The organism is Vibrio maerlii (genome assembly GCF_003415655.1).
Lineage (GTDB): Bacteria > Pseudomonadota > Gammaproteobacteria > Enterobacterales > Vibrionaceae > Vibrio > Vibrio maerlii.
In genome coordinates, this window is record NZ_QRHC01000013.1 from 57,672 (window position 1) to 115,342 (window position 57,671).

Below are 57,671 nucleotides of genomic sequence, written 5' to 3' on the forward strand. Positions count from 1 at the left end.
AGTACCATTCGAGATTACCGCAACGGTGTTGCCTTTCGCTGTGTACTTGTAAACATTATCAACGTTCTGTGCAATCTCACGTACTGGTTCAGCAACACCTGGGCTATACGCCAACGCAAGGTCTGCTGCAGAGTTCGCCGGTTTCGTTAGCTCGACGGCAATCTTGCCCGGGGTTGGGTATGCATGATAGTCGAGTGCCTGCTGGCGAAATTGTTCTTCTGGAGACAGTTCTTGAGTCGGTTGGTTATTGTCTGAAGACATGAGATTGGTTTCCTCAATCTGAATTATTGTAATAGTCGCTGACCGCCAGGGGTCTGGTTGCCGTCAATAGTAATTGATGAGGTTCAAACTTCCTAGCTAGGGTTACATAAGATCGGCAAATAAAGTGTGAGGTCTGAGCACTTTAAATGTGTGAAAGTATTTCACTTTTTGGAACGTTTACAATTCAACCCATGTTATGAGCATAGAGCATGCGTTCGAATTTTGGGAAGTTCACGCAATAAGAACGGAGGAGTGAGGATAATTGGCAGATTTTGCAAGGTTATAGATACAAAAAAGGACGCCTTGGCGTCCTTTTTCTATGCTTACTTCAGAAGAATTACTTCTTAGAAGAAAGAGCACCGAAACGCTTGTTGAAGCGATCAACACGGCCGCCTGTATCAACGATACGTTGCTTACCAGTGTAGAACGGGTGACATTTGTCACATACGTCTAGGTGGATAGAATCTTTAGCTAGAGTTGAGTTGAATTCGAACTCGTTGCCGCAAGAACAAGTAGCTTTAACAGCTTTGTATTCTGGGTGGATACCAGGTTTCATAGGGATAACCTCAATTAGGCCGTGTCGCCATCCGATTCTAAGCCGGACACCACACGTAGTTAAAAAATAAAGCTAGTGTACCGCTGTGTTAGCCACGAGCCATAACACTAAGGCGGCGTATAGTAATGAATAGTGATACCTGAATCAACCAATTTGATACTTTTTTCGCCATTATTTTTCGATCTCCAGCCATTTGATTGATTCTATTCCGCCATGATTTAAACTGAATCGTGTTTTTGCTGACTTACCTTATGAATATGCGACCAACCATTGCCCGTGTAGCTCTACCCGTCCCACTAGACAAACAGTTTGATTACCTCATTCCGAGTCATCTCTTCCCTGTTGTTGGTGGCCGTGTGGCAGTGCCTTTTGGTCCTAAGACTCAGATTGGTATTGTCACCGCTTTGGTGAGTGAATCCGATTTCCCTATAGAACAGCTCAAGCCAATCAAACACCTTATTGATCTCCAACCTCTGTGGTCAAAATCGCTTTACCAACTTCTTCATTGGTGCAGCCAATTTTACCAGTATCCACTGGGCGATACTTTGTTCAATGCGCTTCCTTCAGCACTACGTAAGGGTAAAGAAGCCGAGTTTCAGTCACTGGTAGAGATTAGCCTGACACCACAAGGGCAAGATCAGCTGATGGCTGGGGTAAAAAAGTCCGCCATCAAGCAGGCTAAAGCACTCAACCTTTTACAATCCGGCCCCCTCTCTATTCACGCACTGCTCGATGAGGAGATCTCCCACGCCACCATCAAGGCTTTGGAAGAAAAAAACTGGATAGAAAAACGGGAGAAGCGCCCACAGATAAAAGCTTGGTCACACCAAGATGTCGAGACAGACCAATTCAAGCCCAAACTTAATGAAGAACAAGCTATTGCCATTGCTGCGGTAAATAACCATGATGGCTTTGGCTGCTTCTTACTAGAAGGGGTGACAGGCTCAGGTAAAACCGAGGTTTACCTTAACCTCATCAAGCCCGTTTTAGAGCAAGGTAAGCAAGCTCTGGTTCTTGTTCCTGAGATTGGCCTAACGCCACAGACCATTAGCCGCTTTGAAAAACGCTTCAACGTTGGTGTTGACGTAGTGCATTCCGGACTCAACGATACTGAGCGCCTCAATGCTTGGTTATCAGGGCGAGATAAAAAGGCAGGTATCGTCATTGGTACTCGATCAGCCCTACTCACACCATTTGCTAACCTCGGCATTATTATTGTTGATGAAGAGCATGACTCTTCTTATAAGCAACAAGATAGCCTGCGTTATCACGCTCGTGACGTCGCGATTATGCGAGCCAATAAAGAAGGGATTCCAATTGTATTGGGTTCGGCGACACCTGCACTAGAGACGTTACATAATGCTCTCAATGGTAAATATCATCACTTAGTTCTTGCTAAGCGTGCCGGCTCTGCGGTGCCAACAACCAACAAGGTATTAGACGTTAAAGGTCTATATTTAGAAAGCGGACTCTCTGCACCTTTAATTGCTGAGATGCGTCGTCATCTCAATGCTGGTAATCAGGTTATGCTGTTCCTCAATCGCCGCGGCTTTTCCCCTGCGCTGATGTGTCATGAGTGTGGTTGGATTGCAGATTGTCAACGCTGCGATGCTTATTATACCTATCACCAGAACAGCCGCGAGATCCGTTGTCACCACTGTGGCTCACAGAAGCCGGTAATTCATCAATGTCAGGGCTGTGGTTCAACACAACTTGTGACTGTTGGCGTCGGAACCGAGCAGCTTGAACATCAACTAGAGCAGCTTTTCCCTGATTTCAAAACTATTCGTATCGACCGAGATAGCACCCGTCGCAAGGGCAGCCTTGCTGAGGCACTGCGCGCCATTCGAAACAACGAATATCAGATCTTGATTGGTACCCAAATGCTGGCGAAGGGGCATCACTTCCCCAATGTGACTTTAGTATCCCTACTCGATATTGATGGCTCTCTATATAGTAGTGACTTCCGCGCATCTGAGCGTTTAGCGCAGCTGTTTATTCAAGTCGCAGGACGAGCGGGTCGTGAGAGCAAACCCGGTGAGGTTATACTGCAAACTCACCACCCTGAACATGCCTTGCTACATACACTGCTCAACAAGAGCTATCACCACTTTGCAGTGGAAGCGCTGAAAGAGAGAAAGATTGCCGCACTGCCACCGTTTAGCTTTTTGACGCTATTCAGAGCAGAAGGAACACAATCTCCCATCGTCGAAGACTTCTTACGTCAGGTCCGATTAACGCTAGAGTCACATCCATTGTTTGATGAACATTGTATGGTACTAGGCCCAACTCCTGCTCCGTTAGCCAAACGCGCAGGTAAGTCTCGCTGGCAGCTTTTGTTACAAACGGGGATGCGTTCGCAGATGCAAAAGATCCTCACCAGTGCAAAACCGGCGATCCAAATGCTGCCCAATGCCAAAAAAGTACGCTGGAGTATTGACATCGAACCTCAGGATCTCAGCTAAATCTTCAACAGGATCAAAGAACTATCCCTACAGAGATCCCCTACGGTCGCATTTACGAGAGAAAGATCACACTTGTGGTGTAATTTTTGTTAATCTCGCCGTAACTCTAGATTTATTAAATACATACACTAGACCCTAGCAACAATAGCACACTCACTCATATCACTGATGATTCACGAGTGGTAATGCAGTACTAAAGAGGAAACTAGATTATGGCGACAATGAAGGATGTTGCTCAACTGGCTGGCGTCTCAACCGCCACGGTATCCAGGGCGTTAATGAACCCTGAAAAAGTATCGATTGATACTCGTAAGCGCGTTGAAGCGGCAGTAATGGAGTCAGGCTACTCTCCGAACTCTCTGGCTCGTAACCTTCGCCGTAATGAATCCAAAACGATCGTTGCTATTGTTCCCGATATTTGTGACCCCTACTTCACCGAAATCATCCGTGGTATTGAAGACGCTGCTGTAGAGAATGGCTACTTAGTTCTATTGGGTGATAGTGGACAAGAGAAAAAACGCGAATCTTCATTCGTTAACTTAGTCTTTACCAAACAAGCTGATGGCATGCTCCTTCTTGGTACCAACCTTCCCTTTGACGTCAGCAAGGCAGAACAGAAAAACCTACCTCCAATGGTAATGGCGTGCGAGTTTGCTCCTGAATTAGAACTGCCTACGGTCCATATCGACAACTTGACCTCTGCATTCGAGGCGGTAAATTACCTTGCTCAACTTGGTCACAAGAAGATCGCCCAGATTGCCGGTCCTGAAGATGCAACCTTGTGCCAGTTCCGCCATCAAGGCTATCAACAAGCCTTACGTCGTGCCGGTGCAGTCATGACCGATGACTACGTTGTACACGGTGACTTTTCATTTGAAGCGGGGGCAAAAGCAGTGCGTGAGCTTCTCGCACTACCAGAGCCACCTACCGCTATCTTCTGTCACAACGACACCATGGCCATTGCCGCAATTAAAGAAGCAAAAATTTTGGGCCTGCGTGTTCCTCAAGATTTATCGGTTGTGGGCTTTGATGATATTCAATTCTCCCAGTATTGTGAGCCACCATTAACCACGATTTCTCAGCCTCGCTATGAGATTGGTCGCCAAACCATGCTGATGATGCTCGATCTACTGAGAGGAAATAATGTACAAACCGGATCTCGCCTGCTTGAGACCCAGCTCATCATTCGCGAGAGCGCCGCGCCTCCTAGACTGATTTAATCAGCACCAAAGATAACCAGCCCCTATCAACGCCCAAGCTGAAATTGAACCAAGCTTGGGCTTTTTAATTCACGGGCTGTCATCCAATGGCAATCTGATTTACCATACCAACAGTGTTCATTACTCTATTCAATATCAGTGGCAAATAAAGACTACGTACGACGCGGGCGAGGCACCAAAAAGCCAGCCAGAAAATCAGCGCCTAAACGCAAACCTTGGCGCAGCGGCATTGTGGCTATCATCTTGGTAAGCCTATTTGGTTATGGCCTTTACACCTTGAGCAATGACCCTGAACCACCGCAGCCTGCACCAGTAAGTAAACCAAAGTCGACGCCAAAGAAATCATCTCAACCGATCCCACCACCACCAACCGAGGATTGGGAGTACGTGAAGACCCTACCGAATAAAGAGGTTAAGGTTAAAGCGAAAGAGCAAGTGATTTCAGAGATCCCATACATCATGCAGTGTGGTGCTTACAAGCAGCTCAACCAAGCAGAGGCTCGCAAGCTCGACATCGCATTCCAAGGTATCAACAGCAAGATCCGCAAGAAAGAAGGCAGCAGCTGGTACCGCGTAGTGCTAGGCCCATACACCTTCAAGCGCGACGCAGAGCGTGACAAGCATAAGCTACAACGTGCCAAAATTGAGCCTTGTGCGATCTGGAAAGAGACGCAATAACGACTCAAATCGACCCCTTGAAATGCCTAGAGAGCGCTCTCTAGGCATTTTTCTTTCTGCCAATCGATCGAATTGCACAAACTTCTCTTCCGGCACTCTCTTTCATCTTGAATTCTAACTACATCATCCTCATATAGTTTTTACACAGAAAGCAAAATAACTATGAGGCCCTACTCGTGACTACTATCGTATCTGTACGTCGAAACAACAAAGTGGTTATTGCTGGCGATGGACAAGTATCGCTAGGCAACACTGTAATGAAAGGCAACGCGAAGAAAGTACGCCGCCTCTACAATAACCAAGTACTGGCAGGTTTTGCTGGCGGTACTGCGGATGCATTTACCCTATTTGAGCGCTTCGAAAGTAAGCTACAAATGCACCAAGGCCATCTAACTAAAGCAGCCGTTGAGCTAGCTAAAGACTGGCGTAGCGATCGTGCACTGCGCAAGCTAGAGGCCCTACTTGCGGTTGCTGATGAAACAGCTTCTCTAATCATTACTGGTAACGGTGATGTGGTTCAACCTGAGAACGACCTAATTGCTATTGGATCTGGCGGTAACTTCGCGCAAGCTGCAGCAACAGCACTACTAGAAAATACCGATTTAGACGCAAGAGAGATTGCGGAGAAATCACTAAAGATTGCTGGTGATATCTGTGTATTCACAAACCATCACCAAACTGTGGAAGAGCTGGAAAGTACGGTTGAACTACCAAAACCAGCATAGATCTAATCCGCTCCCACAAAGACACAGCACAAGAATTCAAGGGATATAACATGTCTGAAATGACTCCTCGTGAGATTGTTCACGAACTGAATCGCCACATTATTGGCCAAGACAAAGCTAAGCGCTCTGTTGCTATTGCACTTCGTAACCGCTGGCGTCGCATGCAGCTTGAAGAAAGCCTGCGCGTTGAAGTAACACCAAAAAACATCCTAATGATTGGTCCTACTGGTGTAGGTAAAACTGAGATTGCTCGCCGCCTAGCAAAGCTGGCTAATGCACCCTTCATCAAGGTTGAAGCAACCAAATTCACCGAGGTGGGCTACGTAGGTAAGGAAGTGGAAACAATCATCCGCGACCTAACGGATGCAGCAATTAAGATGACTCACCAGCAAGCAATGGAAAAAGTAAAGTTCCGTGCTGAAGAGCAAGCCGAAGAGCGTGTGCTTGACGCATTATTACCGCCAGCGCGCGATGCTTGGGGTAACAACGAGCAGGGCGATGACAACTCAAATACTCGTCAAATCTTCCGCAAGAAGCTGCGTGAAGGCAAGCTAGACGACAAAGAGATTGAGATCGATGTCGCTGCCCCTCAAATGGGTGTAGAGATCATGGCTCCTCCAGGCATGGAAGAGATGACCAACCAACTTCAAGGCATGTTCCAAAATCTTGCGGGTAATACAAAGAAAAACCGCAAGATGAAGATCAAAGATGCATTCAAGGCACTGACTGAAGAAGAAGCATCAAAACTCGTAAACCAAGAAGAGCTTAAAGAGCAAGCGATCTACAACGTTGAGAACAACGGTATCGTATTCATCGATGAGATCGACAAAATCTGTAAGCGTGGTGAGAGTTCAGGTCCAGACGTATCTCGCGAAGGCGTGCAGCGTGACCTATTGCCCCTTATCGAAGGCAGCACAGTATCAACCAAGCATGGCATGGTAAAAACTGACCATATCCTTTTTGTTGCGTCAGGTGCATTCCAGGTGGCAAAACCATCTGATCTGATCCCAGAGCTACAAGGTCGTCTGCCTATTCGAGTTGAACTTGAAGCACTATCAAGCAATGACTTCAAACGCATCCTAACTGAGCCAAAGGCGTCTCTAACAGAGCAGTACATCGCACTACTCAAGACAGAAAATGTAGATGTTGAGTTCAGCGAAGATGGTATTACGCAAATCGCAGAAGCGGCTTGGACAGTAAACGAAACCACAGAGAACATCGGTGCACGTCGCCTACACACTGTGATGGAACGTTTAATGGATGAAATCTCATTCGACGCAACAGACAAAGCGGGCACTAAGCTCGTGATCGACTCAGCATATGTGAAAGCGAAACTCGGTGATACGATTGAAGATGAAGATCTAAGTCGCTTTATCCTGTAATCGAAAGACCCGAATCGACTCCAAAAACCCGTCATATTTGGCGGGTTTTTATATTCGGCGTATACTCTGGCAACTTAATAAAATAAAAAATCACATGATTGCTAGTGACTTATGAAACAGTCGATTCAAATTTGGCTTGATGCCGCCCGACCAAAAACCCTCCCACTCGCTCTTGCTGCAATTATAACTGGCAGCAGTTTGGCGTTTGCTTCTGGTCATTTTTCTTTGCCAATTGCACTGCTGTGTTTACTCACCGCAACCCTACTACAAATCCTTTCCAATCTTGCCAACGACTATGGCGATGCAGAAAAAGGCACTGACAACGATCAACGCCTTGGCCCTATGCGCGCGATTCAATCGGGTGCGGTCAGCCTCAAAGATATGAAACAAGCTATTGGTATCAATATCGTGTTTATTTGTTTATCTGGCTTGGCTCTGTTGTTCTATTCTCTAGATAGCCTGCAGAACTTTTTTATTTTCATTGCCTTAGGGATTCTTTCTATTGTTGCCGCTCTCGCCTACACCATGGGCAGTAAACCCTATGGTTACGCTGGGCTTGGCGACTTATCAGTATTCATCTTCTTTGGCTTATTAGGGGTCTGTGGCACCTACTTCTTGCATACAGCAGGCATAAACCCTGATTTGTTGTTACCGGCTATAGGCAGTGGCCTATTCGCGGTTGCGGTGCTCAACGTCAATAACATGCGCGATATCGAAAACGATGCCGAATGTGGTAAGAAAACCTTGGCGGTTCGCTTGGGCTCTGAGAAGGCAAAACGCTACCATACGCAACTACTGTTTGGTGGATTAACAAGCTTTGTTCTGTTTCTTGCGGTCTCGACTCAGCCAATTTCAGCATTCCTCATGCTGATTGCTGTCCCGGTAATTCTTAAACATCAACAAGCGATTAACCGAGCTCAAAAGCCCATTGAGATTGCGCCAATGATGCCAGATGTCGTGAAATGCGCGATGATCAGCAACTTACTGTTCTCATTAGTTGTTATAGCTCAAACTCTGTTGAGTAATTAAACAGATGTCATTGCATTGACCCATTCGGTCGATATACTCAAATGAGTTTGTTGATTTTTGTAGAGAGAATTTGCGATGGAATACAACACTTCTGCACTGTGTGATATTTACCTAGACCAAGTCGATGTCGTCGAACCTATGTTCAGTAATTTTGGTGGAAGAGCCTCCTTTGCAGGCCAAATCACAACCATCAAGTGCTTTGAAGACAACGGGTTGGTTCGCTCTACGTTAGAACAAGATGGCGTTGGTCGTGTGCTATTAGTCGACGGAGGTGGTTCACTACGTCGCGCGCTGATTGATGCTGAAATCGCCTCGATTGCAGAAGAGAATGAATGGGAAGGTATTGTCGTTTACGGCTGTGTCCGAGAAGTCGATGAACTAGAAGACATGAACCTTGGCATTCACGCCCTAGCTTCTATCCCTGTTGGTGCTACCGCGCAAGATATTGGTGAAAACGATGTACCAGTGAACTTTGCAGGCGTATCTTTCTTGCCAGAAGATTACCTCTACGCCGACAACACGGGAATTATTCTTTCTCAGGAACCACTCGATATAGAGTTGGAGCTAGACGAAGAACTCGATGAAGAGTAGACAGGATTGAAACTAAAACGCCCGCTGAAGCCAGCGGGCGTTTTTCTTTTTCATCACTCTCATTGAGATTAGAGTAACAAAGTGTTCATTACTTCGCGAAGTTCACGATTGGGAAACACTTAAAGAAACCGTTGTCAGCACAGTTAATTAGACCAATCTGTACACCATCAATTTCGTCAGTCATGTTGAAGAAACCTAGCTGGAAGTTAGACTTCTCAGAGATACTTGCTAGGCCAACATCTGCCATTGTGTAGCCTTCAGAGTAGTTAACCGTACTTAGGTTAAGACCTTTAACATCGTTAGTGATGTTCACCGCACCAAGGTTTACACCCGTTGTAGAACCAGTGTTCCAGTTAAATAGACCTAAAGAAGCACCTTTCATCTCTTGGTTTACTTTAGAAGCACCAAAAAACAGACCAAAGTTAACACCTGTTGTACGGTCAGTTTCCGATAGACCTAGGACAGAGAAGTCCACACCTTTCACTTCATTCACTTTACCGTGAAGAACAGACAGACGAACACCGCCAACTGCACTATCATCAGGCGCGTTAAAGCCATTTAGAGTTGAGAACATTACTGGTGAGCTAGCCATTGCTGCTGGAGCTGCTAGTGCCGCTGCCATTGCTAGTGCTGAGATTGTTTTTTTCATTGGGAGTCTCCACTGCGATCTTGAGGAATGACTACATCTGTCACTCCTATTCCGTTATCTATACATTATTGAATACTGTAAATGTAAACGCAATGTAAAGAATCTATAATATAGAGATACATTCCCTACTGTGTAAACAGTAAATAGTTGATATCGGATGAGTATTTTCTGATATCAATTGTGAAAAAAAAACGGGAGCCGATTGGCTCCCGTTTATATTTAGTCTGATGACCTAGGCTTGTTACATCATGCCGCCCATACCACCCATGCCGCCCATGCCGCCCATATCAGGCATTGCTGGAGCATCTTTTTGTGGTAGGTCTGTTACCATCGCTTCTGTTGTGATCATTAGACCAGCAACTGATGCAGCGAATTGTAGTGCAGAACGAGTCACCTTAGTTGGATCTAGGATACCCATTGCGATCATGTCGCCGTATTCACCAGTCGCAGCGTTGTAGCCGTAAGAACCTTCGCCGCCTTTCACGTTGTTCGCAACCACTGACTCTTCGTCACCTGCGTTCTTAGTGATTTGACGGATTGGCGCTTCCATTGCACGTAGTGCAACGCGAATACCAACGTTTTGTTCTTCGTTGTCACCTTCAAGGCCAGCCACTTTAGAAGCAACGCGGATAAGTGCAACACCACCACCAGCTACCACACCTTCTTCAACTGCAGCGCGAGTTGCGTGAAGTGCGTCTTCTACGCGGTCTTTCTTCTCTTTCATCTCAACTTCAGTCGCAGCGCCAACTTTGATTACTGCAACACCGCCTGCTAGCTTAGCAACGCGCTCTTGTAGTTTCTCTTTGTCGTAGTCTGAAGTTGCTTCTTCGATTTGACCACGGATTTGAGCAACACGACCTTGGATCATTGCTTCTTCACCCGCGCCATCGATGATGGTTGAGTTTTCTTTAGTGATCGTTACGCGCTTAGCTTGACCTAGGTCTTCTAGCGTTACTTTTTCTAGATCTAAACCGATCTCTTCAGAGATAACCGTACCGCCAGTTAGGATAGCGATGTCTTGTAGCATTGCTTTACGACGGTCACCGAAACCTGGAGCTTTAACAGCAGCAACTTTCACGATACCGCGCATGTTGTTCACAACTAGCGTTGCAAGCGCTTCGCCTTCTACATCTTCAGCGATGATTAGAAGTGGACGAGATGCCTTAGCTACTGCTTCTAGAGTCGGAAGAAGTTCACGGATGTTTGAAACTTTCTTGTCGATTAGAAGAATGAATGGGCTTTCTAGATCAACAGAACCCGCTTCTTGGTTGTTGATGAAGTAAGGAGATAGGTAACCGCGGTCGAATTGCATACCCTCAACTACGTCTAGCTCGTCTTGTAGAGCCTGACCTTCTTCAACTGTGATTACGCCATCACGACCAACACGCTCCATTGCTTCAGCAATGATGTTACCGACTGTTGCGTCAGAGTTTGCAGAGATAGTACCTACTTGTGCGATCGCTTTAGTGTCTGCACATGGAACTGAAAGTGCTTTTAGCTCTTCAACAGCAGCAACCACTGCTTTGTCGATACCGCGCTTAAGATCCATTGGGTTCATACCCGCTGCAACGGCTTTAAGACCTTCGTTAACGATAGCCTGAGCAAGCACAGTTGCCGTAGTTGTACCGTCACCCGCAGCGTCGTTAGCTTGCGACGCCACTTCTTTAACCATTTGTGCGCCCATGTTTTGGAACTTGTCTTCAAGTTCGATTTCGCGCGCTACAGATACACCATCTTTAGTGATAGTTGGCGCACCGAAAGATTTGTCTAGTACAACGTTACGGCCTTTAGGACCTAACGTTACTTTTACTGCGTCAGCTAGAACGTTTACACCTTCAAGCATTTTTACGCGTGCGTCGTTACCAAATTTAACGTCTTTAGCAGCCATTTTTATTTCCTTTAAATTCTTTATTCAATCAGTTCAGTGAGTGAGGCGCGGATTACTCAACGATCGCCATGATGTCGTTTTCAGACATGATTAGAACTTCTTTACCGTCAATCTTTTCAGTCTTAGTGCCGTAGCCTTCTGCAAAGATAACAGTGTCGCCAACTTTAACGTCCAATGGCTGTACAGTACCGTTTTCTAAGATACGGCCTTTACCTACAGCGAGTACTTTACCGCGAGTAGATTTTTCCGCAGCAGAACCAGTTAGAACGATACCGCCAGCAGATTTAGATTCAACTTCTTGACGCTCAACGATAACGCGGTCGTGTAGAGGACGGATATTCATCGGTCGTTTCTCCTGATTAATATTTCCATGATATGAAGGTGCCATCACTATTGTGGCATTTGGTTATGACATTTATGTTGGGGAACAGAGCCGAGATCCCAAGGGGCAAAGAGAAAAAAATTGTGACTAAATTCGCAGTTCGAATCTGATTTTTACTACTCCCCGGTTTACCATTCCCCATAAAAAATGCCAACTGTTCACATCAGTTGGCACTCTTGTATTTTCTCGGAACAGTGTGTTTTTTTACTTTAAACGCTTATTCGGGTCATCTTCTTTACGCTCAAACTCGCCTTCAAAAGTACTACCATTCTCATCTTGTTTAGATTGAAATGGGTCATGGTTGAACGGGTTCTGGTCGCTGTGTGACGAGTGATAAAAGCCACCACCTTGAGAAAAGCCACCTTGGAAGCCAGAGCCACTGACCACCATCTTCGTCATTAGCTTCTTAGCGAGAATCGCACGAGGAGCAGGAAGCAGAACCAGCATCCCCATAGCATCAGTCATAAAACCAGGAGTCAACAGCAACACACCGGCAACAGCAAGCATCACGCCTTCTAAGATTTGTTGTGCCGGCATCTCTCCTTGTTGAAGGCGACTTTGTACTGACATTAGCGTTTGTAGACCTTGGCTACGAACAAGAGATGCCCCAGCGAATGCAGTGATCAATACAAGAGCAATGGTCGGCCATAAGCCCAAAAAGCCTCCCACTTGAATGAACAAGCCAATCTCAATAATGGGAACAGCAATGAATAACAGTAATAGGATCGGGAACAAGACGCTTACCTTTCTTTAGAATCTAATTTAGTTATGGGGTTAGGTGGCGGAAAAATCAACTGTCGCCAATACTTGCCAGTCTACGCCGCTACTGAGTCTAAACTCAAATTTAAGCCGCAAATTTGTTGTAGATCGCGCGTTATTGGAACCTGACTAAACATTAACAAATCAAAGCAAAAAATAGTGATCAGGCTACTATTATTATGTGCAAACTGCAGTATCATGAGCGCATAAGTCAGGACGGATTTAACAGCCAATTTATCTAGCGAATGGACTCTTAACGCTAAAATTGGCTACATAAAAAACAAATACCTAGAATTTTCCCCTAAGGATCCTGTTATGGCTACATTATATGCATCCCCACAAGCCTCAACACTTGCAACTCGTATTGAAGAAGACCTTCTTGGCGAGCGTCATGTACCCGCTGATGCGTACTACGGTATCCACACCCTACGTGCGATTGAGAACTTCAATATCTCCAATGTCACTATCTCTGACGTACCTGAATTCGTACGCGGGATGGTGATGACTAAGAAAGCTGCAGCCCTTGCTAACAAAGAACTCAGCGTTATTCCTAAAGACGTAGCTTCATACATTATTCAAGCATGTGATCTAATTCTAGACACAGGAAAATGTATGGACCAGTTCCCATCAGATGTGTTCCAAGGCGGCGCCGGCACCTCTGTAAACATGAATGCTAACGAGGTTATTGCCAACGTTGCGCTAGAGCTGATGGGTAAAGAAAAAGGTCAGTATGAGTTCATCAACCCGAACGACCACGTAAATAAGAGCCAATCAACCAACTGTGCCTACCCAACGGGTTTCCGTATCGCGGTTTACAACAGTGTGATGAAGCTGATCGAATCGATTGAATACCTAAAAGGTGCATTCGATCTGAAGAGCCAAGAGTTCAGCAAGGTTCTGAAAATGGGTCGTACCCAGTTACAAGACGCGGTGCCTATGACAGTAGGTCAAGAGTTCCACGCTTGGGCTGTTACCCTAAACGAAGAAATCAAGAACCTTGATTACACCTCTAAGCTACTTCTTGAGGTGAACATTGGCGCAACAGCAATCGGCACCGGCCTCAACGCAGCGGATGGCTATCAAGAGCTAGCGGTTAAACACCTTGCAAGTGTGACTGGTCTCGAGTGTGTTCCTGCTGAAGATCTTATTGAAGCGACATCAGACTGTGGTGCATACGTGATGACTCACGGTGCACTTAAGCGTTTAGCGGTAAAGCTATCTAAGATTTGTAACGACCTACGTCTACTATCTTCAGGCCCTCGTGCAGGTCTAAACGAACTTAACCTACCTGAGCTTCAAGCGGGTTCATCAATCATGCCAGCAAAAGTGAACCCTGTGGTTCCAGAGGTCGTAAACCAAGTTTGTTTCAAGGTACTAGGTAACGACAACACCATCTCATTTGCTGCAGAGGGTGGTCAGCTACAGCTTAACGTAATGGAGCCTGTTATTGCCCAAAGCATGTTTGAGTCACTCGACATCCTAAGCAATGCATGTGTCAACCTACGCGACAAGTGTATCGATGGCATCACTGTTAACAAAGAAGTATGTGAATCACACGTATTTAACTCTATCGGTATCGTCACTTACCTCAACCCATACATCGGGCACCATGAAGGCGATATTGTCGGCAAGATCTGTGCAGAAACCGGTAAGAGCGTCCGTGATGTCGTACTAGAAAGAGGTTTATTAACCGAAGATGAGCTAGATGACATCTTCTCTGTAGACAACCTCATGCGTCCACAGTATAAAGCCAAGCGCTACAACTAATGTCGAAATGGGCTCCCTCAACGGAGCCCCTTTTTTGGCCTCGTCGCAAAAACAATACTTTTTACATGGTTATTTGTTAGCAAAGCATTCTTGAAAGAATGCTTTGCTAACAAATATTCAACAGCTACTAAGGACTTAATTATGATTGTGGTCGAACTACTTGTCGTACTACTCTTTATTTACTTGGGTGCACGCATTGGCGGCATCGGCATCGGCTTAGCCGGTGGTGCTGGTGTGGTTGCGTTATCCCTAATCCTGGGTGTGCCAACCAGTCAAGCATACATCCCAGTCGATGTTATCTTAATCATCATGTCGGTGATTACCGCAATTGCAGCAATGCAGGTTGCCGGTGGTATGGACTGGTTAGTGCAAATTGCGGAAGACTTCTTGCGTAAGAACCCCGAGCGCATTACCTTCTATGCACCTATTGTAACCTTTGTCATGACGCTAATGGCGGGTACTGGCCACACAGCGTTCTCAACCCTTCCAGTTATTGCAGAGGTTGCGAAAGGCCAAGGTGTTCGCCCTTCCCGCCCTCTGTCTATTGCCGTAGTAGCCTCTCAGATCGCAATAACCGCTTCGCCAATCTCGGCTGCAGTGGTAGCTTTCGCTGCTATGCTGGCTCCATTTGGTGTTGATTACCTGACGCTACTTGCGGTTTGTATTCCAACCACTTTCATCGCTTGTATGATTGGTGCATTTGTTGCGAACTTCATGGGTAGCGAGCTGAAAGACGACGCTGAATACCAACATCGCCTAGAAGCTGGCCTGATCAAGATGGCTTCTGAGGGTGAACGTCGTGAGATTTCTGCAACCGCGAAGAAAGCGACTTTCATCTTTTTGGGATCAATCCTACTTGTGGTCTCTTACGCTGCAGCAATCTCGGGTTCAATTGGCTTAATTGAGGACCCTGCACTTGGTCGTAACGAAGCGATCATGACCTTTATGCTAGGCGCAGCAGCGCTTATCGTGATGACATGTAAGATCGACTCTGGCAAGATTCCAGCCGCCTCGACTTTCCGCTCAGGTATGACGGCATGTGTATGTGTACTTGGTGTCGCATGGCTTGGCTCGACCTTCGTACAATCTCATGTAGGTGAGATCAAAGAGTTCGCAGGTACACTGTTGGCAGACTACCCATGGATGCTAGCGCTAGTACTGTTCTTTGCTTCTATGCTGCTTTACTCGCAAGGCGCAACTACCGTGGCATTAATGCCAGCAGCACTTGCAATTGGTGTCGCACCGCTGACTGCGGTGGCTTCGTTTGCTGCCGTAAGTGCTCTGTTTGTACTTCCGACCTACCCAACACTATTGGCTGCAGTAGAAATGGATGACACGGGCTCAACTCGCATCGGTAAGTATGTCTTTAACCATCCGTTCTTTATCCCGGGTGTGGTTACCATCACTTCAGCAGTCGCATTAGGTTTCACCTTTGGTGGGCTATTTATCTAGTTGATAAATCATAAGTTAAGATAAAAAAGGAAGCTTCGGCTTCCTTTTTTTGTCTTAAGTGAAACTTAGTTGACTTATTCACGGTCAGATTAAGTTAAAATATCAACAGACCCTATTGTCCCGTAGTTATTATGCGCACTGTATTCTCTTGTATCTTATTGTCACTGCTCGCCTTTTCTCAACCTGCCCTTGCTCTATTTGGGAGTAATGATAATGGGATCAGCATTGGTTCGAACAATGATCGCTTCGTTCCAGTCGACCAAGCTTTTCCTTTTGATTATCAACAACAAGGCGACACTGTCTATCTCGATTGGGCAGTAAAGCAAGACTACTATTTATACCAAGAGCGCATCTCAATCAATGGTGAGAATGTGGCTGTGAAGTCTATCCAAATGGAAGATGGTCAGCCATATCAAGATGAGTTCTTTGGTGATGTAAACATCTATACTGAGCCGCTGTTTGTTGAGGTTAAGCTGCAAGATATGCAGCTTCCTGCCAAGCTTAAAGTGCAGTATCAAGGCTGTGCAAAAGCAGGCTTTTGTTATCCACCAGAGACGCGATTCATCGACCTTGTTGCCTTCACTTCGGATTCAAGCAACAATGACTCACCGCCAGGCCAACCGCTTGAAGTTCAAAATAAGCCAACGGCTAACACGACAACGCCACCAGCACCAATACCAGCAAGCAGTGATAACCTGACTGACAAGCTAGCAAACAACTGGTGGACACCTGCATTATTTCTACTGTTGGGTATTGGCCTTGCATTCACACCTTGCGTGCTGCCTATGTACCCAATCCTGACTGGTATTGTTCTCGGCGGTGGTAAGCTCTCGCAACAGCGCGCATTCGGTCTGTCGTTTATCTATGTTCAAGGTATGGCACTTACCTACACCTTGCTTGGTCTGGTTGTTGCCTCTGCGGGTATGCAATTCCAAGCGGCAATGCAGCACCCTTACGTGCTGATCTCCTTGAGTGTGTTGTTTGTGGCGTTAGCAATGTCAATGTTCGGAGTCTATACACTGCAGCTCCCAAGCAGCGTTCAAACTTGGCTGAACGAACAGAGCAATAAACAAAAAGGTGGCAATGGTTTGGGCGTGTTCGTAATGGGCGCGATCTCGGGTTTAGTTTGCTCACCGTGTACCACTGCCCCACTCTCCGGTGCACTCCTGTATGTTGCACAAACAGGCGATCTCCTGACTGGTGCCATCACGCTTTACGCACTCGCGATTGGTATGGGTATCCCGCTTATCGCTGTTGCGGTTTTTGGTAACAAGCTACTACCTAAAGCGGGCAACTGGATGGATCGAGTGAAAGTGGTATTTGGCTTTATACTTCTCGCTGCACCGATTTTCCTTCTTGAGCGTATTTTGCCTGAGCTATGGTCAACGTTGCTTTGGTCGACGCTTGGTATTGTTGCCTTTGGCTGGCTGTACCACATTAAGAATGCATTGCCATTTGGCGGCTGGAAGCAAAGTGTTGTCGGTATTGTTGCCGTACTGGGGCTGTTTGCTTCAGCACAACCAGCGCTCCACTACTACTTCCAACCACAAACCTCGGCAACACATGCTGAAAGTAAAATTAGCTTCGTTAGAGTAACCAATGTCACAGAACTAGAATCAGAGCTAGCGAAGGCAAAATCACAAGGCAAACCAGTGATGTTCGACTACTACGCAGACTGGTGTGTGGCGTGTAAAGAGTTTGAGAAATACACCTTCCATGATTCAAATGTAGAACCCAAGCTTGCTGATTTTGTGCTGCTTCAAGCAGATGTCACTAAGAACCAGCCAGATGACATCGCTCTACTACAACACCTGAAAGTGCTTGGCTTACCAACAATTGAGTTTTGGGATGCTCAGGGTAACCATGTGCCAAATGCTCGTTTAACCGGTTTTATCCCGGCTCCAGAGTTCCTCAATCATCTAAGCCAGCAACAACTCATCTCAAATTAACCGCACGCTTTGAGCGCTAAAAGTCGATTCGCTTCAGACTTTTAGCGCTCACTTATTGTCCTTACTGCAGAATCCACCGATAATCTTTTTAACCCTATGTTAAAGAGTGTTTAACGTCATGGATTCGACCTACACCATAATCATCGCTGATGATCACCCACTGTTTCGCAATGCACTGTTTCAGTCTGTTCACATGGCGATAAGTGGTGCCAATTTGCTTGAGGCAGACTCGCTTGATGCCCTACTCGATCTACTAAAGAAAGATGATGAGCCCGACCTACTGCTTCTAGACCTGAAAATGCCAGGGGCAAATGGGATGTCAGGCCTTATTCACCTACGTGCCGAATACCCCGACCTGCCTATCGTCGTAATCTCGGCAAGTGAAGAGCCGAGTGTCGTGACACAAGTGAAAAGCCACGGCGCATTTGGCTTTATTCCCAAGTCGAGCGACATGCGAGCATTAGTAAGCGCCTTAAATCAGGTGCTCGATGGCGAACCCTTCTTCCCAGAAGAACTCATCACCAACAATGCCGCCTGTACTGACCTTGCTGAAAAAATCGCGACCCTCACTCCGCAACAATATAAGGTGCTAGGAATGCTCTCCGACGGGTTGCTCAACAAGCAAATCGCTTATGAGCTCAACGTCTCTGAAGCGACGATCAAAGCTCACATGACCGCGATTTTCCGCAAGCTTGAGGTCAATAATCGAACTCAAGCTGTCATCTTACTGCAAGAGATCCACAATTAGTGGCTCTCTTGAGCTTCAGTCGATTCCGGTAGGCATAGTCCAAGCTTCATCACTTCATGGTCTTCTATCTCGGCGACGACCCAGTTAATATCGTGCCAGACAAAGTTATCTCCAAGTACAGGGTGTAAACCAATCTCTTGGGTCACCAACTCTCTCAGCGACATTTTCCCCTCTTCTTCGGTACCGAGCTCAATACCATACCAATCACTGACGTTCACGACTAATTGACTGGCATCGAGGAAGAAATCCCCAAAGAAGCGTGCAGCCTCTTCCGACTCAGGAGCCTCACTGAAAAGCACACTTAAGCTATCAAGATCCTTATCTTGACCAAGCACACAAAGAATATCATTCGCTTCTAAGACTGTACTGCCTGATGGGTGTAATAACTGGTCTTGTCGGAACATTGCCGTGATGCGCGTACCTTCTGGCATCGACAACTTCTTGAGGGGCTCACCCACACACCATTTTTCAGGTTTTAGCTTATAAACAAACATCTCCCATTCGCTTGCTGGGAAAATCTCTACCCCTGTTCGTGATATTGGAGTCGGTTTGGGAGGGAGTGTGACCTGCGCAACCCCAGCGACCTTCATCAAGGTCCCCCCCTGCACGATAAGAGATACCATCACCACGAAGAAGGCTATATTGAAATAGAGCTGTGCACTTGGCAACCCTGCCATCATAGGGAATACAGCAAGAATAATAGGAACCGCCCCGCGTAGACCAACCCATGAAACAAACCAACGTTCTTTAGTTGTAAAGCTTCTGAATGGCAGTAGACCCAGCCACACCGACAATGGGCGAGCAAAAATGATCATACCGAAAGCGAGGGCCAGAGCAGGCAATGCAATGTCCATTAAGGTCGATGGGGTAACGAGCAAACCAAGCACTAAGAACATCACTATCTGGCTCAGCCAAGTCATGCCATCCAGCACATTCAAGATGGCATGGCGACCTCGTGTAGGACGATTACCGATAAACAGACCGATCAAGTACACCGACAAAATACCACTGCCACCCAGCATATTAGAAAAGGCAAACAGCGCTACACCACCACTTAACACTAAGATTGAGTACAAACCATCAGCTAACTGCAGGCGGTTAACAATACTCCACAATAACCAACCACCAGCAAACCCGACGACAGTGCCGATACCGAACTGCATAGCGAAGCTCTTAAACAAGAAACTCGCCCCTAATTCAGTATCTGGGCTTCCAAGTAAAGAAATTAACGTCACCGTTAGGAACACAGCCATAGGGTCATTGGTTCCAGATTCAATCTCTAGAGTCGAACCAACACGCTCATTCAGGCTCTGACCTTTGAGCAGAGAAAATACGGCAGCGGCATCTGTAGAGCCGACGATCGCTCCGACTAAGATGCCTTGCATGAGTGTCAGTTCAAACAACCAAGCCGCCATTAACCCCGTGAGAGTAGCGGTTAATGCTACACCTATAGTGGCCAATGAAAGTGAAGGCCAAAACGCAACTTTAAAGCTCGCAACTTTTGTGCGCATTCCACCATCGAGGAGGATAACGGCGAGCGCAAGGTTACTCACCAAATAGGTAAGAGAGTAATCATCGAAGGCAATACGACCAGGGCCATCTTCTCCAGCAAGCATCCCAACGAAGAGAAAGATCAATAATATCGGTACGCCTATCCGGGATGAAAACTGAGAAAGCAGTACACTCAGTACGATAAGTACTGCGCCAGTAAGAAATAAATGATTAATGGTGACTGCGTCCAACTCTCCCTCCAATATATCGTTGCCGTGCTCGTTCACTATACCAAATAATTATCTACCATCATGGCCTTAGCACAGCCGTTCCGTTCTTTTATGGCAGATTAGTTGTTACTTCTTATGACACTCCCTATTTAATAGTCGCCCAATGTTAGACCTTTGGCTAAGTTAACAAGTAATTAACATCACAAAAATCACTCCCCTTCGAAAGAAAACCCTATTTTCTATGCGTTTTGCCCATTTGTTACCGCGACTAAAGTTGAACAGAGTTCTTGATATTAGGCTGCTATCTTTCAAACCGTAACATTACATTAACACAAACATCATTGGTTAAATGATATGGACACGGAAGGAGAAGGCCATGGCGTTCGAATCGACAGAACATGCTCAAGCCTACTGGAAAGAAAACTTGGGAATCATGGGAACACTATTAGCAGTGTGGTTTGCCGTCTCATATGGAGCAGGCATCCTATTTGTAGACGCTCTCAACAGCATTCAATTTGGTGGCTTTAAGCTAGGGTTCTGGTTTGCTCAACAAGGCTCAATTTACACCTTTGTCGCGCTGATCTTTGTTTATGTTGCGCGTATGAACTCGCTCGACAAGAAATACAACGTACACGAAGACTAGGGGTTAAAAATGGATATTCAAACTTGGACGTTTATTCTGGTCGGTATCACTTTCGCACTCTATATCGGTATCGCAGTATGGGCTCGTGCGGGGTCTACAAGTGAGTTCTACGTTGCGGGCGGTGGTGTTCACCCTGTAGCGAACGGCATGGCAACAGCGGCGGACTGGATGTCTGCGGCCTCTTTCATTTCAATGGCAGGTATTATCTCGTTCGTCGGTTATGACGGCGCGGTATATCTCATGGGTTGGACCGGCGGTTACGTACTTCTTGCACTTTGCTTAGCCCCTTATCTACGTAAATTCGGTCAATTCACTGTGCCAGATTTCATCGGTGAACGTTACTATTCTAAAACGGCGCGTATGGTAGCGGTGTTCTGTGCCATCTTTATCTCGTTCACTTATGTGGCAGGTCAGATGCGTGGTGTAGGCGTTGTATTCTCTCGCTTCCTAGAAGTTGATATCAACGTCGGTATTATTATCGGTATGGGTATCGTATTCTTCTACGCGGTACTAGGTGGTATGAAAGGCATCACCTATACACAGGTAGCACAGTTCTGTGTACTTATTTTCGCATTCCTTGTTCCTGCAATCTTCACATCAATCATGATGACGGGTAACCCACTACCACAAGTGGGCATGGGTTCAACCATATCTGGCACTGATGTTTACCTGTTAGATAAGCTTGATGGACTGACCGAAGAGCTCGGGTTTACCGCCTATACGGAAGGTAATAAGAGCATGGTAGATGTGTTCTTTATCTGTGCTGCTCTAATGGTAGGTACTGCTGGTCTTCCTCACGTAATCATCCGTTTCTTCACCGTACCTAAGGTACGTGATGCGCGTATCTCTGCTGGTTGGGCACTACTGTTCATCTCTATGCTTTACACAACAGCACCAGGTGTTGCAGCGTTTGCTCGTGTAAACATGATTGAGACGATTAACGGTCCAGACATGCAAGGTGTGGCAGCGGCAGAAGCACCAAGTTGGTATAAAAACTGGGAAAGCACAGGTCTAGTTGGCTGGGAAGATAAGAACGGCGACGGCAAAATGTTCTACTCGGGTGATGAGCGTAACGAGATGAAGATTAACCGCGACATCATCGTACTGGCTTCTCCTGAGCTAGCGAAACTTCCAAACTGGGTAGTCGCACTATTGGCAGCGGGTGGTCTGGCTGCAGCACTATCTACAGCAGCAGGTCTACTACTGGTTATCTCAACCTCTATCTCTCATGACTTGTTGAAGAAAGGCTTCAAGCCAAACATGACCGATAAACAGGAGCTAACCGCTGCGCGAATCGCCTCTATTATCGCAATTGTCGGCGCGGGTTATCTTGGTATTAACCCTCCAGGCTTTGTAGCACAGGTAGTCGCCTTTGCATTCGGTTTAGCAGCAGCGTCCTTCTTCCCTGCAATCATCCTAGGTATCTTCTACAAGAAGATGAACAAAGAAGGTGCTATCGCAGGTATGTTGGCGGGCATCCTGTTCACAGCAACTTACATCATCTACTTCAAGTTCGTTAACCCAGCAGCAAACACACCTGACAACTGGTGGTTTGGTATCAGCCCTGAGGGTATCGGTACGCTAGGTATGTGTCTGAACTTCATCGTATCAATCGCAGTAAACAAGGTAACTGCAGAGGTACCGAAGAATGTACAAGACATGGTTGAGTCAATCCGTTATCCAAAAGGTGCGGGTGCAGCTCACGACCATTAATCGGACATAAAGAATTAATCTGTAATTCACTTCTCGTTAAACAGGGAAGATGTTCAAAAGCCGAGCATGGGGATGCTCGGCTTTTTGTTTGCGCCAATTGTTCGGCATATCAGTTGTTCAATGCATCATTCATTTTCTGGTTAGAACCTAGAGTTCAATGAGCGCCAGAATGCTTTAACTTAGACGATTCAATACCGCTCTCAACTTCAGCGGCTTAACAGGTTTCGCAATAAAACCAAAGCCATTCGACTTGATACCTTCCATCATATCTGGCGTGCGATCAGCACTGATAATCACTCCTTCAAACTGGCTACCAAGTCTTAAGCGACATTGCTGAAGCACCTCTAAGCCCGTCCTGTCGTTATCTAACCGGTAATCTGAGAATATGACGTCAGGTGTCCAACCACTCTCAAGGTGCTGCAAACTCGTCACTAAGTCAGTTGCGGTTCTGACATCGCACTGCCAACGTTCTAGCAGGTTTTGCATCCCGACCAAAATATCGGTTTCGTTGTCGACGCATAGCACCTTCAGATGACTTAGCTCAGAGTGCTTGATTATCGGTTCAGTGCTGTTAACCAGCGATGGTCGAATATCGGCTTGAGCTTGCCTTTCAATAGTAATCGAGAATACGCTGCCTTTGTCCAACCAAGAGCGTAGCCCTATCTGGCCGTCGATCACCTGTGATAACCCCTTAGAGATCGCAAGCCCTAATCCCAAGCCTTGATCCGCTCTCGCTTGATCAACACGGGTAAACTCCTGAAAGATCAATTGTTGCTGATCCTCAGAGATCCCCATTCCGTTATCCCATACCTCGATCCGCACGGTTTCATTAACCCTGCGAGCACCGAGCACCACACGCCCTCTAGGGCTATAGCGAAACGCATTGGTGAGAAAGTTTTGTAATACTCGACGCAACAACTTAGCATCCGAGCGTACACACAAGCTAGAATCGAGTGCTTTGAAATGAATGTTCTGCTCTTCCGCAAGTACGCCAAATTCTGCTGATAGGTTGTCGAACACCTCTTTGATCGGAAAGCTCTGCATATTGGCTTTGAGCTTGCCAGACTCTAAGCGCGAAATATCCAACAAGTCACCAATCAGATCTTCTGCGGCCCCAAGTGCGCTCTCAATATGCCCTGAAAGCTTTTTAGTTTCTCCATCGTTGGCTACTTCAGACAGGGACGAAGCAAATAGACGCGCCGCATTCAAGGGTTGCATCAAGTCATGGCTGACAGCGGCTAAGAAACGGGTTTTAGATTGTGATTCTTGCTCAGAGCGCTGCGTTGCTGTCACGAGGCGTTTGTTGAGGTTTTCCAGCTCTTGAGTTCGCTCATGCACTCGCTCTTCCAATCTTTCATTGGCGTCTTGCAGGGCTTTTTCTGCCTCGCGGAATACCGTGATATCGGTAAAGCTCATCACGAACCCGCCACTTGGCATCGGGTTACCCTGAACCTCAATGACTCGACCATCGGGCCTGACACGAGAAGAGGTATGACGAGTGCCTTGTTCAAGGTGGTATATTCGCTTTTTGACATGAACCTCTGGGTCGCCAGGGCCACATAAGCCTTGTTGAGCGTTATGACGAATCACATCAGCAATGGGACGTCCCACTTGAATAAGCCCCGGCGGGAAAATAAACAACTCAAGATAGCGCTGATTCCATGCTACCAGCCTTAGCTGTTTATCTACGACCGCAATCCCTTGACCAATGTGTTCAATCGCACCTTGCAGCAAACCCCGACTAAAGTCATACAGCTCAGAGGCTTCATCGACAATGGTTGCCACCTCTTCAAGTTGCATGTTCTTACCTTGCAAAGCAGAAGTAAGCACTAACTTAGCAGAAGAGACACCAAAAACGCCGGCTAGCAGCCTTTCAGTGTGACGAATCAAGCCAGCAGGCGCTTGTTGATTGGGTAGCAGGGTTTCAGATTGCTGCTGCCAGAAATGATTGAACGCGTTCTTGGCTCGAGTTCGTCCAACAAACCTCGAAGCAAGCATCTCCAGTTCCGCAACAGTGACTCGACTCTGATAGAGACTGATATTCTCATTCTCAGGAAGCGGCATGCCGACAAAAGCCGCTGACTGTAAGCGCTCACTTAGGCTGGAACGTGTCACTAATGAAATAAATACATAGCACAAGGTGTTAAGGCCAATGCTTAACAGCATACCCCATTCTGAACTCTTCACTCCCCAACCCTGAATTACCTCGGGGGGGGTAATGAGACGAATCAAAACGTTACTTTGCGCATCGCCTGCCAATAGATGGGTTTGGCTCATCAAGGTGATTAGCCAAATGACAAATCCCATTAATAACCCTACGTACACCCCTTTTCGATTTCCTGAGCGCCAATACAAGCCACCAATAAGAGCTGGTGCAAACTGCGCAATAGCAGCAAAGGAAAGAAAGCCAATAACAGACAGTGACTCGATAGAATCCAATGCCTGATAGAAACCCCAAGCGCCGAATAGCAATAACAGTATCAAACCGCGGCGGACATTGAGCAACAATCCAGAGAACTGTTGATGCCCTTTATCAGCAAAGCGCATGCGACGTAGAAGTAAAGGGAGTACAAGGTCATTCGACACCATGATCGCTAAGGCAATCGTCGATACGATCACCATGCCACTTGCTGCTGATGTGCCACCAAGAAAGGCCAATAGTGCAATATCATTTGCCCCTACTGACATCGGTAAGCTAATGACAAAGGTATCTGGGGAGGTATTGGTCAGTAGGCTCTGCCCGGCCCAAGCGATTGGCAACACAAACAACCCCATCAGCACAAGATACAAAGGAAAGACCCAACGCGCGGTATGGAGGTCTTGCGCTCTTTCATTCTCCACAATCATGGTATGGAACTGGCGAGGTAAGCAGATTATCGCAATCATGGTCAATAAAGTATGAATCACTAGGGTGGCGATATTTGGTGATTGATAGGTTGCGATAGCGGTATCAATGAGATTGATGTCCTCTCGACGAATCGCCAACCAAACGATAAAGCTACCAACTAGAATAAACGCCACTAGCTTAACAATGGATTCAAAGGCCACCGCCATCATCATGCCTCGGTGATGCTCGGTATTATCGATATGGCGAGTACCAAACAACATAGTAAATACCGCTAGTGCTGCGACGACAAACCAGGAAACATGACGATCGAGATAACCAAACTGTGAAGCAAGATTGGGAGCAACGATATCTAACCCCATGGTGATACCACGAAGTTGTAAGGCAATATAAGGCAAGATACCTACCACTGCGATTAACGTAACGGTAACCGCAAGTCCTTGTGATTTCCCATAGCGTGCCGCGATAAAGTCGGCAATCGAGGTAATGTGTTCACGCTTCGCTATCAGCATCAAGCGAGCCAATACTCGCCAACCAAGGGTAAAAACAATAATCGGGGCAATATAGATGGGTAGAAAAGACCAAGGGTTACTGCTGGCTTGCCCCACCGTGCCGTAGAAGGTCCACGAAGTGCAGTATACCGCAATAGAAAGGCTATAGATCCATGGTCTCCATCGAGAAAGCCAACGGGTTTGGCGATCCCCATACCAAGCGATTAAAAACAAGATCCCTAGATAAGCTAGAGAAACAGGTACAACAATCCATCCTTGCATTGCGTTTCCTTTCAGCTTTCAGATGCACGAAAAAAGCCTCTCCGTAGGGAGAGGCTTTCATTTAACGTCTTAATCGTTGAATTAACAAACAATTCACATTAATTCTGTGGCTTAGGCTCCGCTTTTACTTCAACCTCAACGACTTTGGGTTTCTGCGGTTCAACTTTGATCAATAGTGCAACAATACCCATGATCGCCATCGCCCAGAAGACATTAGCCCCCCACGCTTCATACCCCCAACCACTCAGTGGAGTCATAACTGCAATAACAGCACCAAGAGGGATCGCGTTATACAGCGCCTGTAGTGCCACCATGCGGCTTTGCTCTGCTTGTTGAATGTATTGGATCGCAGCTAAGTGTGCCAATGCGAATGTAATACCATGCAAAGCTTGAATCAGAACCAGTGCCCAGATATCGGTCGTCATCGCAGTTAAACCCCAACGCACTACCACACCAACCGAAGCAATGGCAAACAAGGTTCTCAGTGACCAACCACCAAACAATCGCTTACTGAAAGCAAAGATGCATACCTCTGCCACCACACCTAAGCTCCACAAATAACCTATGGTACTCTCAGCATGACCAGCCCCTTTCCACATGATCGAACTAAAGCTGTAGTAAGCTGCGTGGCTTCCCTGAATCAAAGCCACTAGGGCTAAAAAGCGGATAACAGGCCACTCTTTGAGTAGTGCAGTTAGTTTAGGGCGAATCTGTTCTTTCTCACCATCCGAAACAGGCATAGGGTTAATATTACGGACACTGAATATCAATGAGAGCAGCACGCCAAACAGAGCCGTATAAACAATCATGCTCAAACCGAAGCCAGTCACCAAATAACCCACAACGGTAGAACCTGCGATGAAAGCCACCGAGCCCCACAGGCGCGTTCGCCCATAATCAAGCATATTCAGTTTGGCATAATGGTTCGCCATCGCATCAGAAAGCGGAACAATGGGTCCACAGCAAGCGTTGAATAGGATGGTTGCAAGAGCGAGTAGCCAGAAGTTAGGACCTGTAAGCAGATGAATCGCAATGAAAATCAAAGCTGCGACACTCAATACGCGCAATGCCGGAATAAGCTGTTCGACGCGATGTAGTCGTGGCGTGATCACTAGGTTTGCAACACAGCGAGTCGCAAAACCAATCCCCATCAACAACCCGATATCACTGGCGCTGATGCCCTGCCCCTCGAACCAAAGCGCCCAAAATGGCAAATAGACACCATAAGCGAAAAAGAACCCGATAAAGTACTGCGAAATCCAGGCGTACGGGGTGGGAGTGAACATAGTGAGCCCTAACTAAATTGAACGAAGAACTGAATTGGTGCTTATTATGCACCGCACATTAAGGGGGAAAAAGGGAATGTTGTGGATATTTTTGTTTCCGCTTAATCGTTTGGTATCAGCAATTCGCAACGAAATAGCTTCCAATAACAACTGGAATTTTAGCTAAGCAATAACGCTGCGGCTTCAAATATGAAAGACATATACTCAAAATAATTGGACTTGCGGCGCGGCAACAAGACAATTAAATCCTATGAGCATAGATGCTCTATGTGATTAGGGTGGCTTGACGCAGTTAACAAAGCTGCGGCTTCGAGTATGAAGAGTATAGACCAAAGTCGCCTAGCGAACTCTCACCACTTATTCGAAGATGAACAAGAGATCCAAGGAGAAGGAACACTCCATGCCGAGCAACTTCAATATTCAATCCCCGCCATTTGATCGTTTATCTAAAAGCCAGCAAAAGCAGTTGGTTGAATCTCTTGATGTTGCCTACTATCGCCAAGGGGATAACATCCTGAAAGCAGAACAACCATGCAACTCTTTGTTCGTGCTTATCAAAGGTGGTGTAGAAGAACGATCGGCAGATTCCGGTGAAATCTATGCCCATTACGCTGCTGAAGATCTCTTTGATGTACGTGGACTCGTCAATGAATCAGGCTTGAGCAAGCATACTTACGTAGCATTAGAAGACACCCTCTCCTACCTACTGCCTAAGGAGGTGTTTCTATCTCTATATCAAGAAAATGGTCAATTTGCTGCGTATTTTGATAACAACCTCGCCCGCAGACAATCTCTGTTGGAGTCGGCGCACAAGCAACAGAATCTTGCTGAGTTTATCCTTACTAAGGTCGATAGTAGCATTTATCACCCGCCAATCGTCTTATCTGCATCACTTAGCTTGCAACAAGCCACTCAAGCTCTGAAAGAGCATTCTGTAGACGCAGCCTTGGTCGAGCTTTCCGCATCAGACTCTCGTATCAACGCTATGCCGCAGCCTCAATTTGGCATCATCACAAGAACTAACTTGTTGCACGCCATCATGCTCAACGGGCATGCAGCCTCTGACCCACTCGGCCCAATCACCTCTTATCCAGTGTTCCAATGTCAAGACGGAGACTTCTTATTCAACGCCATGATCACCATGACAAGAAATAAAATGAAGCGTTTGATGGTCTGTGATGGTGATACTCCGATCGGTATGCTCGACATGACGCAGATATTGAGCTCATTCTCTACCCACTCCCATGTACTAAGTCTTCAAATTGCACGTGCCGACAGCATTGAAGAGCTGGCCCTAGCATCCAATAGACAACGCAAACTCGTTGAAGGGCTACTCAATAACGGCATTAGAACCCGCTTTATCATGGAGCTTATCTCTGCGGTAAATGAACAGATCATTGATAAGGCCTTTCAGCTTGTCGTTCCACCTGCTTTGCATGACCATTGTTGCTTGGTGGTGCTGGGCTCGGAAGGTCGTGGAGAGCAAATCCTTAAAACCGATCAAGATAACGCATTAATCATTCAAGATGGACTAGAGTGGCATCAGTGTGAGTCGGTGATGGAAACTCTAACCCACACACTGCAACAGTTAGGCTACCCGTTGTGCCCAGGACAAGTGATGGTCAACAACCCAAAGTGGGTGCGAAGTCAGGCACAATGGAAGCAGACCATTGAACGTTGGGTTGATAGAGCCACTGCAGAGACTGTGATGAATTTGGCTATTTTCGCTGATGCTCATGCTGTAGCGGGCAATCAAAGCTTACTTGACCCAGTGCTGTCCCACTTATCCAATTTAATGAAAGAACAAGAGCTTAAACTGGCTGAGTTCACTAAACCGGCTCTCAGCTTTTCGGTACCGCTCACCCTATTTGGCAACGTCAAGAGTTCAAAATCTGGCTTAGATATTAAGCAAGGAGGAATATTTCCGATTGTGCATGGCATTCGTGCACTCAGTTTAGAAAACGGAATTAAATCCAAAAACACCTTCAACCGTATTGAAACCTTGGTGCAAGCTAAAGTGCTAGAACCCGATACTGCCGATAACCTCAGTGAGGCACTCAAATTATTCTTCAAGCTCCGGCTCGGTCAGCAACTGGCGAATCAGCACACCCACAATAAGCTTTATACTTCGCAACTTGATCGTGGTGAACGAGATATCTTGCGCCATAGCTTGCACGTGGTGAAAAAGTTCAAACAATGGTTGGGTTATCACTACCAAATTAAAGATTAGGGGCAGAGAATGAATGGATTACAAAGGTTGTGGTGGCGTCATAAACTCAAAAACAACCTATTTGCCCCCTTATTTACCCCTTATCAGGGTGAGGAGTATGTTTCTCTCGACTGTGAGACCACCAGCTTAGACCCCAAAAGAGCTGAAATTGTCACTATCGCTGCCACGAAAATCGTCAGCAACCGGATTCTAACTAGCGCGCCATTTGAGGTTCACTTGAGGGCACCTGTTAGCCTCGATGAGTCCTCAATAAAGATCCACCAAATACGTCACCAAGATCTTAAAAATGGCTTACCTGAAAAAGAGGCCTTAGAGCGACTACTTGCCTTCATCGGTAACCGCCCTTTAGTTGGCTATCACATTCGTTATGACAAGCAGATTCTTGATATTGCCTTCAGAAAGCATTTCGGATTTCCGCTCCCCAATAGACTCATTGAGGTAAGTCAGCTATATCATGACCGATTGGAACGTCACCTCCCTAATGCCTACTTTGACCTAAGTCTAGAGGCAATATGCCGACACCTAGAGCTCCCCTTGCAACATCGCCATGATGCTCTACAAGATACGATAGCAGCCGCATTAATCTATGTTCGCCTAACCCACGGTGATCTCCCTGCGCTCACCTCCGCCGCTTATCGTACTTCCTAATGAATGCGACTCATGTCGCGAATTATGCCTCCATCTAATACGCAAAAACACCAATGTCCGCCTAAAGTCTAATTGTAGAAAATGACAGTGTGTTCGACAGTGTTAGGCATCAAGCGAATATGCTGATATTCGCCATCCGAAGAGCAACTCAAATCAAAACATAGCTCGTCATTAAGGGAATATGCCCAATTCAAAGGAGAGAAGTAATGAGTGAAGTCCATGTGTATCCAGTAAAAGAAAACATCAAAGCTACGACTCATGCTGATAACGATACGTACCTCACGATGTACCAGCAATCTGTCTCTGATCCTGAAGGCTTTTGGGCTGAACACGGTAAGGTTGTGGACTGGATCAAGCCTTATACTCAAGTCAAAAATACCTCATTCGATACGGGTCATGTGGATATTCGCTGGTTCGAAGATGGTACATTGAACGTCTCTGCAAACTGTATTGACCGTCATCTCGCTGAGCGTGGTGACGAAGTAGCGATCATCTGGGAAGGAGATAACCCAGCCGACGACAAAACACTGACATTCAAAGAGTTACATCAAGAAGTTTGTCGCTTCTCGAACGCTCTAAAAGAGCAAGGCGTACAAAAAGGTGATGTGGTTTGTCTCTACATGCCGATGGTACCTGAAGCTGCTGTGGCCATGCTGGCTTGTACCCGCATCGGTGCGGTGCATACCGTGGTATTTGGTGGTTTCTCTCCGGAAGCCTTATCTGGCCGTATTATTGATTCCGACGCAAAAGTCGTGGTGACAGCTGATGAAGGTGTTCGTGGTGGACGTGCTGTCCCTTTGAAAAAGAACGTTGATGAAGCGCTGACGAACCCAAATGTAAAAACCATCACTAAGGTGCTTGTTCTCAAGCGCACTGGTGGTGATATCGACTGGCATGAACACCGAGACGTTTGGTGGCACGAAGCAACCGCTAATGTTAGCGACGATTGTCCACCTGAAGAGATGAAAGCAGAAGACCCTCTCTTCATCCTATATACGTCTGGCTCAACCGGTAAACCCAAAGGTGTATTGCACACCACTGGCGGTTATCTGGTTTATGCCACGATGACTTTCAAATATGTATTCGATTACCAACAAGGCGAAACCTTCTGGTGTACTGCCGATGTAGGCTGGATTACCGGTCACACATACCTAATCTATGGCCCTTTAGCAAATGGTGCAAAGACTATCCTGTTTGAAGGCGTGCCTAATTATCCTAATACCAGCCGAATGAGTGAAGTGGTTGATAAGCACCAAGTAAACATTCTATACACAGCGCCAACCGCAATTCGCGCACTAATGGCCAAAGGTAATGATGCGATTGAAGGCACCTCTCGCTCAAGTCTACGAGTTATGGGCTCTGTTGGTGAGCCTATCAACCCTGAAGCTTGGGAGTGGTACTACAAGACAATTGGTAACGAGCAATCACCGATTGTTGATACTTGGTGGCAAACGGAAACAGGCGGTATTTTGATTGCTCCACTCCCTGGTGCAACAGACCTTAAACCTGGGTCGGCAACACGTCCTTTCTTCGGTGTTCAGCCTGCGCTGGTCGATAACATGGGTAATGTCATTGAAGAAACGGCCGCTGAGGGTAACCTAGTCATTCTCGATTCATGGCCTGGTCAAATGCGCACCGTTTATGGCGATCATGAGCGCTTTGAACAAACCTATTTTTCAACCTTCAAAGGCATGTACTTTACCAGTGATGGTGCACGTCGAGATGAAGATGGTTACTACTGGATCACCGGTCGCGTGGATGACGTACTAAACGTGTCAGGTCACAGAATGGGGACGGCAGAGGTTGAATCGGCACTGGTTGCTCACAGTAAAATTGCCGAAGCGGCGATAGTGGGCATCCCACACGACATCAAAGGCCAAGCTATTTACGCTTATATCACACTCAATGATGGTGAGTACCCAACAGCAGAACTGCACAAAGAAGTAAAAGATTGGGTCCGCAAAGAGATTGGACCGATTGCGACACCGGATGTATTGCACTGGACAGACTCTTTACCTAAAACTCGTTCTGGTAAGATAATGCGTCGAATCCTACGTAAGATTGCCACTGGAGACACCAGTAACCTTGGTGATACTTCAACATTGGCCGATCCAAGTGTGGTTGAGAAGCTTATTGCGGAGAAAGCAGAACTCGTTTAGCTTTCAAGTTAGAGCCTAAGTTACGTAAAAACTCTAAAAATGCAGCCAAGTTGGCTGCATTTTCTATTTTGGGCTGCAGAAAATTTAAGAAACTGTACTTTTTGTTAACTTGGTGGCAGAAATCACACCCTTAATAATGAGATTAGACCAGTAAATTGCTGCTAATTGTGGTGAATTAGCTATAATCTTGGTCTATTTTTAGAATTTGCCACGTTTTAACTTTAAACTAACAGGCAGATTCGGGTAATAAATGTAACATCGGAACTTGTTTCACGTTAACAGAAGATAACTACATAATGTCAGCAAAATCTCGCATCCTACTTCTAAATGGCCCAAACCTAAATCTTTTAGGCTTGCGCGAACCTGCGCATTACGGCTCACAGACGCTGTCAGATATTGTTACCACACTATCTGAACAAGCCGCAGAGAACGACGTAGAACTGGTCCATCTTCAATCTAACCGTGAATATGAGCTTATCGAAGCCATTCATGACGCATTCCAAAAAGTAGACTACATCATCATTAATCCAGCAGCATTTACTCACACTAGTGTTGCGATTAGAGATGCGTTACTTGGCGTTGCGATCCCATTTATCGAAGTGCATTTATCTAACGTACACGCTCGCGAGCCATTTCGTCATCACTCTTACCTGTCTGATAAGGCACAAGGGGTGATCTGTGGGCTTGGGGCACAAGGCTACCAATTTGCTTTGACTGCAGCGATTAATGCGCTTAAGTCACAGTAAATAAAACACCACCGAACTTTATACGGCCTAAGCGGTCAACGCTTCGAGGCACATCAACTAAATTAAGAGAATCAAGCAATGGATATTCGCAAAATCAAAAAACTGATCGAACTTGTTGAAGAGTCTGGCATCGCAGAACTTGAAATTTCTGAGGGTGAAGAGTCTGTACGCATCAGTCGTAACAGCACAGCTCCTGTTGCTGCACCAGTACAATACGCAGCAGCCCCTGCAGCGGCTCCAGCTCCTGTAGCTGCTCCAGCGGCAGCACCTGCTGAAGCAGTAGAAGCACCAGCAGCTGCGCCAGCTGGTCACCAAGTACTTTCACCAATGGTTGGTACGTTCTACGCAGCACCAAGTCCAGATGCGAAGCCTTTCGTTAAAGTTGGCCAGCAAGTAACTGCGGGCGAAACTCTATGTATCGTTGAAGCGATGAAGATGATGAACCAAATCGAAGCAGATAAGTCTGGTACTGTTGTTGCAATCCTTGCTGAAGACGGTCAACCAATTGAGTTCGATCAACCACTTATCGTGATCGAATAATAGAGGTCACTGACTATGTTAGACAAATTAGTGATCGCAAACCGTGGTGAGATTGCACTACGTATTTTGCGCGCATGTAAAGAACTAGGTATCAAGACGGTTGCTGTTCACTCAACGGCTGACCGCGACCTTAAGCACGTACTTCTTGCAGATGAAACCATTTGTATCGGTCCTGCTCGTGGTATCGACAGCTACCTAAACATCCCACGTATTATCAGTGCAGCAGAAGTAACCGGTGCAGTAGCAATCCACCCAGGTTACGGCTTCCTATCTGAAAACGCGGACTTCGCGGAGCAAGTTGAACAAAGCGGATTCATCTTTGTTGGTCCTAAAGCGGAAACTATTCGCATGATGGGTGACAAGGTTTCTGCGATCAACGCTATGAAGAAAGCGGGTGTACCTTGTGTACCAGGTTCTGATGGTCCGCTTGATGACGACGAGAAGAAAAACAAAGCGCACGCTAAGCGTATTGGCTACCCAGTAATCATCAAAGCATCTGGTGGTGGTGGCGGTCGTGGTATGCGTGTGGTTCGCTCTGAAGGCGAGCTGATCGAAGCGATTGCAATGACGCGTGCAGAAGCAAAAGCAGCATTCAACAACGACATGGTTTACATGGAAAAATTCCTAGAAAACCCTCGTCACGTTGAGGTTCAAGTTATTGCAGACGGCCAAGGCGGTGCAATTCACCTAGGTGAGCGTGACTGCTCTATGCAACGTCGTCACCAGAAGGTTGTCGAAGAAGCTCCAGCACCAGGTATCACTGAAGAGATGCGTAAATACATCGGTGAACGTTGTACACGTGCTTGTCTTGAGATTGGCTACCGTGGCGCTGGTACTTTCGAGTTCCTATACGAAAACGGCGAGTTCTACTTCATCGAGATGAACACACGTATTCAGGTTGAGCACCCAGTAACTGAAATGGTAACAGGCGTTGACCTAATCAAGGAGCAGCTTCGTGTTGCTGCTGGTCAGCCTCTATCTTTCACGCAAGATGATATCAAACTTCGTGGCCACGCAATTGAGTGTCGTATCAACGCCGAAGACCCTGTGCGCTTCCTACCTTCTCCAGGTAAGATTGATCGCTTCCACGCTCCTGGCGGTATGGGTGTTCGTTGGGAATCACACATCTACACTGGCTACACAGTACCACCACACTACGATTCAATGATCGGTAAGCTAATTACTTACGGTGAAAACCGTGACGTAGCCATCGCTCGTATGAAGAATGCATTGGGTGAGATGATCGTTGAAGGCATCAAGACCAACGTAACGCTGCAAGAAAGTATCATGAATGATGAAAACTTCCAGCACGGCGGAGCGAACATCCACTATCTAGAGAAGAAACTGGGTCTACAGTAACTCAGTTCCGAGTCCCTAGTTTGCTAGTCCCTAGAGTATCAATGTCTAGGCACTAGGTTCTAGGTTCTAGGTTCGAGGTTCTAGTAACTAATATTAATGCTCACTTCGGTGAGCATTTTTTGTTTATGTCTATTCTATAATTTACGCAAAGTTCTGCTAAACTCTGCGCCAATCAAAATTTAACCACATTAAGAGCCCATACTATGCCTTGGATTCAAATCAAACTAAACGCGACCAATGAAAACGCTGAGCAAATCGGTGACATGTTGATGGAAGAAACAGGTGCTCTGTCTGTTACTTTTCTAGATGCACACGATACGCCAGTGTTTGAACCCCTCCCGGGAGAAACGCGCCTATGGGGTGATACCGATATTCTAGCGCTGTATGACGCTGAAGCGGACACCAACTTCATCATTGAGCAAACTAAGGCAAGCGGTCTGCTGCCTGCTGACTTCGCTCATAAAATCGAGCAAATCGAAGATAAAGACTGGGAACGTGAGTGGATGGATAACTTCCACCCAATGAAATTTGGTGAGCGTCTATGGATCTGTCCAAGCTGGCGTGACATCCCAGAGCCAGACGCCGTCAACGTAATGCTTGACCCAGGCCTTGCGTTTGGTACAGGTACACACCCAACGACGGCGCTTTGCCTTGAGTGGCTGGAAGGTCTTGATCTCCAAGGTAAGACAGTGATCGACTTCGGTTGTGGCTCTGGCATCCTAGCGATCGCGGCGATCAAACTCGGCGCAGAAAAAGTAATCGGGATCGACATTGATCCTCAAGCGCTACAAGCTTCTCGCGATAACGCAGAGCGTAACGGCGTTGCTGAACAGCTAGAAGTATTCCTTCCTCAAGATCAGCCTGAAGGTCTGATTGCAGACGTTGTGGTTGCAAATATTCTTGCAGGTCCGCTACGCGATCTTTCTTCAATCATCAAAGGTCTAGTCAAACCACAGGGTCAGCTAGCAATGTCTGGCGTTCTGGACACACAAGCTGAAGATGTCGCCAACTATTACCGTGACGAGCTTCACATTGACCCTATCAAAGAACAAAGTGAGTGGTGTCGTATCTCTGGTCAGAAGCAAGGCTAAACAAGACTTCACAGCTTAAGCGACTGATTTTTGAGCATTTTGCATAAAGAAATTGCAAATGCTCAAATATTAGTCTTTTCACGGCGTGAAAAAATGCGTAAAATGCGCGCCCTTGCTGGTACAGAACTGTGAAGATGTTTTGAAAATCGGAAACTACACACTTAAGAACAATCTAATCGTCGCCCCTATGGCTGGAGTCACGGATAGACCCTTTCGCGAGTTATGTCTTCGATATGGTGCGGGAATGGCCGTCAGTGAAATGATGTCCTCCAACCCAAAAGTTTGGAAAACCTCTAAGTCTCAACAACGCATGGTGCATGAAGGCGAATCGGGCATTCGTTCAGTGCAAATTGCAGGTGCCGATCCGCAACTAATGGCGGAAGCAGCACAATTCAATGTAGAGAATGGAGCCCAAATCATCGACATCAACATGGGATGTCCGGCTAAAAAAGTGAATAAAAAGCTAGCGGGCTCTGCACTGCTCCAATATCCCGATCTTATAGAAGAGATCTTGAAGGCGGTAGTTAATGCAGTAGATGTTCCTGTAACACTAAAGACGCGCACTGGCTGGGATACAGACAATCGAAACTGTGTTCAAATCGCTAAACTCGCCGAAGACTGCGGCATTCAAGCATTAGCGCTCCACGGGCGTACTCGTGCTTGTATGTACAAAGGCGAGGCAGAATATGATCACATTAAAGCGGCAAAACAAGCTGTATCTATTCCGGTTATCGCTAACGGTGATATCGATAGCCCTGAGAAAGCAAAGTTTGTACTGGAGTACACCGGTGCGGACGCTTTAATGATAGGAAGACCGGCCCAAGGTCGTCCTTGGATTTTCCAGGAAATCCAACACTATTTGGAAAACGGCACCACGATGCCTGACCTTCCAATTGCGGAAGTGAAAGACATCATGCTTGGTCATGTTGATGCTCTCCATCAATTCTATGGGGAGTTTTTAGGCCCTCGCATCGCTCGTAAGCATGTGGGTTGGTATCTAAAAGAGCACGAACAAGCCAGTGAGTTTCGCCGTACCTTCAACGCTCTTGAAGAGGCTCATTTGCAGCTTGAGGCGTTAGAAGGTTACTTTAATTTAGCCTAAATAGTTGATGTTGCAGCTAGGCGACAAGAAAATTCAGTCCTATGAGTATAGATATGCTATTCGATTAGGGTGAATTATCGCCGTTAACGACGCTGCAGCTTCAAATATGACGGCTATAAACGTTGCACATAATTAGAGAAGAGCTAGACCGAATATGTTCGAACAAAATCTGACTTCAGAAGCATTAACAGTAACTACAGTAACTTCACAAGACCAAATCACGCAAAAGCCACTACGTGATTCTGTTAAAGCATCTCTTAAAAACTACTTGGCTCAACTAAACGGCCAAGAAGTTACAGAACTATACGAATTAGTTCTGGCTGAAGTTGAACAACCACTACTAGATACTATCATGCAGTACACTCGCGGTAACCAAACTCGCGCAGCGACTATGATGGGTATCAACCGCGGTACTCTTCGCAAGAAACTAAAAAAATACGGCATGAACTAAACATCCACGTATAAATCAAATTCAAAGGTTAGGCATTTGCCTAACCTTTTCTTTATCCACACTCCCTCATACTCATTCATCTCTCCCCCTCAAAAACTCGCAATCGATTCCGTACGTTATTTCAGTAAAGTTAATAAAAATAAATAGTTAGAATGTGATCACTTATAATTGCCATAACTAAGTGATGCGTTAGAATAGCGCCTCGTTTCGAATAAAGGATGATTTGATGAGGACAAAAAATCGCGAAGAGTGGTTAGATCACCTACTCAATGCTTTACCTGATCATATTTTCCTACTTAACGAGCAAGGTTTTTACACCGACAGCTTTGGTGGTGACTACCATTCAGACTCTTTCGATGCCAAAAGCTACATTGGTCGCCATCTTAAAGACGTCTTCTCAGAGCAGAAGGCTATTGAGCTACAAGGCTATATTGCGCACGTTATCGAGACACAAGAGACGCTTACCGTTCGCTACAACATTGAACTGCATGACCACCAGCTACTTCCAATAGAAGATATCCAACAGTTAGATAACCCTGAAGATACATGGTTTGAGGCTATCATCAAGTATGTGCCGTCTTATGGTAATGATGAGAGCCTTGTAATGTGGTCAGTACGTAATGTCACTGAGGCCTATCTGCTCGAACAAGAACTCAAAAAGCTATCTGAAACCGATGAACTCACTGGTATTCTCAATCGTCGCGCTTTCGTACATGGTCTACAAAAAGATATTGAACGCGCTACCAGCAAAGGAACAAGCCTGAGCTGCCTGATGGTCGATATTGACCACTTCAAAGAGATCAACGATATCGTCGGTCACCTGGCTGGCGATACTGTGATTGAGCAGGTTGCACAACTCTGTCAGAGCCAGATTCGCGCTAACGATTACCTTGGACGTCTTGGTGGTGAAGAGTTTGGTATTGTCTTGGTTGGCACCAATGCTATTCAAGCTTATGAGGTAGCAGAGCGTATTCGCTTGGTGATTAGTGAAACAGCTTATCAGGTTGAAGAGCATGCTATTCGAGCGACCGTTAGCATCGGTGTAGCTGAATTGAATCCAAACGTCGAATCCGTTAAAGCATTACTCGTTGATGCTGATAAAGCGATGTACTACTCCAAACGTACAGGCCGCGATCAGGTTACGATCTATCATGACAACCTACCCGATCTTAAAATTCAGTCAGCCAGCAAGAGCCAGATCCTCAGAGCTTGCTAAACTCAACAACAAGGTTGCTCTTCATCATCTAGGGCTCCCAAAATGGAGCAATGGCTGGCGTTATCTGTTTCATGGCCACAACACGCATCATTGATCTTCTTTAACGCATTGCGAATACGAGTAAGCTCAGCAATCTTTTCATCAATAAGCTTAAGCTTTGCAGAAGTAATGGATTTTACTTCTGCGCAGCTGTGTTCTGTCGCCTCAAGACGAATATCGAGTAACTCTTTAATCTCATCCAAGCTCAATCCAAGTGATTTTGCATTGATGATAAAGTGAACCTGTTTTTCACTTTCTTCGTCATAATATCGATAACCTGACTCACTACGGTGCACTGGTGAAACCAAACCATTCTTCTCATAGAAACGCAGTGCGTCAGTCGTAAGATGACAGCGTTTAGCCAGTTCGCCTATCTGAAACATATCTTCCTCAATTAACTCTTTCGTCACTTTTTATTGCTAAAAAGGTGTTTTTGACAATTTATTTTGTGATGCCAAACGATTGCGCGAGCTTTTTTGTAATAAATTAGTTAGAATGTGCGCCATCAAATTTGGAGTGGGTTTCAAATCATTGAATTTGAAGCCTAGTCGCTAAGGTCTTTACCAAAACTGGCCAATATCCTAACGCCGATAATCAGTGTACAACGCAGATATCGCATTAGGAACAAGTTCACTTTTGGCAAATATCTTTATTTACTTTTACTCCCTGAATTTGAGGAATATAGAAGCATGAATAACGCTCGCCCAATTCGCCGCGCTCTAATTAGCGTATCAGACAAAACTGGTATCGTTGAGTTCGCACAAGCTCTAGCTAACCGTGGTGTCGATATCCTGTCGACTGGTGGTACTGCTCGCCTGCTTGCTGAGAAAGGCATCTCTGTAACTGAAGTCTCAGACTACACTGGCTTCCCAGAAATGATGGATGGCCGCGTTAAAACTCTTCACCCTAAAGTTCACGGTGGTGTTCTAGGTCGTCGTGGTCAAGATGATGAAGTGATGAACACTCACGGCATCAACCCTATCGATATGGTTGTTGTTAACCTATACCCATTCGCAGAAACCGTCGCCAAAGAAGGCTGTACGCTAGAAGACGCAGTTGAGAACATCGACATTGGCGGCCCAACTATGGTTCGCTCTGCTGCGAAAAACCACAAAGACGTGACTATCGTTGTAAATGCAGGTGACTACGATCGCGTTATCGATGAAATGGATGCTAATGAGAAATCTCTAACACTAGAGACTCGTTTCGACCTAGCTATCGCAGCTTTTGAGCACACCGCTTCTTACGACGGTATGATAGCAAACTACTTCGGCACTATGGTTCCTAGCTACGGCGAGAACAAAGAAGGTGACGCAGAATCAAAATTCCCTCGCACGTTCAACCAGCAGTTCAAGAAGAAGCAGGACATGCGCTACGGTGAGAACAGCCACCAGGCAGCAGCATTCTACGTAGAAGCAAACCCAGAAGAAGCGTCTGTTTCTACTGCTCGCCAAATCCAAGGTAAAGCCCTTTCTTACAATAACATCGCTGATACAGACGCAGCTCTTGAGTGTGTGAAAGAATTCGACGAGCCAGCATGTGTTATCGTTAAGCACGCAAACCCATGTGGTGTTGCTCTAGGTTCAGATATCCTAGAAGCGTACGACCGTGCATTCAAAACAGACCCAACATCAGCATTCGGTGGCATCATCGCATTCAACCGTGAACTAGATGCAGCGACAGCAACCGCTATCACAGAGCGTCAATTTGTTGAGGTAATCATTGCACCTTCTGTTTCTGCTGAAGCAGTAGAAATTGTTGCAGCGAAGAAAAACCTTCGCCTACTTGAGTGTGGTGAGTGGACAACTAAGACGACTGGCTTTGACGTTAAACGCGTTAACGGCGGCCTACTGGTTCAAGACCGTGATCAAGGCATGGTGTCTCAAGACGACCTTAAAGTGGTTTCTAAGCGCCAACCAACAGAAGAAGAGCTAAAAGACGCACTATTCTGCTGGAAGGTAGCGAAGTACGTGAAATCAAACGCAATCGTATACTCGAAAGGTGACATGACTATCGGTGTGGGCGCAGGCCAAATGAGCCGCGTTTACTCGGCGAAGATTGCTGGCATTAAAGCTGCTGACGAAGGTCTACAGGTTGAAGGCTGTGTAATGGCATCTGACGCATTCTTCCCATTCCGCGACGGCATCGATGCAGCAGCAGAAGCAGGCATCAAGTGTGTTATCCAACCAGGTGGCTCTATGCGTGATGATGAAGTTATCCAAGCAGCAGACGAGCACGGCATGGCGATGATCTTTACCGGTATGCGTCACTTCCGCCACTAATTAAGAGATAAGAAACGAGTTCCTAGAGCCTAGTACCTAGATTTCTCTCTAGCTACTAGGAACTATTTACTAGGAACCCTAAGTAACTTAAGGATTTATTGATATGAACGTTTTAATTATTGGTGCCGGCGGTCGTGAGCACGCACTGGGCTGGAAAGCAGCACAAAACCCAAACGTTGAAACTGTATTCGTTGCTCCAGGTAACGCAGGTACTGCACTTGAACCTAAACTAGAAAACGTTGCTATCGGTGTTGAAGACATTGAAGCACTAGTCGCATTTGCAAAAGAGAAAGCGATTGAACTGACTATCGTTGGCCCAGAAGCACCACTAGTCATCGGTGTGGTTGATGCATTCCGCGCTGCTGGTTTACCTATCTTTGGCCCAACTGAAGCCGCAGCACAGCTTGAAGGCTCTAAAGCGTTTACTAAAGATTTCCTAGCTCGCCACCAAATTCCAACAGGTGCTTACGCTAACTTCACTGAAATTGAGCCAGCTCTAGCTTACGTTCGTGAGCAAGGTGCACCGATCGTAGTTAAGGCTGACGGTCTTGCTGCAGGTAAAGGCGTAATCGTTGCGATGACGCTAGAAGAAGCGGAAGACGCAATCAAAGACATGCTAGCGGGCAACGCATTTGGTGATGCTGGTAGCCGTGTAGTCATCGAAGAATTCCTAGATGGTGAAGAAGCAAGCTTCATCGTAATGGTTGATGGTAAGAACGTTCTACCAATGGCAACGAGCCAAGACCACAAGCGTGTTGGTGATAAAGATACTGGCCCTAACACAGGCGGTATGGGTGCTTACTCTCCTGCTCCTGTTGTGACTCCAGAGATCCACAACCGTATTATGGAAGAGGTTATCTACCCAACGGTTCGTGGTATGGAAGCAGAAGGTGCGCCTTACACAGGTTTCCTATACGCTGGTCTTATGATTGATTCTGAAGGCACACCTAAAGTCATCGAATACAACTGTCGCTTTGGTGACCCTGAAACGCAACCTATCATGATGCGTATGGAATCAGACCTCGTTGAACTGTGTCTTGCTGCTATTGATGAAAAGCTAGACCAAGCTGAGTCTAAGTGGGATCCTCGTGCTTCTATCGGTGTTGTACTTGCAGCAGGTGGCTACCCAGCAGATTACGCTAAGGGTGATGTGATCTCATTACCTACGTCTGAAGTTGAAGGCCAAAAAGTGTTCCACGCTGGTACTGCAAACAATGCTGCAGGTGAAGTCGTTACCAATGGCGGTCGTGTTCTTTGTGCAACAGCACTAGGCAACAGCGTTTCAGAAGCGCAAGAAAAGGCTTATGCACTGACCAAGCAAGTAAGCTGGAATGGTATGTTCCACCGCAATGACATTGGTTACCGTGCAATTGCACGCGAACAAGAGAAGTAATCAACACTTCTCTCTTGGATAAACAAAAGGCGCTCATTGAGCGCCTTTTTCGTATTCAGTTAATTTGATACTAATTCCACAAATTAGGGCGTGGAATACAATCCTTACCGTCATCAGCGAGAATCAATAGAGATTCCACCTGTAAGCTCTTTAGAACGCTTTTACCATTTAGGACGACGAAGCTATCAAGTCCTTGGATTCGGTCAATCACGTAGCTTGGGAGCGTCTCTTCGAATGAAATCTTGGTAAACTCTTGCCCTTCACAGGTTTCAAAGGTTTCACCGTTCCAATAGCCCTGATACAACTTATTCTCACCACGGGTATTTGCCAGGACAAGATCAGCCGAGCCTTTGTATTGGTCAATCTCTTCCGGCCTTAATGGCAAGACACGATTATTTTCACGATATTGCTGATATACCGCCTCACCCGAGCTGTTAAAGCGAATATGAGCGCTGTAAGAGATTAAGCCTTGCCCTACTATTAACTTCTCTCCCTCACGGATAACCTCACGTAGAGAGTCCTCGCTCCACCGATAATTGGATTGATACCAACCATAATCACCTGCAGTGACATAGTCAGCTGCCGTCTCTGGCTTAGTTAATCGTTCTGTTACCCAATACAAGCTAACAGCATCACCTTGGCGCTGGCCAGAAGTAGACTCGGTAATTTGGCTAATATTTGGAGACGGTGTTGAAGAACAACCGAAAAGAAGAATAGTAAATAGTGCGGGTAGAATGCGTTTAAACATAAAGAAATACGCCGAGAAAATGTTCCTCGGCGTAGTATAAATTATTTTACTGAATCTTTCAGTGCTTTACCTGCTACGAATGCTGGTACGTTAGCCGCTGCGATTTGGATTTCATCACCAGTCTTAGGGTTACGGCCAGTGCGAGCTGCACGGTGGTTTACTTTGAAAGTACCGAAGCCAATTAGTTGTACTTGGTCGCCTTCTTTAAGTGCGTCAGTTACGCCGCCCAGAGTCGCCTCTAGTGCTGCTTTAGCTTGTGCTTTAGATAGGTCTGCTTTTTCAGCAATAAAGTCGATTAGTTGGGTCTTGTTCATTAGGTTTCCCTTCTCATATGTTATCGAATCCAACTCACTCTAAAACATAAATACCCCGTCTGGCAAAGGTTTGTCGTCGATCTTTGGCTCTTACGATGAACTTTTCGCCATATTCTGAGTAATAACTCACAGTTTGTTACGAAATGAACCCTCTCAAGCCTTATTCAGCAATGGCTGGACGCGAAATAATTAATGACTCAGTGCCAACCTATTCACTATAATCATCGCTAATTCGCTGCTAAAGCGTACAATTTATAAAGGGCAACTATGCTGCTGTTAACGATCTACGTTTCTATTTCTATTGGTGTTTCTTTCATCTGTTCGGTATTGGAGGCAGTGCTTCTGAGCATTAGTCCGAGCTATATTGCACAGCTGAAACAACAAGGTCACCCAGCTGCTGACCAACTGTCTAAGTTGAAGAATGATATTGATAGACCTCTGGCATCCATCCTGACACTGAATACCATCGCTCATACCATTGGTGCGGCGAGTGCAGGTGCGCAGGCTTCAGTCGTATTTGGTAGCCAATGGTTAGGTGTGTTTTCTGCAGTACTCACCCTAGGTATACTCGTGCTGTCTGAAATCGTGCCAAAAACCATAGGTGCTACCTACTGGCGTAAGCTTGCTCCTGCATCGGCAGTGGTTCTGCGCTGGATGGTTTGGGCACTCACACCGTTTGTTTGGTTCTCAGAGCAAATCACCAAGCGCTTAGCTCGTGGCCATGAGGCTCCTAAGATGCGTGATGAGCTATCCGCTATGGCTATCTTGGCAAAAGAAAGCGGTGAGTTCGCAGAGGGCGAATCTAAGCTGCTAAGTAACCTACTCAATATCCAAGACGTGCCAGCAACTCAAATCATGACGCCACGTCCGGTGGTATTTCGTGTGAACGCAGAGATGACGATTGATGAATTTCTGCTAGAGCATAAGGAAACGCCATTCTCGCGCCCTCTTGTGTACAGCGAACACAAAGATAACATTATAGGGTTTGTCCATCGCCTTGAACTGTTCAAGCTTCAACAGCATGGTTCTGGCGGCAAACAGTTGGGTTCGGTCATGCGTCCCATCCATGTGTTATTCAATGGTATTTCGCTACCGAAAGCCTTTGACCAGATGATGGCAAATCGCCTGCAGCTTGCGATGGTGGTTGATGAGTACGGTACCATTCAGGGCATCATCACTCTGGAGGACATCTTTGAACACTTGTTAGGTGAAGAGATTGTCGACGAAGCGGACAAAACCACAGACATGCAGCAACTGGCCTTTGAGCGCTGGGAAAAATGGAAAGACGAGCATGATGTGATTGAGAGTCGTGATGAGGATGAAGACGAGTCACTTCAGCAGGCGCAAACTGAACTTCAAGGGCGCGTGAACGAGGAGACGATTCTAGACGCAGATGAATCATCTCATCAGAGCGATTCCGAAGATAAACCTCAAAAAGCATAATTAAAAATGGGCTGTCCAATTGGACAGCCCATTTTCATCGACTTATAAAAAAGATTAAAGAGCAATACCAATGTTACTAATTGGCTCATCGCGAAGCTCTTGGCGTAAGTCCTTAATCAACTCAATATCACGCTCAATCGCTTCACGCAGTGGACGGAAGATCGCCCACTGTACATCCCACTCCGCACATACCGCTTCGTTATCTTTCTGATTCTCATTTGTGATTGGTTCTGCACCTTGTGCTTCTTCCAAATCCGCAACCGTCTTAACTGATTGTTGGCTCAGCTTTAGCATGTTTTCAAACAAGTGCTCACGATCAAGCAGACCATGAAGTAGTGTTGATAGCCCCTCACACGCATCCATGGCAGGGTAAACTGCATACATATCGAACTCTTCAGCTGATGGGAAAAGCTCCTCCAACTTCTCTAGCTGACGCTCAAAGTTCACCTTTGCTGTTTTTACAGTGAGGATTTCCCAGATACTGTCTAGAATGTCACGATACACTCGTGATTCTGCAAATTCAGTGTTTTCACAAAACATGGCATAGTTAGGGTACATACGCTCACAAAGACACGTCATGAAAGTGATTTGTTGCCATGGTTCCAGCCTCTCTAGGCGGATTTGCAAAGGGTTCTGTAACATAAGGGACTCGATAGTTGCGTTTAGACGGCGAAAGTGTACTTGATAACCAACAGGGAAAAAAGCCAAGCTAATGAACAATTTCAGTCATAAGGTATTTATTCTCACTGAGCAGGACGATGTCTACCATCACCTACTCTCAGAGCTCGATTTACCAGACCTCGAGATCACGCTTGATGCCAAAGAAGCAGAGATCTTACTGGCTGCCCCACCATTGGCAGCGAAGCACCTCGATAGTTTTGAACAATTAGAATGGTGCCAATCCATCTATGCAGGAGTCGATGCGCTTATAACCCCTTACCTGCGTGATGATTATGAACTCACCAACGTCAAAGGCATTTTTGGTCAGTCCATCGCTGAGTATGTTATTGGGTTAACCATAGAACACTTCCGTCATTTTGCGTACTACCACCAGCAACAGAACAATCACAGTTGGGCACCACTGCAGTACCAATCCATTAGTGACAAGCGTGTCGTTATACTCGGCACTGGCAGCATAGGAAGTTTCTTAGCAACCCGTGTTCAGGCTTTGGGTATGCATGCCATTGGTATTAACCGAACGGGGATTCCGGCTAAGGAAGCAAGCTTTGATCAAACGTTTCATATCAACGAGCTAGAAACAGCGCTCTCTCAAGCGGATATCATCGTCAATACCCTGCCGAATACCGAGCAAACTCACCTGTTACTCAACCAAGAATCATTAAACAAAGCCAACGGTGCTTTACTATTTAATGTTGGTCGCGGCAATACGGTATGTGAGCAAGGGCTGTTGGACGCCCTGCACTCAGGGGCTATCACACATGCCTATCTTGACGTTTTTCAGCATGAGCCGTTACCAAAAGAGCACCCATTCTGGGCGCATGACAAGATAACTGTGACACCGCATATCGCTGCTTTGAGTAACCCTAAGCAAGTGTTAGAGATCTTTGCAGAAAACTACCAACGCTGGCGAGATGGCTTCTCTCTTAATCATCGCATCGATTTCGATAAGGGCTATTGATGCTCAAGCAAGTATTAACGCAAGCAAGAGCATGTCGTCTATGTGAGCACTCACTATCTCATGGCATAAACCCAGTCATCCAGGCAGATACCCAAGCAAAACTGTTGATCATTGGGCAAGCACCTGGGATAAAAGTCCATGAGACGTCGATACCATGGAATGACGCTAGCGGTGACAGACTACGCAGTTGGCTAAGGATAGATAAAGAACACTTTTACGACCCAACCAAAGTCGCAATTGTGCCTATGGGGTTTTGCTACCCAGGGAAGGCAAAGAGTGGTGATTTACCGCCGCGAAAAGAGTGCGCACCAAAATGGCATGCTTCCATTCTCAATCACCTACCGAACATCGAGATGACCCTGTTAATCGGCCAATATGCTCAGAATTATTACCTCAGAGATAAACCAGTTACCTTAACTGAGACAGTGAAGTGTTGGCAGAAATGGGCACCGAAGTACATCCCTTTGCCTCACCCATCACCGAGGAACAATATTTGGCTCAAAAAGAACCCTTGGTTTGAAAATGACACACTACCCTATATCCGTCAGACTTTGAGCAAAGCCCTATAAAGCAGGATTACAAAACGAAAAAAGCGCTGATAGCTTTCGCCACCAGCGCTCGATATTCTTTCTCTAGGCTTACTTGTGGTAAGGCTTAGACAGCTCGTGTACCGCCTCGACAAACACGCCAGCATTTTCTGGTGGCACATCTAGATGGATGCCATGACCTAGGTTGAACACGTGGCCAGTACCTGCGTCACCAAAGCCTTCCAGGATAGTCGCGACTTCTTCACGAATGCGTTCAGGTGAAGCATATAGCATTGATGGGTCCATGTTACCTTGTAGAGCGACCTTATCACCCACGCGCTTAACAGCGTCTTGAATATTAATAGTCCAGTCTAGACCTACTGCATCACAGCCCGTTGCTGCGATTTGCTCTAACCACATGCCGCCATTCTTAGTAAATAGAGTCACAGGCACGCGGCGACCGTCGTTCTCACGGATCAGACCATCAACAATTTTATGCATGTATTGCAGCGAGAATAGGTTGTAATCACGAGGAGTCAGTACACCACCCCATGTATCAAATACCATGACTGATTGAGCACCTGCTTTGATTTGCGCGTTTAGGTATTCAATAACGCTGTCCGCTAGCTTATCCAGAAGTAGGTGCAGCGTTTGTGGCTCTGCATACATCATTTTCTTAATCTTAGTGAAGGCTTTTGAGCTACCGCCTTCAACCATGTAAGTTGCCAGTGTCCAAGGGCTACCAGAGAAACCAATCAGCGGAACGTCACCGTTTAGGTCTTTACGGATTTGACGCACTGCATTCATCACGTATTGCAGCTCACCTTCTGGATCAGGGATACCGATCTTCTCTACATCCGCTTTACAGGTAATTGGCTTGCCAAATACCGGGCCTTCGCCAGCAGCAAAGCGTAGATCTAGACCCATAGCATCTGGAATAGTCAGGATATCGGAGAATAGAATTGCAGCATCAAGAGGGAAACGGCGTAGTGGCTGAAGAGTAACCTCAGACGCAAGCTCCGCATTCTTACACAATGACATAAAGTCTCCTGCTTCAGCACGCGTTGCTTTGTATTCTGGTAGGTAACGACCTGCTTGGCGCATCATCCAAACCGGTGTGTAATCTACTGGTTGCTTCAATAGAGCGCGTAGATAGCGATCGTTTTTCAATTCAGTCATTGCTTATTATCCATTTCTGCTTTGTCTCAGAGTGTGGCGTATTCTAGCACCATTTTGAGTATTAACCCCACCCGCTTTGCAAGCGAGATCATGTTATTGATGAATAAAATACAACTTAGGTTGCCTATACCATAACCACATGTTAAAAATTTGTTCGCTAGCGAAAACTACAACTATATACTGAACATATAGTGTTCAGAAATCTCATAACGACATCTTACTTACCCCCTCCGTACCCGGAGGGTTTTTTTTATCTTTTTTACGCTAATTTTCTTTGCTTGCGAGCTCTACCGTCGTCTCGATCAACTCGCGAGCGATCGTCCCTTTTGGCGCAACCTCTGGTAACTCATCAACCTTAAACCAAGCCGCATCTGAGAGTTCGCTATAATCCGGTTTGACCTCACCTGAATCGTAATCAGCCAAGAAACCCATCATCATGCTCGATGGAAACGCCCAAGGCTGACTGCCGTGGTAACGAACATTAGTCACGGTTATACCTGTCTCCTCAAGCACCTCTCTTGCGACACATTGCTCTAGGGTTTCACCAACTTCTAAAAATCCTGCAATCACCGTGTACATGTTGCCCTTATGCCTTGGATGCTGTGCGAGCAAGATAGAATCCCCTTTTCGCACCGCGACAATAATACAAGGGAAAATACGAGGATAATGAAGGGTGCGACAATCACCGCACTGCATTGCTAATTGATTGTGGTTGAGGTGGTTGCGACCACCGCATTGCGGGCAGAAGCGCATGGTCTGGCTCATATGGCCAAACTGTATCGCCCGGCTAATCAAGAGAAACAACTCTTTAGAGAAGTCGAGCAGCTCACGCAGCGAGACCATCTCAAAACGTTCTTCAAACTCTGGACTAAGTTCAACCTCAGCCTCATCAAGCCACAGCACCGCTCGATTTTGATAAGTCCCTATCTTCCGGCCATTGACCGAGCCTAAGCCAAGCTCTACTTGATTTCCGAGTGGAAGCTCTCCATCAATCAGTGCGACATCGCTACCATTGACGATACACCAGTAAGCTGGCGCACCAATATTTTTATTACTTTTTTTTAACATCATGGCGTCTCTTGCTTGCAGTCCTGCCATTTTACTGGCAATCTAAATTCATACCACTACTGCCATTTGATTAACAGTAATGGTCTGTGAAATATCACAATTTAGACATTTTGTTAGACGGACTTTCGATCGCTTGCCGATCCGATCATGAGGGACATGGTCATGCTAAACAAATTCAAACAAGTACAAGAACAATGGGGCGGCTCAAGTGAGGTTATTGACCACTGGCTAGAAACACGCCAAGCACTGATCGTCGAATACTGTAAGCTCGGTTCCCTTCAACCTGCTCATGCCCAGTCCAATGTGGTTGAGCTTCCATCTCCAAAAGAAATCAGCTCTTTCTGCAATCATGTAGTCGACTACATCTCCGAAGGTCATTTCAGGATCTACGATATGGTGATGGAAAAGTGGCAAGCTACCGGGTTTAAGACCAACGAAGAGATCGACGCTACTTATGGCAAAATCGTTCTCACCACAGAGCCTCTATTAGAATTTAACGACAAGTATGTCAAAGTCACTGCCGATGATGAGCTACCGAGCTTTGAGCAAGATATGTCAGTTGTCGGTGAACTGCTTGAGCTTCGCTTTGAGGTCGAAGACAAACTGATCCAGCTCATTGCGGATAGTCTAGCGATCCCTCCAGGTGCGTAGAGCTAGAGAGCTAGAGAGCTAGAGAGCTAGAGAGCTAGAAGATATATTGAGGGTTGGCGTGAGAACGTCGACCCTTTTTTTGCAAAAGAGAACCAGACTAGAGACTAGAGACTAGAGACTAGAGACTAGAGACTAGAGACTAGAGACTAGAGACTAGAGACTAGAGACTAGAGACTAGAGAATTTTGTAGGTTGGACGTTTAACGTCAACACTTTTTGGTGCAATAGATTAAAGAATCTAGATATCTAGTTTTCTAGAAGCAAAGCGCTCTTCAGGACGAAGTCCGTTGTAGTTTTCTGCTGTTTAGAAAACAAAAAGGCATCCCGAAGGATGCCTTTTTTCATTCTAAACGAACAGTCGTTAGAGCTTATTCGTCAGAAGAGAAGCCTGCATTTAGAAGTGCAGCTAGGTTGTCAGTAGCTTGTTCAGCTGAAGGACCTTCTTGCTCTTCTTCGCGCTTAGCTTGACGATCTTGGTGGTATGCGAAACCAGTACCAGCAGGGATCAGACGACCAACAATTACGTTCTCTTTCAGACCACGTAGGTCATCACGCTTACCAGAAACTGCAGCTTCTGTTAGTACGCGAGTTGTCTCCTGGAACGATGCCGCAGAGATGAACGATTCAGTTGCTAGAGATGCTTTAGTAATACCTAGTAGTTCGCGTTCGAAGCGTACTAGTTCTTTACCTTCCGCTTCTAGAGCGCGGTTAGCAATCTTAACTTGTGAGTATTCAACTTGCTCGCCAGGTAGGAACTCAGAGTCACCAGCGTGCGTAATAGTACACTTACGTAGCATTTGACGAACGATAGTCTCGATGTGCTTATCGTTAATCTTTACGCCTTGTAGACGGTAAACTTCTTGAACCTCGTTCGCGATGTACTGAGTCACAGCGTGGATACCACGTAGACGCAGGATGTCATGTGGAGTCTCTGGACCATCAGCGATTACATCACCACGTTCAACCTTCTCACCTTCAAATACGTTTAGTTGACGGTGCTTAGGAATCATCTCTTCGTAATTATCACCGCCTTCGCGAGTGATGACTAGACGACGCTTACCTTTCGTTTCTTTACCGAAGCTCACAGTACCTGTGTGCTCAGCAAGGATCGCAGGCTCTTTAGGCTTACGAGCTTCGAATAGGTCTGCTACGCGTGGTAGACCACCGGTGATATCTTTGTTACCGCCAGATTTCTGAGGGATACGAGATAGTGTGTCACCAATGCCAACTTCTGCGCCATCTTCGATGTTTACAATCGCCTTACCAGGTAGGAAGTAGTGAGCTGGCATTTCAGTACCAGGGATCATTACATCGTTACCTTGCTCATCAACAAGTTTGATTGCTGGACGCATATCTTTACCTGCTGCTGGGCGAGCTGCCGCGTCAGTTACCTCAGAAGACGATAGACCTGTTAGGTCATCAGTCTGACGAGATACTGTTACGCCATCGATCATGTCAACGAATTGGATACGACCTGCCACTTCAGTGATGATTGGCATGGTGTGCGCTTCCCAGTTAGCTACTGTATCACCAGCAGTAACTGCATCGTTGTCGCCTTTGCTTAACAAAGAACCGTAAGGAAGTTTGTGCTTCTCTTTCGTACGACCGAATTCATCAATGATAGTTAGCTCAGAAGCACGAGACGTGATTACTAGCTTGCCATCTTTGTTGATTACGAACTTAGCGTTGTGAAGCTTAACGGTACCCGTAGTCTTAGCTTGGATGCTGTTCTCTGCTGCTGCAGTAGAAGCCGCACCACCGATGTGGAACGTACGCATCGTAAGCTGTGTACCCGGCTCACCGATAGACTGAGCAGCGATTACACCAACTGCTTCACCTTGGTTCACTAGGTGACCACGTGCTAGGTCACGGCCGTAACACTGTGCACAACAACCGAAGTCTGCGTCACACGTTACAACTGAACGTACTTTGATATGGTCGACAGAGTTGTCTTCCATAATCTGACACCACTTCTCATCAATTAGAGTGTTACGTGGGATCAGTACGTCTTCTGTACCTGGCTTAAGAACGTCTTCAGCGATTACACGACCAAGAGCTAGCTCAGAAAGTGGAACTTTAACGTCACCACCTTCGATGTGAGGCATCATGTCGATACCTTCGTGCGTGCCACAGTCATGCTCGTGTACTACAACGTCTTGAGCAACGTCTACTAGACGACGAGTTAGGTAACCCGAGTTCGCTGTTTTCAGTGCTGTATCCGCAAGACCCTTACGAGCACCGTGCGTTGAGATAAAGTACTGAAGTACGTTTAGACCTTCTTTAAAGTTCGCAGTGATCGGCGTTTCGATGATAGAACCATCTGGACGCGCCATCAGACCACGCATACCCGCTAGCTGACGAATCTGTGCAGCAGAACCACGAGCACCTGAGTCGGCCATCATGTAAATGCTGTTGAACGATTCTTGCTGCTCTTCTTCACCATCGCGGTTAACAACAGTTTCAGAAGAAAGGTTATCCATCATTGCTTTCGCAACACGGTCGTTCGTAGACGCCCAGATATCGATAACTTTGTTGTAGCGCTCACCTGCAGTTACAAGACCTGATTGGAATTGATCCTGGATTTCGCGTACTTCTTCTTCAGCAGATTCGATCTCGTCGTACTTCGCCTGAGGTACAACCATATCGTCGATACCAACAGATACACCAGACAGTGCCGCGTATGCGAAACCGGTGTACATGATTTGGTCAGCAAAGATTACTGTGTCTTTCAAACCTAGCTTACGGTATGCCTCGTTAAGTAGGTGAGAGATTTGCTTCTTACCTAGCTTCTGGTTAACGATGCTGAATGGTAGGCCAGATGGAACGATTTGCCATAGCATTGCACGACCGATAGTTGTATCAACCATCTTAGTCTCAGTTGTGCTGTTACCGTCTTCATCAACTACAGTTTCAGTAATACGTACTTTAACGCGTGCGTGTAGTTCAGCGCTCTTAGTGCGGTATGCCTTCTCAGCCTCTTCTGGGCCAGCAAGGTACATGCCTTCACCTTTCACGTTGATCTTGTCACGTGTCATGTAGTAAAGACCCAATACAACGTCCTGAGAAGGTACGATGATCGGATCACCTGACGCTGGCGACAGAATGTTGTTTGTCGACATCATCAGAGTACGAGCTTCAAGCTGTGCTTCTAGAGTTAGAGGCACGTGTACCGCCATTTGGTCACCATCGAAGTCGGCGTTGTACGCTGCACACACAAGTGGGTGTAGCTGGATCGCTTTACCTTCGATTAGCACTGGTTCAAACGCTTGGATACCTAGACGGTGAAGTGTAGGTGCACGGTTAAGCAGTACTGGGTGTTCGCGGATAACTTCGTCTAGGATATCCCAAACGATCGCTTCTTCACGCTCTACCATCTTCTTAGCAGCTTTGATTGTCGTCGCCATGCCACGAGTTTCTAGCTTGCTGTAGATGAATGGTTTGAATAGCTCTAGTGCCATCTTCTTAGGAAGACCACACTGGTGCAGACGAAGGTATGGACCTACTGTGATTACAGAACGGCCAGAGTAGTCTACACGCTTACCTAGTAGGTTCTGACGGAAACGACCTTGCTTACCCTTGATCATATCAGCAAGAGATTTCAGAGGACGCTTGTTCGAACCCGTGATCGCACGACCGCGACGACCGTTATCTAGAAGGGCATCAACAGACTCTTGCAGCATACGCTTTTCGTTACGTACGATGATGTCTGGAGCCGCTAGCTCTAGTAGACGCTTCAAACGGTTGTTACGGTTGATAACGCGACGGTATAGGTCGTTCAGATCAGAAGTCGCAAAACGACCGCCATCTAGTGGTACTAGAGGACGTAGATCTGGCGGAAGTACCGGAAGCACAGTTAGGATCATCCACTCAGGGTTGTTACCTGACGCGATGAACGCTTCAACAAGCTTCAGACGCTTAGTGATTTTCTTACGCTTAGTTTCAGAGTTTGTAGACTCTAGCTCTTCGCGCATTTCTTCTGCTTCTTGGTGCATGTCCATAGTAGACAGCAGATCTTTGATCGCTTCAGCACCCATTTTAGCAGTGAACTCATCACCCCACTCTTCTAGGCGGTCAAGATACTCTTCTTCAGTAAGCATCTGTGACTTCTCTAGGTCAGTCATACCCGGCTCTGTTACTACGTACATTTCGAAGTAAAGAACACGCTCGATATCACGTAGAGGGATATCCATTAGTAGACCGATACGAGACGGCAGTGATTTTAGGAACCAGATGTGAGCAACTGGTGAAGCAAGCTCGATGTGGCCCATACGGTCACGACGAACTTTAGTTTGTGTAACTTCTACGCCACACTTCTCACAGATAACACCACGGTGTTTCAGACGCTTATATTTGCCACAAAGACATTCGTAGTCTTTAACTGGACCAAAGATACGCGCACAGAACAGACCATCACGCTCAGGTTTGAACGTACGGTAGTTAATTGTCTCAGGCTTTTTAACTTCACCGAAAGACCATGAACGGATCATGTCAGGTGAAGATAGACCGATTTTGATTGCATCAAATTCTTCGGTCTTATGCTGCGCTTTTAGAAAGTTTAATAAGTCTTTCACAATCAGCTCCTGTAAGGAGTTAAAAGGGGCTCACCCGCAAAAGTGAGCACCTTCAACCAAATAATCAGCTTTCTTTTAATAGAAAGAGATTACTCTTCGTCTTCTAGCTCGATGTTGATACCTAGCGAGCGGATCTCTTTCAACAGTACGTTGAACGATTCTGGCATGCCAGGTTCCATGCTATGGTTTCCATCGACGATGTTCTTATACATCTTCGTACGGCCGTTAACGTCATCCGACTTAACAGTTAGCATTTCTTGAAGCGTGTAAGCAGCACCGTATGCTTCTAGTGCCCATACTTCCATCTCACCGAAACGCTGACCACCGAACTGAGCTTTACCACCAAGTGGTTGCTGAGTTACTAGGCTGTAAGAACCAGTAGAACGTGCGTGCATCTTGTCATCAACAAGGTGGTTCAGTTTCAGCATGTACATGTAACCAACAGTTACAGGACGCTCAAACGCATCACCTGTGCGACCATCAAACAGCGTTAGCTGACCAGATTCTGGTAGGTCACCTAGTTTTAGAAGCTCTTTGATTGATTTCTCAGAAGCACCGTCAAATACCGGAGTAGCAATCGGTAGACCGCCACGTAGGTTCTTAATCAGAGTACGAACTTCGTCATCTGTTAGAGACGCGATGTCTACAGTCTGACGAGTATCACCAAGATCGTAAACCTTCTGTAGGAACTCACGGAACTTAGCCAGTTCTTGTTGTTCCTTAACCATTTGGTTGATCTTGTCACCGATACCTTTCGCTGCCAGACCTAAGTGTACTTCTAGGATCTGACCGATGTTCATACGAGATGGTACACCCAGTGGGTTTAGCACGATGTCTACAGGCTGACCTTTCTCATCGTAAGGCATGTCTTCAACAGGGTTGATCTTAGAGATAACACCCTTGTTACCGTGACGACCCGCCATCTTATCACCAGGTTGGATACGACGTTTAACCGCAAGGTAAACCTTAACGATCTTCAGTACGCCCGGTGCTAAGTCATCACCCTGAGTGATCTTGCGACGTTTAGTTTCGAACTTCTTATCAAAGTCAGCTTTTAGCTCGTCCCACTGCTCTGCTAGTTGTTCTAGCTGAGTTTGTAGTGCGTCATCTTCAACAGATAGCTCTAGCCACTTCTTACGGTCAACTGAGTCCAATTTCGCTTCAGAGTAACCGCCTTCAAGCAATACAGCTTTAACACGGTTTAGAAGACCACCTTCAAGAATCTGGAATTCTTCTGTCAGGTCTTTCTTCGCTTCTTTCAGCTGCATTTGCTCGATTTCAAGCGCACGCTTGTCTTTCTCTACGCCATCGCGAGTGAAGACTTGAACATCGATGATCGTACCTGAAACAGAGTTTGGTACACGTAGAGACGTGTCTTTAACATCCGATGCTTTTTCACCGAAGATTGCGCGTAGTAGCTTCTCTTCAGGAGTCAGTTGAGTTTCACCCTTAGGTGTCACTTTACCAACTAGGATGTCGCCACCCTTAACTTCAGCACCAATGTAAACAACACCTGACTCGTCTAGTTTAGACAGAGCAGATTCACCTACGTTTGGAATATCAGCTGTGATCTCTTCAGAACCCAGCTTAGTATCACGCGCCACACAAGATAGCTCTTGAATGTGGATAGTTGTGAAACGGTCTTCCTGAACAACACGCTCAGATACAAGGATTGAATCCTCGAAGTTATAACCATTCCAAGGCATGAACGCGATACGCATGTTCTGACCAAGCGCTAGCTCACCAAGATCTGTTGAAGGACCATCAGCAAGAACGTCACCACGTGCTACTGGCTCACCAGGTAGTACAGTTGGGCGCTGGTTGATACATGTATTCTGGTTAGAACGTGTGTACTTAGTCAGGTTGTAGATGTCGATACCGGCTTCGCCTGGTACTAGCTCGTCTTCGTTAACTTTAACTACGATACGAGAAGCATCTACTGATTGGATAGTACCGCCACGTTTAGCAACAGCAGTTACACCTGAGTCAACAGCGATGTTACGCTCGATACCAGTACCAACTAGCGGCTTATCTGCCTTAAGCGTTGGAACTGCCTGACGTTGCATGTTCGCACCCATCAATGCACGGTTCGCATCATCGTGTTCTAGGAACGGGATAAGCGAGGCAGCGATCGATACGACTTGGTTTGTAGCAACGTCCATGTAGTCAACGTGTTCGCGAGGGTGAAGACCAGATTCACCTTTCTGACGAGCTGTGATTAGCTCATCTGCAAACGTACCTTCTTCTGTAAGAACGGTGTTTGCCTGCGCGATGACGAATTGACCTTCTTGGATAGCCGATAGGTAATCAACTTCGTCTGTTACTACGCCATCTACTACGCGACGGTATGGAGTCTCTAGGAAACCGTACTCGTTACAACGCGCAAACGCAGATAGTGAGTTAATCAGACCGATGTTTGGACCTTCAGGAGTTTCGATAGGACATAGACGACCGTAGTGTGTTACGTGTACGTCACGTACTTCGAAGCCAGCACGCTCACGAGTTAGACCGCCAGGACCCAATGCAGAAATACGACGCTTGTGCGTTACTTCTGAAAGCGGGTTGTTTTGGTCCATGAACTGAGACAGCTGTGAAGAGCCAAAGAATTCTTTAACTGCTGCAGAGATTGGCTTAGCGTTGATTAGGTCTTGAGGCATGATTGCATCAAGATCACCAAGGCTTAGGCGCTCTTTAACGGCACGTTCTACACGAACTAGACCAACACGGAATTGGTTTTCTGCCATTTCACCAACAGAACGGATACGACGGTTGCCAAGGTGGTCGATATCGTCCA

General features: G+C 46.4%; 45 protein-coding genes and 2 pseudogenes (2 of these 47 cut by a window edge). 30 read left to right on the forward strand and 17 right to left on the reverse strand.

What is annotated here, in order from left to right:
* Both DPF91_RS18805 and rpmE read right to left on the reverse strand, forming a co-directional pair.
* Positions 1-261: the 5' portion of a malic enzyme-like NAD(P)-binding protein gene (locus tag DPF91_RS18805; protein ID WP_117235987.1), read on the reverse strand. The gene continues 1,023 nt to the left of window position 1, outside the view; only the first 261 of its 1,284 coding nucleotides appear in the window; the start codon lies at positions 259-261; the stop codon falls past the left edge of the window.
* Positions 262-598: 337 nt separating this feature from the next.
* Entirely contained in the window at positions 599-817 is a 219-nt protein-coding gene (gene rpmE, locus DPF91_RS18810; protein ID WP_117235988.1) for a 50S ribosomal protein L31, read from the reverse strand.
* Positions 818-1,074: 257 nt separating this feature from the next.
* Here rpmE and priA point away from each other — a divergent pair, with 257 nt between their 5' ends.
* From priA to rraA, 8 genes and pseudogenes are all read left to right on the forward strand, one after another.
* Entirely contained in the window at positions 1,075-3,282 is a 2,208-nt protein-coding gene (gene priA, locus DPF91_RS18815) for a primosomal protein N' (RefSeq protein WP_117235989.1), read from the forward strand.
* 212 nt (positions 3,283-3,494) lie between these two features.
* Complete coding sequence (gene cytR / locus DPF91_RS18820; RefSeq protein ID WP_117235990.1) at positions 3,495-4,502, forward strand: DNA-binding transcriptional regulator CytR; 1,008 nt, start codon at positions 3,495-3,497, stop codon at positions 4,500-4,502.
* Positions 4,503-4,640: 138 nt separating this feature from the next.
* Positions 4,641-5,180, forward strand: a complete 540-nt coding sequence (locus tag DPF91_RS18825) for an SPOR domain-containing protein (protein WP_117235991.1) — start codon at positions 4,641-4,643, stop codon at positions 5,178-5,180.
* Positions 5,181-5,356: 176 nt separating this feature from the next.
* Positions 5,357-5,905: an ATP-dependent protease subunit HslV gene (hslV, locus tag DPF91_RS18830; protein ID WP_117235992.1), complete on the forward strand. Its 549-nt coding sequence runs from the start codon at positions 5,357-5,359 to the stop codon at positions 5,903-5,905.
* A 50-nt stretch (positions 5,906-5,955) separates the two neighbouring features.
* Complete coding sequence (gene hslU, locus DPF91_RS18835) at positions 5,956-7,287, forward strand: HslU--HslV peptidase ATPase subunit (RefSeq protein ID WP_117235993.1); 1,332 nt, start codon at positions 5,956-5,958, stop codon at positions 7,285-7,287.
* Positions 7,288-7,398: 111 nt separating this feature from the next.
* A pseudogene (locus tag DPF91_RS18840) lies at positions 7,399-8,235 on the forward strand (1,4-dihydroxy-2-naphthoate polyprenyltransferase); the annotation flags it as partial.
* A pseudogene (locus DPF91_RS22425) lies at positions 8,209-8,316 on the forward strand (1,4-dihydroxy-2-naphthoate polyprenyltransferase); the annotation flags it as partial. The pseudogenes DPF91_RS18840 and DPF91_RS22425, both read left to right, overlap by 27 nt.
* A 75-nt stretch (positions 8,317-8,391) precedes the next feature.
* Positions 8,392-8,907: a ribonuclease E activity regulator RraA gene (rraA, locus tag DPF91_RS18845; protein WP_117235995.1), complete on the forward strand. Its 516-nt coding sequence runs from the start codon at positions 8,392-8,394 to the stop codon at positions 8,905-8,907.
* An 88-nt stretch (positions 8,908-8,995) separates the two neighbouring features.
* Here rraA and DPF91_RS18850 read toward each other — a convergent pair whose 3' ends face one another.
* The 4 genes from DPF91_RS18850 to DPF91_RS18865 all read right to left on the reverse strand — a co-directional run bounded on the left by DPF91_RS18850 (position 8,996) and on the right by DPF91_RS18865 (position 12,561).
* Positions 8,996-9,556: a VC2662 family protein gene (locus tag DPF91_RS18850; RefSeq protein ID WP_117235996.1), complete on the reverse strand. Its 561-nt coding sequence runs from the start codon at positions 9,554-9,556 to the stop codon at positions 8,996-8,998.
* Between the two features lie 241 nt (positions 9,557-9,797).
* A complete protein-coding gene (gene groL, locus DPF91_RS18855; protein ID WP_117235997.1) occupies positions 9,798-11,444 on the reverse strand; it encodes a chaperonin GroEL in 1,647 nt (548 codons plus the stop codon).
* Positions 11,445-11,496: 52 nt separating this feature from the next.
* Positions 11,497-11,787 carry a co-chaperone GroES gene (locus tag DPF91_RS18860; RefSeq protein ID WP_117235998.1) on the reverse strand — a complete coding sequence of 97 codons (291 nt, stop codon included), beginning with the start codon at positions 11,785-11,787 and terminating at the stop codon, positions 11,497-11,499.
* Between the two features lie 243 nt (positions 11,788-12,030).
* Complete coding sequence (locus DPF91_RS18865) at positions 12,031-12,561, reverse strand: FxsA family protein (RefSeq protein ID WP_117235999.1); 531 nt, start codon at positions 12,559-12,561, stop codon at positions 12,031-12,033.
* 339 nt (positions 12,562-12,900) lie between these two features.
* Between DPF91_RS18865 and aspA the strand changes: the two genes are divergently transcribed.
* From aspA to DPF91_RS18885, 4 genes are all read left to right on the forward strand, one after another.
* Positions 12,901-14,352 carry an aspartate ammonia-lyase gene (gene aspA / locus DPF91_RS18870; protein WP_117236000.1) on the forward strand — a complete coding sequence of 484 codons (1,452 nt, stop codon included), beginning with the start codon at positions 12,901-12,903 and terminating at the stop codon, positions 14,350-14,352.
* A gap of 141 nt (positions 14,353-14,493) precedes the next feature.
* Positions 14,494-15,804 carry an anaerobic C4-dicarboxylate transporter gene (locus DPF91_RS18875; RefSeq protein ID WP_117236001.1) on the forward strand — a complete coding sequence of 437 codons (1,311 nt, stop codon included), beginning with the start codon at positions 14,494-14,496 and terminating at the stop codon, positions 15,802-15,804.
* Between the two features lie 131 nt (positions 15,805-15,935).
* Complete coding sequence (locus DPF91_RS18880) at positions 15,936-17,753, forward strand: protein-disulfide reductase DsbD (protein WP_117236002.1); 1,818 nt, start codon at positions 15,936-15,938, stop codon at positions 17,751-17,753.
* Between the two features lie 118 nt (positions 17,754-17,871).
* On the forward strand, positions 17,872-18,501 hold the full coding sequence (locus tag DPF91_RS18885) for a response regulator transcription factor (RefSeq protein WP_117236003.1): 630 nt from the start codon (positions 17,872-17,874) through the stop codon (positions 18,499-18,501).
* Here the strand turns inward: DPF91_RS18885 and DPF91_RS18890 are convergent.
* Entirely contained in the window at positions 18,498-20,243 is a 1,746-nt protein-coding gene (locus DPF91_RS18890) for a potassium/proton antiporter (RefSeq protein ID WP_117236004.1), read from the reverse strand. The genes DPF91_RS18885 and DPF91_RS18890 overlap by 4 nt on opposite strands.
* Before the next feature lie 355 nt (positions 20,244-20,598).
* On the opposite strand from DPF91_RS18890, the gene DPF91_RS18895 reads away from it, so the two are divergent.
* Together DPF91_RS18895 and DPF91_RS18900 are read left to right on the forward strand one after the other, a co-directional pair.
* Complete coding sequence (locus tag DPF91_RS18895) at positions 20,599-20,865, forward strand: DUF4212 domain-containing protein (protein WP_117236005.1); 267 nt, start codon at positions 20,599-20,601, stop codon at positions 20,863-20,865.
* 9 nt (positions 20,866-20,874) lie between these two features.
* Positions 20,875-22,578 carry a sodium:solute symporter family protein gene (locus DPF91_RS18900; RefSeq protein WP_117236006.1) on the forward strand — a complete coding sequence of 568 codons (1,704 nt, stop codon included), beginning with the start codon at positions 20,875-20,877 and terminating at the stop codon, positions 22,576-22,578.
* 174 nt (positions 22,579-22,752) lie between these two features.
* Here the strand turns inward: DPF91_RS18900 and DPF91_RS18905 are convergent, their stop codons facing one another.
* Complete coding sequence (locus DPF91_RS18905) at positions 22,753-26,196, reverse strand: hybrid sensor histidine kinase/response regulator (protein ID WP_117236007.1); 3,444 nt, start codon at positions 26,194-26,196, stop codon at positions 22,753-22,755.
* 98 nt (positions 26,197-26,294) lie between these two features.
* Positions 26,295-27,482, reverse strand: coding sequence for a 3-phenylpropionate MFS transporter (locus DPF91_RS18910; RefSeq protein WP_117236008.1), 1,188 nt, complete (start codon positions 27,480-27,482; stop codon positions 26,295-26,297).
* Positions 27,483-27,882: 400 nt separating this feature from the next.
* Between DPF91_RS18910 and DPF91_RS18915 the strand changes: the two genes are divergently transcribed.
* The 10 genes from DPF91_RS18915 (at position 27,883) to DPF91_RS18960 (ending at position 39,024) form a co-directional block, all read left to right on the forward strand.
* Complete coding sequence (locus tag DPF91_RS18915) at positions 27,883-29,712, forward strand: DUF294 nucleotidyltransferase-like domain-containing protein (RefSeq protein ID WP_117236009.1); 1,830 nt, start codon at positions 27,883-27,885, stop codon at positions 29,710-29,712.
* A gap of 9 nt (positions 29,713-29,721) precedes the next feature.
* Complete coding sequence (locus DPF91_RS18920) at positions 29,722-30,360, forward strand: 3'-5' exonuclease (RefSeq protein ID WP_117236010.1); 639 nt, start codon at positions 29,722-29,724, stop codon at positions 30,358-30,360.
* Between the two features lie 206 nt (positions 30,361-30,566).
* Positions 30,567-32,519, forward strand: coding sequence for an acetate--CoA ligase (acs, locus tag DPF91_RS18925; protein ID WP_117236011.1), 1,953 nt, complete (start codon positions 30,567-30,569; stop codon positions 32,517-32,519).
* Positions 32,520-32,815: 296 nt separating this feature from the next.
* Positions 32,816-33,265 (forward strand): type II 3-dehydroquinate dehydratase, encoded by a 450-nt coding sequence (aroQ, locus tag DPF91_RS18930; protein WP_117236012.1) that lies wholly within the window; start codon positions 32,816-32,818, stop codon positions 33,263-33,265.
* A gap of 78 nt (positions 33,266-33,343) precedes the next feature.
* Positions 33,344-33,805, forward strand: a complete 462-nt coding sequence (gene accB, locus DPF91_RS18935) for an acetyl-CoA carboxylase biotin carboxyl carrier protein (RefSeq protein ID WP_117236013.1) — start codon at positions 33,344-33,346, stop codon at positions 33,803-33,805.
* A 15-nt stretch (positions 33,806-33,820) separates the two neighbouring features.
* The gene (accC, locus tag DPF91_RS18940; protein WP_117236014.1) at positions 33,821-35,164 is read left to right on the forward strand and encodes an acetyl-CoA carboxylase biotin carboxylase subunit; all 1,344 of its coding nucleotides are present in this window, start codon (positions 33,821-33,823) and stop codon (positions 35,162-35,164) included.
* 203 nt (positions 35,165-35,367) lie between these two features.
* Positions 35,368-36,255: a 50S ribosomal protein L11 methyltransferase gene (gene prmA / locus DPF91_RS18945; RefSeq protein ID WP_117236015.1), complete on the forward strand. Its 888-nt coding sequence runs from the start codon at positions 35,368-35,370 to the stop codon at positions 36,253-36,255.
* Positions 36,256-36,394: 139 nt separating this feature from the next.
* Entirely contained in the window at positions 36,395-37,357 is a 963-nt protein-coding gene (dusB, locus tag DPF91_RS18950; protein WP_164684237.1) for a tRNA dihydrouridine synthase DusB, read from the forward strand.
* Between the two features lie 154 nt (positions 37,358-37,511).
* A complete protein-coding gene (gene fis, locus DPF91_RS18955; protein ID WP_000462885.1) occupies positions 37,512-37,808 on the forward strand; it encodes a DNA-binding transcriptional regulator Fis in 297 nt (98 codons plus the stop codon).
* A gap of 226 nt (positions 37,809-38,034) precedes the next feature.
* Positions 38,035-39,024, forward strand: a complete 990-nt coding sequence (locus DPF91_RS18960; RefSeq protein ID WP_117236017.1) for a sensor domain-containing diguanylate cyclase — start codon at positions 38,035-38,037, stop codon at positions 39,022-39,024.
* Positions 39,025-39,026: 2 nt separating this feature from the next.
* Here the strand turns inward: DPF91_RS18960 and zntR are convergent, their stop codons facing one another.
* On the reverse strand, positions 39,027-39,446 hold the full coding sequence (gene zntR, locus DPF91_RS18965; RefSeq protein WP_117236018.1) for a Zn(2+)-responsive transcriptional regulator: 420 nt from the start codon (positions 39,444-39,446) through the stop codon (positions 39,027-39,029).
* Between the two features lie 306 nt (positions 39,447-39,752).
* Between zntR and purH the strand changes: the two genes are divergently transcribed.
* On the forward strand, positions 39,753-41,345 hold the full coding sequence (purH, locus tag DPF91_RS18970) for a bifunctional phosphoribosylaminoimidazolecarboxamide formyltransferase/IMP cyclohydrolase (protein WP_117236019.1): 1,593 nt from the start codon (positions 39,753-39,755) through the stop codon (positions 41,343-41,345).
* A 103-nt stretch (positions 41,346-41,448) separates the two neighbouring features.
* Positions 41,449-42,738 (forward strand): phosphoribosylamine--glycine ligase, encoded by a 1,290-nt coding sequence (purD, locus tag DPF91_RS18975; protein WP_117236020.1) that lies wholly within the window; start codon positions 41,449-41,451, stop codon positions 42,736-42,738.
* A 70-nt stretch (positions 42,739-42,808) separates the two neighbouring features.
* Here purD and DPF91_RS18980 read toward each other — a convergent pair whose 3' ends face one another.
* Positions 42,809-43,486, reverse strand: coding sequence for a DUF1481 domain-containing protein (locus DPF91_RS18980; RefSeq protein WP_117236021.1), 678 nt, complete (start codon positions 43,484-43,486; stop codon positions 42,809-42,811).
* A 41-nt stretch (positions 43,487-43,527) separates the two neighbouring features.
* Entirely contained in the window at positions 43,528-43,800 is a 273-nt protein-coding gene (hupA, locus tag DPF91_RS18985; RefSeq protein WP_117236022.1) for a nucleoid-associated protein HU-alpha, read from the reverse strand.
* A 267-nt stretch (positions 43,801-44,067) separates the two neighbouring features.
* On the opposite strand from hupA, the gene DPF91_RS18990 reads away from it, so the two are divergent.
* Positions 44,068-45,243 carry a CNNM domain-containing protein gene (locus DPF91_RS18990; RefSeq protein ID WP_117236023.1) on the forward strand — a complete coding sequence of 392 codons (1,176 nt, stop codon included), beginning with the start codon at positions 44,068-44,070 and terminating at the stop codon, positions 45,241-45,243.
* Between the two features lie 54 nt (positions 45,244-45,297).
* Here the strand turns inward: DPF91_RS18990 and DPF91_RS18995 are convergent, their stop codons facing one another.
* Entirely contained in the window at positions 45,298-45,885 is a 588-nt protein-coding gene (locus DPF91_RS18995) for a YjaG family protein (RefSeq protein WP_117236037.1), read from the reverse strand.
* Positions 45,886-45,955: 70 nt separating this feature from the next.
* On the opposite strand from DPF91_RS18995, the gene DPF91_RS19000 reads away from it, so the two are divergent.
* Together DPF91_RS19000 and DPF91_RS19005 are read left to right on the forward strand one after the other, a co-directional pair.
* Positions 45,956-46,882: a D-2-hydroxyacid dehydrogenase gene (locus DPF91_RS19000; protein WP_117236024.1), complete on the forward strand. Its 927-nt coding sequence runs from the start codon at positions 45,956-45,958 to the stop codon at positions 46,880-46,882.
* The gene (locus DPF91_RS19005) at positions 46,882-47,451 is read left to right on the forward strand and encodes a uracil-DNA glycosylase family protein (RefSeq protein WP_117236025.1); all 570 of its coding nucleotides are present in this window, start codon (positions 46,882-46,884) and stop codon (positions 47,449-47,451) included. The genes DPF91_RS19000 and DPF91_RS19005 overlap by 1 nt, the downstream gene beginning before the upstream one ends.
* Before the next feature lie 69 nt (positions 47,452-47,520).
* Here the strand turns inward: DPF91_RS19005 and hemE are convergent, their stop codons facing one another.
* Together hemE and nudC are read right to left on the reverse strand one after the other, a co-directional pair.
* On the reverse strand, positions 47,521-48,588 hold the full coding sequence (gene hemE / locus DPF91_RS19010; protein WP_117236026.1) for a uroporphyrinogen decarboxylase: 1,068 nt from the start codon (positions 48,586-48,588) through the stop codon (positions 47,521-47,523).
* A gap of 264 nt (positions 48,589-48,852) precedes the next feature.
* Positions 48,853-49,656 (reverse strand): NAD(+) diphosphatase, encoded by an 804-nt coding sequence (gene nudC / locus DPF91_RS19015; RefSeq protein WP_117236038.1) that lies wholly within the window; start codon positions 49,654-49,656, stop codon positions 48,853-48,855.
* 156 nt (positions 49,657-49,812) lie between these two features.
* Here nudC and rsd point away from each other — a divergent pair, with 156 nt between their 5' ends.
* Positions 49,813-50,307 carry a sigma D regulator gene (gene rsd / locus DPF91_RS19020; RefSeq protein ID WP_117236027.1) on the forward strand — a complete coding sequence of 165 codons (495 nt, stop codon included), beginning with the start codon at positions 49,813-49,815 and terminating at the stop codon, positions 50,305-50,307.
* 367 nt (positions 50,308-50,674) lie between these two features.
* Here rsd and rpoC read toward each other — a convergent pair whose 3' ends face one another.
* A complete protein-coding gene (rpoC, locus tag DPF91_RS19025; protein WP_117236028.1) occupies positions 50,675-54,877 on the reverse strand; it encodes a DNA-directed RNA polymerase subunit beta' in 4,203 nt (1,400 codons plus the stop codon).
* Between the two features lie 89 nt (positions 54,878-54,966).
* A protein-coding gene (gene rpoB / locus DPF91_RS19030) for a DNA-directed RNA polymerase subunit beta (protein WP_117236029.1) crosses the window boundary here: on the reverse strand, positions 54,967-57,671 show its 3' portion. 1,324 nt of this gene lie beyond the right edge of the window; the window shows 2,705 of its 4,029 coding nt (coding positions 1,325-4,029); its start codon lies off the right edge, out of view — the gene reads right to left on this strand; its stop codon occupies positions 54,967-54,969.

Bases quoted from the DNA above. Each gene is read 5' to 3' on its own strand.
- rpmE (WP_117235988.1), bottom strand. From the start codon at position 817: ATGAAACCTGGTATCCACCCAGAATACAAAGCTGTTAAAGCTACTTGT.
- priA (WP_117235989.1), top strand. From the start codon at position 1,075: ATGCGACCAACCATTGCCCGTGTAGCTCTACCCGTCCCACTAGACAAA.
- cytR (WP_117235990.1), top strand. From the start codon at position 3,495: ATGGCGACAATGAAGGATGTTGCTCAACTGGCTGGCGTCTCAACCGCC.
- hslU (WP_117235993.1), top strand. From the start codon at position 5,956: ATGTCTGAAATGACTCCTCGTGAGATTGTTCACGAACTGAATCGCCAC.
- rraA (WP_117235995.1), top strand. From the start codon at position 8,392: ATGGAATACAACACTTCTGCACTGTGTGATATTTACCTAGACCAAGTC.
- DPF91_RS18850 (WP_117235996.1), bottom strand. From the start codon at position 9,556: ATGAAAAAAACAATCTCAGCACTAGCAATGGCAGCGGCACTAGCAGCT.
- groL (WP_117235997.1), bottom strand. From the start codon at position 11,444: ATGGCTGCTAAAGACGTTAAATTTGGTAACGACGCACGCGTAAAAATG.
- DPF91_RS18860 (WP_117235998.1), bottom strand. From the start codon at position 11,787: ATGAATATCCGTCCTCTACACGACCGCGTTATCGTTGAGCGTCAAGAA.
- aspA (WP_117236000.1), top strand. From the start codon at position 12,901: ATGGCTACATTATATGCATCCCCACAAGCCTCAACACTTGCAACTCGT.
- DPF91_RS18875 (WP_117236001.1), top strand. From the start codon at position 14,494: ATGATTGTGGTCGAACTACTTGTCGTACTACTCTTTATTTACTTGGGT.
- DPF91_RS18880 (WP_117236002.1), top strand. From the start codon at position 15,936: ATGCGCACTGTATTCTCTTGTATCTTATTGTCACTGCTCGCCTTTTCT.
- DPF91_RS18885 (WP_117236003.1), top strand. From the start codon at position 17,872: ATGGATTCGACCTACACCATAATCATCGCTGATGATCACCCACTGTTT.
- DPF91_RS18895 (WP_117236005.1), top strand. From the start codon at position 20,599: ATGGCGTTCGAATCGACAGAACATGCTCAAGCCTACTGGAAAGAAAAC.
- DPF91_RS18900 (WP_117236006.1), top strand. From the start codon at position 20,875: ATGGATATTCAAACTTGGACGTTTATTCTGGTCGGTATCACTTTCGCA.
- DPF91_RS18905 (WP_117236007.1), bottom strand. From the start codon at position 26,196: ATGCAAGGATGGATTGTTGTACCTGTTTCTCTAGCTTATCTAGGGATC.
- DPF91_RS18910 (WP_117236008.1), bottom strand. From the start codon at position 27,482: ATGTTCACTCCCACCCCGTACGCCTGGATTTCGCAGTACTTTATCGGG.
- DPF91_RS18915 (WP_117236009.1), top strand. From the start codon at position 27,883: ATGCCGAGCAACTTCAATATTCAATCCCCGCCATTTGATCGTTTATCT.
- DPF91_RS18920 (WP_117236010.1), top strand. From the start codon at position 29,722: ATGAATGGATTACAAAGGTTGTGGTGGCGTCATAAACTCAAAAACAAC.
- acs (WP_117236011.1), top strand. From the start codon at position 30,567: ATGAGTGAAGTCCATGTGTATCCAGTAAAAGAAAACATCAAAGCTACG.
- aroQ (WP_117236012.1), top strand. From the start codon at position 32,816: ATGTCAGCAAAATCTCGCATCCTACTTCTAAATGGCCCAAACCTAAAT.
- accB (WP_117236013.1), top strand. From the start codon at position 33,344: ATGGATATTCGCAAAATCAAAAAACTGATCGAACTTGTTGAAGAGTCT.
- accC (WP_117236014.1), top strand. From the start codon at position 33,821: ATGTTAGACAAATTAGTGATCGCAAACCGTGGTGAGATTGCACTACGT.
- prmA (WP_117236015.1), top strand. From the start codon at position 35,368: ATGCCTTGGATTCAAATCAAACTAAACGCGACCAATGAAAACGCTGAG.
- fis (WP_000462885.1), top strand. From the start codon at position 37,512: ATGTTCGAACAAAATCTGACTTCAGAAGCATTAACAGTAACTACAGTA.
- DPF91_RS18960 (WP_117236017.1), top strand. From the start codon at position 38,035: ATGAGGACAAAAAATCGCGAAGAGTGGTTAGATCACCTACTCAATGCT.
- zntR (WP_117236018.1), bottom strand. From the start codon at position 39,446: ATGTTTCAGATAGGCGAACTGGCTAAACGCTGTCATCTTACGACTGAC.
- purH (WP_117236019.1), top strand. From the start codon at position 39,753: ATGAATAACGCTCGCCCAATTCGCCGCGCTCTAATTAGCGTATCAGAC.
- purD (WP_117236020.1), top strand. From the start codon at position 41,449: ATGAACGTTTTAATTATTGGTGCCGGCGGTCGTGAGCACGCACTGGGC.
- DPF91_RS18980 (WP_117236021.1), bottom strand. From the start codon at position 43,486: ATGTTTAAACGCATTCTACCCGCACTATTTACTATTCTTCTTTTCGGT.
- hupA (WP_117236022.1), bottom strand. From the start codon at position 43,800: ATGAACAAGACCCAACTAATCGACTTTATTGCTGAAAAAGCAGACCTA.
- DPF91_RS18990 (WP_117236023.1), top strand. From the start codon at position 44,068: ATGCTGCTGTTAACGATCTACGTTTCTATTTCTATTGGTGTTTCTTTC.
- DPF91_RS18995 (WP_117236037.1), bottom strand. From the start codon at position 45,885: ATGTTACAGAACCCTTTGCAAATCCGCCTAGAGAGGCTGGAACCATGG.
- DPF91_RS19000 (WP_117236024.1), top strand. From the start codon at position 45,956: ATGAACAATTTCAGTCATAAGGTATTTATTCTCACTGAGCAGGACGAT.
- DPF91_RS19005 (WP_117236025.1), top strand. From the start codon at position 46,882: ATGCTCAAGCAAGTATTAACGCAAGCAAGAGCATGTCGTCTATGTGAG.
- hemE (WP_117236026.1), bottom strand. From the start codon at position 48,588: ATGACTGAATTGAAAAACGATCGCTATCTACGCGCTCTATTGAAGCAA.
- nudC (WP_117236038.1), bottom strand. From the start codon at position 49,656: ATGTTAAAAAAAAGTAATAAAAATATTGGTGCGCCAGCTTACTGGTGT.
- rsd (WP_117236027.1), top strand. From the start codon at position 49,813: ATGGTCATGCTAAACAAATTCAAACAAGTACAAGAACAATGGGGCGGC.